Annotated in this window: 50 protein-coding genes, 2 tRNA genes and 1 riboswitch (1 of these 53 running past the window's edge); of the genes, 26 read left to right on the forward strand and 26 right to left on the reverse strand. The window is 46.7% G+C overall.

Features of this window, described 5'->3' with window-relative positions:
* A partial coding sequence (locus ACTHUG_RS02295; protein ID WP_440386080.1) for a YadA family autotransporter adhesin occupies nt 1-3695 on the forward strand: 3695 nt, incomplete at its 5' end.
* Between the two features lie 662 nt (nt 3696-4357).
* Here ACTHUG_RS02295 and ilvC read toward each other — a convergent pair.
* The 5 genes from ilvC to ACTHUG_RS02320 form a co-directional block, all read right to left on the reverse strand.
* Nucleotides 4358-5371 (reverse strand): ketol-acid reductoisomerase, encoded by a 1014-nt coding sequence (gene ilvC, locus ACTHUG_RS02300; RefSeq protein ID WP_440386081.1) that lies wholly within the window; start codon nt 5369-5371, stop codon nt 4358-4360.
* A 61-nt stretch (nt 5372-5432) separates the two neighbouring features.
* A complete protein-coding gene (locus ACTHUG_RS02305) occupies nt 5433-5726 on the reverse strand; it encodes a putative quinol monooxygenase (RefSeq protein ID WP_107857323.1) in 294 nt (97 codons plus the stop codon).
* A 66-nt stretch (nt 5727-5792) separates the two neighbouring features.
* The gene (ilvN, locus tag ACTHUG_RS02310) at nt 5793-6284 is read right to left on the reverse strand and encodes an acetolactate synthase small subunit (RefSeq protein ID WP_003748480.1); all 492 of its coding nucleotides are present in this window, start codon (nt 6282-6284) and stop codon (nt 5793-5795) included.
* A 10-nt stretch (nt 6285-6294) separates the two neighbouring features.
* A complete protein-coding gene (ilvB, locus tag ACTHUG_RS02315) occupies nt 6295-8022 on the reverse strand; it encodes a biosynthetic-type acetolactate synthase large subunit (RefSeq protein WP_440386082.1) in 1728 nt (575 codons plus the stop codon).
* Nucleotides 8023-8411: 389 nt separating this feature from the next.
* Nucleotides 8412-8496, reverse strand: a tRNA-Leu gene (locus tag ACTHUG_RS02320).
* 283 nt (nt 8497-8779) lie between these two features.
* Here ACTHUG_RS02320 and ACTHUG_RS02325 point away from each other — a divergent pair.
* The 5 genes from ACTHUG_RS02325 (at nt 8780) to hisD (ending at nt 13015) form a co-directional block, all read left to right on the forward strand.
* Complete coding sequence (locus ACTHUG_RS02325; RefSeq protein ID WP_440386083.1) at nt 8780-9442, forward strand: SCO family protein; 663 nt, start codon at nt 8780-8782, stop codon at nt 9440-9442.
* 81 nt (nt 9443-9523) lie between these two features.
* Nucleotides 9524-10177 carry an ATP phosphoribosyltransferase gene (gene hisG / locus ACTHUG_RS02330; protein WP_440386084.1) on the forward strand — a complete coding sequence of 218 codons (654 nt, stop codon included), beginning with the start codon at nt 9524-9526 and terminating at the stop codon, nt 10175-10177.
* A gap of 48 nt (nt 10178-10225) precedes the next feature.
* Nucleotides 10226-10951: an oxygen-insensitive NADPH nitroreductase gene (nfsA, locus tag ACTHUG_RS02335; protein WP_188213425.1), complete on the forward strand. Its 726-nt coding sequence runs from the start codon at nt 10226-10228 to the stop codon at nt 10949-10951.
* A gap of 177 nt (nt 10952-11128) precedes the next feature.
* Nucleotides 11129-11668 (forward strand): hypothetical protein, encoded by a 540-nt coding sequence (locus ACTHUG_RS02340; RefSeq protein ID WP_003748489.1) that lies wholly within the window; start codon nt 11129-11131, stop codon nt 11666-11668.
* A 48-nt stretch (nt 11669-11716) separates the two neighbouring features.
* Entirely contained in the window at nt 11717-13015 is a 1299-nt protein-coding gene (gene hisD, locus ACTHUG_RS02345) for a histidinol dehydrogenase (protein WP_070838717.1), read from the forward strand.
* 86 nt (nt 13016-13101) lie between these two features.
* On the opposite strand, the gene ACTHUG_RS02350 is transcribed toward hisD, so the two are convergent.
* Nucleotides 13102-13983, reverse strand: a complete 882-nt coding sequence (locus ACTHUG_RS02350) for a prephenate dehydrogenase (protein ID WP_250615031.1) — start codon at nt 13981-13983, stop codon at nt 13102-13104.
* A 297-nt stretch (nt 13984-14280) separates the two neighbouring features.
* Between ACTHUG_RS02350 and ACTHUG_RS02355 the strand changes: the two genes are divergently transcribed.
* The 4 genes from ACTHUG_RS02355 to ACTHUG_RS02370 all read left to right on the forward strand — a co-directional run bounded on the left by ACTHUG_RS02355 (nt 14281) and on the right by ACTHUG_RS02370 (nt 19272).
* Nucleotides 14281-14775, forward strand: a complete 495-nt coding sequence (locus ACTHUG_RS02355) for a MarR family transcriptional regulator (protein ID WP_004521040.1) — start codon at nt 14281-14283, stop codon at nt 14773-14775.
* Nucleotides 14776-14824: 49 nt separating this feature from the next.
* Nucleotides 14825-16231, forward strand: a complete 1407-nt coding sequence (locus ACTHUG_RS02360; RefSeq protein WP_063075651.1) for an efflux transporter outer membrane subunit — start codon at nt 14825-14827, stop codon at nt 16229-16231.
* A gap of 222 nt (nt 16232-16453) precedes the next feature.
* Nucleotides 16454-17644, forward strand: a complete 1191-nt coding sequence (locus ACTHUG_RS02365) for an HlyD family secretion protein (RefSeq protein WP_188211761.1) — start codon at nt 16454-16456, stop codon at nt 17642-17644.
* Between the two features lie 101 nt (nt 17645-17745).
* Nucleotides 17746-19272: a DHA2 family efflux MFS transporter permease subunit gene (locus ACTHUG_RS02370; RefSeq protein ID WP_049349105.1), complete on the forward strand. Its 1527-nt coding sequence runs from the start codon at nt 17746-17748 to the stop codon at nt 19270-19272.
* 339 nt (nt 19273-19611) lie between these two features.
* Here the strand turns inward: ACTHUG_RS02370 and ACTHUG_RS02375 are convergent, their stop codons facing one another.
* The 6 genes from ACTHUG_RS02375 to ACTHUG_RS02400 form a co-directional block, all read right to left on the reverse strand.
* Nucleotides 19612-20085, reverse strand: a complete 474-nt coding sequence (locus ACTHUG_RS02375; RefSeq protein WP_036493020.1) for a pilin — start codon at nt 20083-20085, stop codon at nt 19612-19614.
* A gap of 86 nt (nt 20086-20171) precedes the next feature.
* Nucleotides 20172-20603 (reverse strand): pilin, encoded by a 432-nt coding sequence (locus tag ACTHUG_RS02380; protein ID WP_070587482.1) that lies wholly within the window; start codon nt 20601-20603, stop codon nt 20172-20174.
* Between the two features lie 791 nt (nt 20604-21394).
* Complete coding sequence (gene glnD, locus ACTHUG_RS02385; RefSeq protein ID WP_049336037.1) at nt 21395-23953, reverse strand: [protein-PII] uridylyltransferase; 2559 nt, start codon at nt 23951-23953, stop codon at nt 21395-21397.
* A gap of 19 nt (nt 23954-23972) precedes the next feature.
* Nucleotides 23973-24269 (reverse strand): helix-turn-helix domain-containing protein, encoded by a 297-nt coding sequence (locus ACTHUG_RS02390; RefSeq protein WP_004519584.1) that lies wholly within the window; start codon nt 24267-24269, stop codon nt 23973-23975.
* A gap of 423 nt (nt 24270-24692) precedes the next feature.
* Nucleotides 24693-25133, reverse strand: coding sequence for a TIGR01244 family sulfur transferase (locus tag ACTHUG_RS02395; RefSeq protein ID WP_049336036.1), 441 nt, complete (start codon nt 25131-25133; stop codon nt 24693-24695).
* A gap of 78 nt (nt 25134-25211) precedes the next feature.
* Nucleotides 25212-26963: a M61 family metallopeptidase gene (locus tag ACTHUG_RS02400; protein WP_049336034.1), complete on the reverse strand. Its 1752-nt coding sequence runs from the start codon at nt 26961-26963 to the stop codon at nt 25212-25214.
* Between the two features lie 332 nt (nt 26964-27295).
* Here ACTHUG_RS02400 and ccoN point away from each other — a divergent pair, with 332 nt between their 5' ends.
* The 4 genes from ccoN to ccoP are packed head-to-tail and all read left to right on the forward strand — an operon-like array spanning nt 27296 to nt 30913.
* Entirely contained in the window at nt 27296-28729 is a 1434-nt protein-coding gene (gene ccoN / locus ACTHUG_RS02405) for a cytochrome-c oxidase, cbb3-type subunit I (protein ID WP_003748780.1), read from the forward strand.
* Nucleotides 28730-28753: 24 nt separating this feature from the next.
* On the forward strand, nt 28754-29365 hold the full coding sequence (ccoO, locus tag ACTHUG_RS02410) for a cytochrome-c oxidase, cbb3-type subunit II (RefSeq protein WP_063075589.1): 612 nt from the start codon (nt 28754-28756) through the stop codon (nt 29363-29365).
* A 4-nt stretch (nt 29366-29369) separates the two neighbouring features.
* Entirely contained in the window at nt 29370-29567 is a 198-nt protein-coding gene (locus ACTHUG_RS02415) for a cbb3-type cytochrome oxidase subunit 3 (protein ID WP_003748776.1), read from the forward strand.
* Nucleotides 29567-30913 (forward strand): cytochrome-c oxidase, cbb3-type subunit III, encoded by a 1347-nt coding sequence (gene ccoP / locus ACTHUG_RS02420; protein ID WP_440386085.1) that lies wholly within the window; start codon nt 29567-29569, stop codon nt 30911-30913. Before ACTHUG_RS02415 ends, ccoP begins: the two co-directional genes overlap by 1 nt.
* 150 nt (nt 30914-31063) lie before the next feature.
* On the opposite strand, the gene ubiT is transcribed toward ccoP, so the two are convergent.
* The 12 genes from ubiT to ACTHUG_RS02480 all read right to left on the reverse strand — a co-directional run bounded on the left by ubiT (nt 31064) and on the right by ACTHUG_RS02480 (nt 43878).
* The gene (gene ubiT / locus ACTHUG_RS02425) at nt 31064-31510 is read right to left on the reverse strand and encodes a ubiquinone anaerobic biosynthesis accessory factor UbiT (protein ID WP_440386086.1); all 447 of its coding nucleotides are present in this window, start codon (nt 31508-31510) and stop codon (nt 31064-31066) included.
* On the reverse strand, nt 31497-32414 hold the full coding sequence (locus ACTHUG_RS02430; protein WP_440386087.1) for a U32 family peptidase: 918 nt from the start codon (nt 32412-32414) through the stop codon (nt 31497-31499). Before ACTHUG_RS02430 ends, ubiT begins: the two co-directional genes overlap by 14 nt.
* 11 nt (nt 32415-32425) lie before the next feature.
* On the reverse strand, nt 32426-33433 hold the full coding sequence (gene ubiU, locus ACTHUG_RS02435; RefSeq protein ID WP_003748766.1) for a ubiquinone anaerobic biosynthesis protein UbiU: 1008 nt from the start codon (nt 33431-33433) through the stop codon (nt 32426-32428).
* 334 nt (nt 33434-33767) lie between these two features.
* The gene (locus ACTHUG_RS02440; RefSeq protein ID WP_440386088.1) at nt 33768-34388 is read right to left on the reverse strand and encodes a DUF2238 domain-containing protein; all 621 of its coding nucleotides are present in this window, start codon (nt 34386-34388) and stop codon (nt 33768-33770) included.
* Nucleotides 34389-34496: 108 nt separating this feature from the next.
* Nucleotides 34497-35486, reverse strand: coding sequence for a phosphatidate cytidylyltransferase (locus ACTHUG_RS02445; RefSeq protein WP_440386089.1), 990 nt, complete (start codon nt 35484-35486; stop codon nt 34497-34499).
* Nucleotides 35483-36190 (reverse strand): lysophospholipid acyltransferase family protein, encoded by a 708-nt coding sequence (locus ACTHUG_RS02450; protein ID WP_440386090.1) that lies wholly within the window; start codon nt 36188-36190, stop codon nt 35483-35485. The genes ACTHUG_RS02445 and ACTHUG_RS02450 overlap by 4 nt, the downstream gene beginning before the upstream one ends.
* A gap of 63 nt (nt 36191-36253) precedes the next feature.
* Nucleotides 36254-36628, reverse strand: a complete 375-nt coding sequence (locus ACTHUG_RS02455) for a hypothetical protein (protein WP_440386091.1) — start codon at nt 36626-36628, stop codon at nt 36254-36256.
* Nucleotides 36629-36630: 2 nt separating this feature from the next.
* On the reverse strand, nt 36631-37917 hold the full coding sequence (locus ACTHUG_RS02460; protein WP_440386092.1) for a phosphatase PAP2/dual specificity phosphatase family protein: 1287 nt from the start codon (nt 37915-37917) through the stop codon (nt 36631-36633).
* Nucleotides 37918-37982: 65 nt separating this feature from the next.
* Nucleotides 37983-39725, reverse strand: a complete 1743-nt coding sequence (locus ACTHUG_RS02465; RefSeq protein ID WP_308881758.1) for a bifunctional alpha/beta hydrolase/class I SAM-dependent methyltransferase — start codon at nt 39723-39725, stop codon at nt 37983-37985.
* A 112-nt stretch (nt 39726-39837) separates the two neighbouring features.
* Nucleotides 39838-41784 (reverse strand): DUF262 domain-containing protein, encoded by a 1947-nt coding sequence (locus tag ACTHUG_RS02470; RefSeq protein WP_440386093.1) that lies wholly within the window; start codon nt 41782-41784, stop codon nt 39838-39840.
* Nucleotides 41771-43084 (reverse strand): DUF262 domain-containing protein, encoded by a 1314-nt coding sequence (locus ACTHUG_RS02475; RefSeq protein WP_308881760.1) that lies wholly within the window; start codon nt 43082-43084, stop codon nt 41771-41773. Before ACTHUG_RS02475 ends, ACTHUG_RS02470 begins: the two co-directional genes overlap by 14 nt.
* Nucleotides 43085-43125: 41 nt before the next feature.
* On the reverse strand, nt 43126-43878 hold the full coding sequence (locus ACTHUG_RS02480; protein WP_440386094.1) for a PP2C family protein-serine/threonine phosphatase: 753 nt from the start codon (nt 43876-43878) through the stop codon (nt 43126-43128).
* A 231-nt stretch (nt 43879-44109) separates the two neighbouring features.
* Between ACTHUG_RS02480 and ACTHUG_RS02485 the strand changes: the two genes are divergently transcribed.
* Both ACTHUG_RS02485 and ACTHUG_RS02490 read left to right on the forward strand, forming a co-directional pair.
* Complete coding sequence (locus ACTHUG_RS02485; protein ID WP_440386095.1) at nt 44110-44394, forward strand: PepSY domain-containing protein; 285 nt, start codon at nt 44110-44112, stop codon at nt 44392-44394.
* A gap of 382 nt (nt 44395-44776) precedes the next feature.
* Complete coding sequence (locus ACTHUG_RS02490; RefSeq protein WP_440386158.1) at nt 44777-46423, forward strand: Pycsar system effector family protein; 1647 nt, start codon at nt 44777-44779, stop codon at nt 46421-46423.
* A gap of 128 nt (nt 46424-46551) precedes the next feature.
* Here the strand turns inward: ACTHUG_RS02490 and ACTHUG_RS02495 are convergent, their stop codons facing one another.
* A complete protein-coding gene (locus tag ACTHUG_RS02495) occupies nt 46552-47151 on the reverse strand; it encodes a CDP-alcohol phosphatidyltransferase family protein (RefSeq protein WP_440386096.1) in 600 nt (199 codons plus the stop codon).
* A 71-nt stretch (nt 47152-47222) separates the two neighbouring features.
* Nucleotides 47223-47268: riboswitch (PreQ1 riboswitch) on the forward strand.
* A gap of 3 nt (nt 47269-47271) precedes the next feature.
* On the opposite strand from ACTHUG_RS02495, the gene queC reads away from it, so the two are divergent.
* Complete coding sequence (queC, locus tag ACTHUG_RS02500; RefSeq protein ID WP_049323921.1) at nt 47272-47931, forward strand: 7-cyano-7-deazaguanine synthase QueC; 660 nt, start codon at nt 47272-47274, stop codon at nt 47929-47931.
* Nucleotides 47932-48026: 95 nt separating this feature from the next.
* On the opposite strand, the gene ACTHUG_RS02505 is transcribed toward queC, so the two are convergent.
* Nucleotides 48027-49088, reverse strand: coding sequence for a L,D-transpeptidase (locus ACTHUG_RS02505; protein ID WP_188213518.1), 1062 nt, complete (start codon nt 49086-49088; stop codon nt 48027-48029).
* Between the two features lie 139 nt (nt 49089-49227).
* Here ACTHUG_RS02505 and rlmD point away from each other — a divergent pair, with 139 nt between their 5' ends.
* The 9 genes from rlmD to ACTHUG_RS02550 form a co-directional block, all read left to right on the forward strand.
* The gene (gene rlmD, locus ACTHUG_RS02510) at nt 49228-50553 is read left to right on the forward strand and encodes a 23S rRNA (uracil(1939)-C(5))-methyltransferase RlmD (RefSeq protein WP_440386097.1); all 1326 of its coding nucleotides are present in this window, start codon (nt 49228-49230) and stop codon (nt 50551-50553) included.
* A 124-nt stretch (nt 50554-50677) separates the two neighbouring features.
* A complete protein-coding gene (locus ACTHUG_RS02515) occupies nt 50678-52165 on the forward strand; it encodes a 23S rRNA methyltransferase (protein WP_070822019.1) in 1488 nt (495 codons plus the stop codon).
* Between the two features lie 23 nt (nt 52166-52188).
* A complete protein-coding gene (locus ACTHUG_RS02520; RefSeq protein ID WP_440386098.1) occupies nt 52189-53292 on the forward strand; it encodes a response regulator in 1104 nt (367 codons plus the stop codon).
* Nucleotides 53293-53302: 10 nt separating this feature from the next.
* Nucleotides 53303-53839: a GTP-binding protein gene (locus ACTHUG_RS02525; protein ID WP_440386099.1), complete on the forward strand. Its 537-nt coding sequence runs from the start codon at nt 53303-53305 to the stop codon at nt 53837-53839.
* Nucleotide 53840: 1 nt separating this feature from the next.
* Nucleotides 53841-54482: a hypothetical protein gene (locus ACTHUG_RS02530; RefSeq protein WP_003748732.1), complete on the forward strand. Its 642-nt coding sequence runs from the start codon at nt 53841-53843 to the stop codon at nt 54480-54482.
* A gap of 39 nt (nt 54483-54521) precedes the next feature.
* Nucleotides 54522-54881, forward strand: a complete 360-nt coding sequence (locus tag ACTHUG_RS02535) for a roadblock/LC7 domain-containing protein (protein ID WP_003679682.1) — start codon at nt 54522-54524, stop codon at nt 54879-54881.
* Between the two features lie 98 nt (nt 54882-54979).
* Nucleotides 54980-55055, forward strand: a tRNA-Asn gene (locus tag ACTHUG_RS02540).
* A 245-nt stretch (nt 55056-55300) separates the two neighbouring features.
* The gene (locus tag ACTHUG_RS02545; protein ID WP_049323926.1) at nt 55301-55696 is read left to right on the forward strand and encodes a hypothetical protein; all 396 of its coding nucleotides are present in this window, start codon (nt 55301-55303) and stop codon (nt 55694-55696) included.
* A gap of 453 nt (nt 55697-56149) precedes the next feature.
* A protein-coding gene (locus ACTHUG_RS02550) for a TerC family protein (protein ID WP_440386100.1) crosses the window boundary here: on the forward strand, nt 56150-57671 show its 5' portion. 38 nt of this gene lie beyond the right edge of the window; 1522 of the gene's 1560 nt are visible here — the first part of the coding sequence; it begins with the start codon at nt 56150-56152; its stop codon lies off the right edge, out of view.

Raw genomic sequence — 57671 nt, forward strand, 5'->3', positions numbered from 1 at the left:
CCAAAGGCGATACCGGCGCGACTGGTGCAACTGGTGCCGACGGTAAGAACGCTGAAGCCGACGTTAAAGACAACGGCGACGGTACTCATACTGTAACCATCAAAGACGGTAACGGTAACACCACGACTACCATCGTTAAAGACGGTGCAACTGGTGCCAAAGGTGACACTGGTGCCGACGGTAAGAACGCTGAAGCCGACGTTAAAGACAACGGCGACGGTACCCACACTGTAACCATCAAAGACGGTAACGGTAATACCACTACTACCATCGTTAAAGACGGTGCAACCGGTGCCAAAGGCGATACCGGCGCAACCGGTGCCGACGGTAAGAACGCTGAAGCTGATGTTAAAGACAACGGCGACGGTACCCACACTGTAACCATCAAAGACGGTAACGGTAACACCACTACTACCATCGTTAAAGACGGTGCAACTGGTGCTAAAGGTGACACTGGCGCCGACGGTAAGAACGCTGAAGCTGACGTTAAAGACAACGGCGACGGTACTCACACTGTAACCATCAAAGACGGTAACGGTAACACCACTACTACCATCGTTAAAGACGGTGCAACTGGTGCTAAAGGTGACACTGGTGCCGACGGTAAGAACGCTGAAGCCAACGTTAAAGACAACGGCGACGGTACCCACACTGTAACCATCAAAGACGGTAACGGTAACACTACTACTACCATCGTTAAAGATGGTGCAACTGGTGCCAAAGGCGATACCGGCGCAACTGGTGCAGATGGTAAGAACGCTGAAGCCGACGTTAAAGACAACGGCGACGGTACCCACACTGTAACCATCAAAGACGGTAACGGTAACACCACTACTACCATCGTTAAAGACGGTGCAACTGGTGCCGATGGTAAGAATGCCAAAGCTGATGTTAAAGACAATGGCGACGGTACTCATACAGTGACCATCGTTGACGGTGATGGTAAAACTACTACCACTATCGTTAAAGACGGTAAGAACGCTGAAGCCGAAGTTAAAGACAACGGCGACGGTACTCACACTGTAACCATTAAAGATGGTAACGGTAACACTACTACTGCCATCGTCAAAGACGGTGCAACTGGTGCCAAAGGTGATACCGGTGCAGACGGTAAGAATGCTAAAGCCGAAGTTAAAGACAACGGTGACGGTACTCACACTGTGACTGTTGTTGACGGTGACGGTAAAACTACTACCACCATCGTTAAAGACGGTAAAGCCGCCGCGAAAGGTGATACCGGTGCAGACGGTAAGAATGCCAAAGCCGACGTTAAAGACAACGGCAATGGTACTCACACAGTGACTGTTGTTGACGGTGACGGTAAAACTACTACTACCATCGTTAAAGACGGTAAGAACGCTGAAGCCGAAGTTAAAGACAACGGCAACGGTACTCATACTGTAACCATTAAAGACGGTAACGGTAACACTACTACTACCATCGTCAAAGACGGTGCAACTGGTGCCAAAGGTGATACCGGTGCAGACGGTAAGAACGCTGAAGCCAAAGTTAATGACAACGGTGACGGTACTCACACTGTGACTGTTGTTGACGGTGACGGTAAAACTACTACTACCATCGTTAAAGACGGTGTAGATGGTAAGAACGCTAAAGCTGATGTTAAAGACAACGGCAACGGTACCCACACTGTAACCATCACCGATGGCGAAGGTAATACCACTACTACTATCGTTAAAGACGGCGTAGATGGTAAGAACGCTAAAGCTGACGTTAAAGACAACGGCAACGGTACTCATACTGTAACCATCACCGATGGTGAAGGTAACACCACTACTACCATCGTTAAAGACGGTAAGAATGCTGAAGCCTCAGTTAAAAAGAACAACGACGGCACCCACACTGTAACCATCAAAGACGGTAACGGTAATACCACTACTACCATCCTTAAAGACGGTGCTACCGGTGCTACCGGTGCAACTGGTGCAGATGGTAAGAATGCTGAAGCCGACGTTAAAGACAACGGTGACGGCACTCATACTGTAACCATCAAAGACGGTAACGGTAATACCACTACTACCATCGTTAAAGACGGTACAGCTGCTGCTAAAGGCGATACCGGTGCTAAAGGTGATAAAGGTGATACCGGTGCTAAAGGTGATACCGGTGCCAAAGGTGACCAAGGCGACAAAGGCGTCAAAGGCGACAAAGGCGATAAAGGTGACCAAGGTATTAAAGGTGACCAAGGCGCTAAAGGCGACAAAGGCGATACCGGTGCTAAAGGTGATACCGGTGCTAAAGGTGACACTGGTGCAGACGGTAAGAATGCTAAAGCTGACGTTAAAGACAACGGCAACGGCACTCACACTGTAACTATCACCGATGGCGACGGTAATACCACTACCACTATCGTTAAAGACGGTGCAGACGGTAAGAACGCCAAAGCCGAAGTTAAAGACAACGGCAACGGTACTCACACTGTAACCATCACCGATGGCGACGGTAAAACTACTACCACTATCGTTAAAGACGGTAAGAACGCTGAAGCCGAAGTTAAAGACAACGGCAACGGCACTCACACTGTAACTGTCAAAGACGGTAACGGTAACACTACTACTACTATCGTTAAAGACGGTGCAACTGGCGCTACCGGTGCAACTGGTGCCAAAGGTGACCAAGGCGATAAAGGTGTCAAAGGCGACAAAGGCGATAAAGGTGACCAAGGTATTAAAGGTGACCAAGGCGCTAAAGGCGACAAAGGTGACACTGGTGCCCAAGGTGCTAAAGGTGATACCGGTGCTCAAGGTGCCAAAGGTGATACCGGCGCAACTGGTGCAACCGGTGATAATGGTAAGTCAGCTGAAGCTGAAGTTACACGTGATGATGCTGAAGGTAAAACCACTATCACTGTTAGAAACTTGGATAAAGATGGTAATGTTATCAATACCACTTCTAAAGTTGTGAAAGATGGTAAGAACGCTGAAGCTAAAGTTGAAACTACAGCTAAAGGCGAACATACTGTAACCATCAAAGACGGTAACGGTAACACCACCACCACCATCATTAGAGATGGTAAAGACGGTAAAGATGGTAAAGATGCTGACGGCACCTTCGGTCTGGTTGATGAGACTGGTATTGTTGATAAAGAGCACTCTATCTCCAAACCTCTGAATAACACTATTCAGATTAAAGGTGATGCGGGTACTAAAGTTCAAGTATTCGACAAAGCAACCGGTAAGACTTCAGAGAAAGAAGTTCAAAACATCTTCGTTAAGAAAGACGGCGATGCGCTGAAAGTCAGCTTGAACCCTGATCTGACCGTTAACAGTGTTACTACTAACGAACTGAAAGCAGGTCCTGTAACCATCAACCAAGGTGGTATCGATGCCGGCAACACTACTATTAAAAATGTTGCTCCAGGTAAGAACGGTACCGATGCGGTTAACGTTGACCAGCTGAACCAAAAATTCGGCGATGTGAACAGCAATGTGAACAAGGTTGACAACAACGCCCGCGCAGGTGTGGCTCAAGCCTTGGCTACTGCCGGTCTGCCACAAGCTTACTTGCCAGGTAAGAGCATGTTGGCTATCGGTGGCGGTCACTACCGCGGTGAAACCGGTTACGCTGTCGGCTTCTCTAGCATCTCCGATGGTGGTAACTGGATCATCAAAGGTACTGCTTCCGGCAACTCACGTGGTCACTTCGGTGCTACCGCAGCAGTTGGTTACCAATGGTAATCTGACTTTCAGACGGCCTGAAAAGGCCGTCTGAAAAGACGAAGCAAAGTAAATGCGGCCTATTTAGGCCGCATTTTTTTATGCTTAGATTATGTTTTGAATTTATTTGATGAATTAATCAGGACAGTAGCCAAAGATAAATGAATATATCTTTAGCAGTCTGTTGTAATTCAAAAGGCCGAGACCTTTGCAAAATTTCTTTTTACCCAACAGCTGAAACCTAAGGACAGGTTTCAGCTGTTTTCGTTTCAAATATTCACCGATCCTACTCAAATACCCCCTTAAATCCCCTAGGATACCCAATAATCAGGAATCCGGGCCGCCTTTTAGGTGACAACAGGTGTTAGCCGCTTTCAAAAGGTTTAAACACATCGCCTTCAGATGTTTTTGTGCACTCACTTTGAGCAAACCAAAATAGACAGCTCGGGCGTAGCAGAATTTACAGTGCAGCGTACCGAAGCATTGTTCGATCACATAACGGCTTGAAACCTGTGCAGAATTCCCCAAAATTCCTTAAATTCCCACCAAAACATTTAGGAGATTTTGGGGAATTTTGCACAGCTCTCGGCCTTGGTAATTGGAATTTATAGTGTATTGGGTTTGCAAATATATAAAAAACCTGCCTGATTGCTCGGGCAGGTTTTATTTGATTGAAAGACAGATTAGTTTTTGTCTTGGTCAACCAGTTTGTTTTTGGCAATCCAAGGCATCATGGAACGCAGTTGAGCGCCGACTTTTTCAATTTGGTGGTCGGCGGTCAGACGGCGGCGGGCTGTCATGCTGGCGTAGTTGACGGCACCTTCTTGGATGAACATTTTAGCGTATTCACCGGTTTGGATGCGTTTGAGGGCGTTGCGCATGGCTTCGCGGGATTTGTCGTTGATGACTTCGACGCCGGTTACGTATTCGCCGTACTCTGCATTGTTGGAAATGGAGTAGTTCATGTTGGCGATGCCGCCTTCGTAAATCAGGTCAACGATGAGCTTCATTTCATGCAGGCATTCGAAGTAGGCCATTTCTGGGGCATAGCCTGCTTCGGTCAGGGTTTCGAAGCCGGTTTTGATCAATTCGACCACGCCGCCGCACAATACGGCTTGTTCACCGAAGAGGTCGGTTTCGGTTTCTTCGCGGAAGTTGGTTTCGATTACGCCGCCTTTGGTGCCGCCGTTGGCTGCTGCGTAAGACAGGGCGATGTCGCGTGCTTTGCCGCTTTTATCTTGGTAAACGGCGATCAGGGAAGGTACGCCGCCGCCTTTCAGGAATTCGCTGCGTACGGTGTGGCCTGGGCCTTTAGGGGCAACCATGATAACGTCGAGGTCGGCGCGGGGTATGATTTGGTTGTAGTGTACGTTGAAGCCGTGAGCGAATGCCAATACTGCGCCTTCTTTCAAGTTTGGCTCGATTTCGTTTTTGTATACGACAGGTTGGTTTTCGTCAGGCAACAGAATCATCACAACGTCGGCTGCTTTGGTTGCTTCGGCAACGGTGCGTACGTCGTGGCCGGCTGCTTCGGCTTTTTTCCAAGAGCCGCCTTGGCGCAGACCGATGACGACATTTACGCCGGAGTCTTTCAGGTTTGCTGCGTGTGCGTGACCTTGTGAACCGTAACCGATGATGGCAACGGTTTTGCCTTTGATCAGAGAAAGGTCAGCGTCTTTATCATAATAAACTTGCATTTTATTTCCTTAGTGTAAGAGGGTTCCGGACAATCCGGGTTGAGTTAAAAGTAATAGGGGGTTAAGCAGGGACTTGATTCATCAAGACGATTTCCAATGCTTCGGTTTTTCCTTCGATGGATTTGACGAAGTTTTGGAAATGTTCGCTGGCGTTGTGTTCGTCAATAGCTGCTTGGGATTTCCAATTTTCTACGAATACGAAACGGTTGGGTTTGCCGATTTCTTGGTGCAGGTCGTAGCTGATGTTGCCTTCTTCTGCACGGCTGGCTTTGACCAATTCTTTAAACTGGGCAGCCAGAGCCTCGGTGTATTCGGGTTTGACGGTAACTAATGCAACGATTTGGATGCTTGACATGTTTGTCTCCTGCTGTTTTTCAGACGGCCTTTGTTGAAAGTAAAAGGCCGTCTGAACGATACAGCGTTAAATTTTCAAAATACGCTCGCCACGACCGATACCGGCTGCGCCTGTGCGGACGGTTTCCAAAATTTGAGCACGACCGACTGTTTCGAGGAAAGAGTCGAGTTTTTCGGTAGAGCCTGTGATTTCGATGGTATAGCTGCGGTCTGTTACATCAATGACGCTGCCACGGTAGATTTCGGTCAATCGCAGGAATTCGTCGCGGTCTTTGCCGACGGCGCGGACTTTTACCAACATCAGTTCGCGTTCGACAAAACGGCTTTCGTTCAAATCAACCACTTTGACAACTTCAATCAGTTTGTTGAGTTGTTTGGTGATTTGCTCGATAACGTGCTCATCGCCGTGGGTAACAATGGTCATGCGAGACAAGGTTTTGTCTTCGGTTGGTGCTACGGCCAGGGAGTCGATGTTGTAATCGCGTGCGGAGAACAAACCTACCACACGGCTCATCGCACCTGATTCGTTTTCCATCAGAATAGATAAGATATGTCGCATTTCTTTCTCCTTACGCTTTTGCAATATCGCGCATATGCGGCGGCAGAACCATTTCATCCAAACCTTTGCCGTTGCCGACCATAGGCAGTACGTTTTGTTTCTTGTCGGTCAAGAAATCGAGGAATACCAGACGGTCTTTTTGGTTTAATGCTTCCAGTAAAGCGCCTTCTACATCGGATTTCTTGTCCACACGGATGCCGATATGGCCGTAGGCTTCAGCCAGTTTGACAAAATCAGGCAATGAGTCGAAATAGGTTTCCGATTCACGGTTGCCGTAATAAAGTTCTTGCCATTGGCGGACCATGCCGAGGTAGCCGTTGTTCAGGGTAACGACGTTAACCGGAACGCGGTATTGGAAGCAGGTCGACAGCTCTTGGATGTTCATCTGAATCGAGCCTTCGCCGGTGATGCAGAATACATCTTGATCAGGAGCAGCCAGTTTCGCACCGATGGCATATGGCAAGCCGACACCCATTGTGCCTAAACCGCCGGAATTGAGCCATTGGCGAGGACGCTCAAATGGGTAATATTGGGCGGTAAACATTTGGTGTTGACCGACGTCGGAAGTAATGATGGCAGAATTATTGGTGATTTCGGCCAGTTTTTGAATGACGTATTGCGGTTTGATGATTTCGCTTTCATTATCAAACCACAGGCAGTTGCGCGAACGCCATTCTTCGATGCTTTTCCACCATTTATCCAATGAGTCGGCTGCAGGTGCAGATTCTTGCTTGCCCCACAATTGAATCATTTCGGACAATACGTTTTTCACGTCGCCGACAATCGGGATATCCACTTTGACACGTTTGGCAATGCTGGACGGGTCAACGTCGATATGAATAATCTTTTTGGCTTTTTCAAAGAATTTGGATGGTACGGAAATCACGCGGTCATCGAAGCGCGCACCGATTGCCAGTACAACGTCTGCATTCTGCATGGCGAGGTTGGCTTCGTAAGTACCGTGCATACCCAGCATACCCAAGAATTGGCGGTCGCTGGAAGGGTATGCACCCAAGCCCATCAATGTACCGGTACAAGGAGCGCCGATCATGCGGACGAATTTGGTCATTTCCTCAGAGGCATTGCCCAAAACCACGCCGCCGCCGAAGTAAACAATAGGGCGTTTGGCGGAAGCCAGCATTTGTACGGCTTTTTTGATTTGACCGATGTGGCCTTGTACAACCGGTTGGTAAGAGCGGATGAAGATGTCTTCTTGCGGATAGCTGAATTTAGCCATTGCTTGGGTGACATCTTTAGGAACATCGACAACAACGGGACCCGGACGGCCGCTTGCGGCAATTTGGAAAGCTTTTTTGATGGTGTCTGCCAACTCAGCAATATTGGTTACCAAGAAATTGTGTTTGACACAAGGGCGGGTAATGCCGACTGTGTCCACTTCTTGGAATGCGTCTGTCCCGATAAGGGAGTTGCCCACCTGGCCGCTGATGACTACCAACGGAATGGAGTCGCTGTAAGCGGTGGCGATACCGGTCAGGGCATTGGTTACACCTGGGCCGGAAGTCACCAAGGCAACGCCGACTTTGCCGCTGACACGGGCATAGGCATCTGCCGCATGTACGGCTGCCTGCTCGTGGCGAACCAGGATGTGCTTGAATTTATTGAGTTGGAAAAGGGCATCGTAGATTTCGATAACCGCGCCGCCCGGATAGCCGAATACATACTCGACACCTTCGGCTTTGAGACTTTGCACGACGATTTGTGCGCCTGATAATTGCATATTGACCTCTTTTATGCGGTTTCTAACCAATAGGAACAATCCGCCTCACCACAGCACCTGTAATGCAATTCCGCCAAGCAGCGATTTAGGGTACGCGCATTGAGGGAATACGGCGACAGTCAGACTGTCCAAACAATTGGAAAGGAACACAGAGTTTGTGAAAAAGAGTAGAAAAGATAACGCAAACCGACTGTTCAATCAAGATAAAATCTTTCATCTTTTAACATTTGAAACGGGAAAATAGATTGAAGGTTGATTTTAAAGAAATAAAAAAACAGTTTTATTGATCTTGGTGTGGATGGATTGTTGACAGTTTGAGTAAGGAGAAGGTTTTTGCAAATAACGAATAGCAAAAAACCTCTTGACTGAATCAAGAGGTTTTTTAAATTTGGTGCCCAGGGTCGGACTCGAACCGACACACCTTGCGGCGGGGGATTTTGAGTCCCCTGCGTCTACCAATTTCGCCACCTGGGCTAGCGAAGAAGTCGTCATTATAGCGAGTTCTCGAATCTTGTAAAGCGGTATTTGAAAAAAAATTGAATTATTTTTATATTTGTTTGATTTTTAATGAATTAAACTTTTTGAGTTTAATGCCTGTCCAAATGGAAGGTAGGTTTTTAAAACAAAAAAACGGTATTTATCTACAAAAAGGGCTACTTTTAATGTGTCAAACGCGTTAATATGAAGATGTTTTGTTTTTAGACTGGCCGGGTGGTTGTTTGGCCTTATTTATTTGAAACGGTTTTGGAGAAAATTTATGCTTTCCGTTACACGAACTTTCTTACTCAGTGCTATTGCGTTGGCCACCCTGGCTGCTTGTCAGCCTAAAGAGGAAGCCAAAGAAGCTTCTTCGGCGCCTGCCGCTTCTGCCGCACCGTCCGCTTCCGGTGAATCTACTGCCAAAGCGCAAGCGCGTGGTACCGATATGCGCAAAGAAGACATTGGCGGCGACTTTACATTGACCGATGGCGACGGCAAACCTTTCAGCCTGAGCGATTTGAAAGGCAAAGTGGTTATCCTGTCTTTCGGTTATACCCACTGTCCTGACGTGTGCCCGACCGAGTTGCTGACTTACAGCGATACTTTGAAACAATTGGGCGATCAGGCTAAAGACGTGAAAGTGGTATTCGTCAGCATCGACCCTGAGCGCGATACGCCTGAAGTAATCGGCAAATACGCCAAACAGTTCAACCCTGATTTTATCGGCCTGACGGCTACCGGCGATCAAAGCCTGCCAGTCATCAAGCAGCAATACCGCGTGGTATCGGCTAAAGTGAACCAAAAAGAAGACAGCGAAAACTATTTGGTCGACCATTCTTCAGGCGCATATTTGATTGATAAAAACGGTGAAGTGGCGATTTTCTCGCCTTACGGCAGCGAGCCTGAAACGATTGCAGCCGATGTGAAAACTTTATTGTAAAACCGTAGTTGAGGCCGTCTGAAATGGGTTGTTGATTTCAGACGGCCTTCTTGCTTTTGATACGGCAAAGGAAAAGAAAAAATGACCGACACACTTTTAACGATTGCTTTATCCAAAGGACGGATTTTTGAGGAAACCCTGCCGCTGTTGGCCGCCGCCGGTATTGTGCCTGCAGAAGAGCCGGAAAAATCGCGCAAGCTGATTATTGGCACGAATCATGACAACATCCGTTTGGTGATTGTGCGTGCGACCGATGTGCCGACTTATGTGCAATATGGTGCGGCGGACTTCGGCATTGCCGGTAAGGACGTGCTGATCGAGCATGGCGGAGATGGCCTGTATCAACCTTTGGATTTGCACATCGCCTCATGCCGCATGATGGTTGCGGTTAAAAAAGGTTTTGATTATGCCGCCGCTTCCCAACCCGGCAGCCGCTTGCGGATTGCCACCAAATATCCCGACATCGCCGCCGAACATTTTGCCGGCAAAGGTGTGCATGTGGACATCATCAAACTGTACGGCTCGATGGAGCTTGCGCCTTTGGTCGGTCTGAGCGATGCGATTGTCGATTTGGTTTCCAGCGGCAATACATTGAAGGCCAATGGTTTGGAAGCTGTAGAACATGTGGCTGATATTTCCAGCCGCTTGGTGGTCAACAAAGCTGCCTTGAAAACCAAATATGAGCTGTTGAATCCGATTATTCAGGCATTTGAAGATGCCGCTAAGGCCGTCTGAAAAGTTTTTAGTAAAACCTGTTTGCCAACCCAGTTTGAAAGCCCCGTCATGATGCAAAGCAAACCGACACTCGATACGATTCTTTCCCATCGTTCCATCCGCAGGTTTACTTCCGAGCCGATTACCGATGAAATCCTCGATACGCTGGTGCGTGCGGGGCAGCAGGCTTCGACTTCCAACAACCTGCAATGCGTTTCCATCATCCGCGTATCCGACCTTGCGCTGAGGCAGGGAATACATGAAGCGGCAGGAAGCGCACCTTATATTGTCCATTGTGCGGAATTTTTATTGTTTTGCATCGATTTCTCCAAACACAAGGCGATGTTTCCCGATGCGCAAATTGATTGGGCGGAAGTTACTCTGATTGGCGCGGTCGATGCAGGCATTATGGCGCAAAACGTATTGCTTGCCGCCGAATCGCTTGGGCTGGGCGGCGTGTATATTGGCGCATTGCGCAATAATGCGCAAAAAGTATCGGACGTATTGAACCTGCCGGATTATTGCGTGCCTTTGGTGGGGCTCTGCCTTGGTTATCCCGACCAAGACCCGCCGTTCAAACCGCGCCTGCCGAAGGAAATGGTGTACGCCGAAAACGCCTGCCCAAGCCTGAATGCCGATGCGGTTGAAACCTATAATCAGGCCGTGGCGGATTATTATGAGTTACGCAAGGGCAGCCCGATACCTTGGAAGGAATCGCTGGCCAAAACCTTGGGCAATCCCGTGCGGCCGCATATGTTGGCGTTTTTGCAGAAAAAAGGTTTTTTGAAAAGATAATGTTCAGACGGCCTGTATGTGGCTGAGGCCGTCTGAACATAAGAACTGGAAAAGAAATATATAAAGATAATTCTCAGTTGCGCTGGTTAAGTAGGTCTATTCCAATCGGTTTAAGTGCTTGGGATAAACAGAAATGACTTCATAGCTGATGTTGTTGAGGAAGAATAGAGAGATGCGATGCTTCAGATATTTAAGCAGTTATTTAGTAAAAAATCCCAAAAATCTCAAGAGCGTGAGTCAATACTTCCCCGTAATCGCTTTGCGGATCTAGATTTTGAGCGAGTGTTGAAGTCAGGAACTCGTTGTTGTGTTGATGAAGATGGGCACTATGCTGAGGATGGTAAAATCACATTATTTGAATTTTCTATAGACTTTGCAGAATTTGAGTTCATAGGTGATTTCAAAATTGAGGAGGAAGATCAGTTTAAGCAACTATTAGCTCGTTTAAATAGTATTGACAATGCCATTCAGTCCTATTTGGAAAGTGAGATGCAACAACCCATCCCTCAGTTTGCCAAGAATCTCGGCTATACTCAGAAGAGGTGGGAGAAAACCTTTTACTTCCATCCTTGGATATTAAGTTTTGATGAAAATCCTCCTAATCTTCGCTATGTTGCCGATTATGTAAATGATGAGTTTACGGTTTTTTTTGCTAAAAAACATGGTAGATGGAAGGTATACTGGGATGAAAAGTGCCAAAACGTGATCAAAGAATAGCTAGGTAGGATTTTCGTAGAGATATAGAAACAAAGAAGAGAGCAAACCATGAAGAAACTCGACACCCAATCCCCTGATTTTCAAGCCGAACTTAAAGCGTTACTCGCTTTTGAAACCGCGCAAAATCCTGAAATCGACCGTATTGTTGCCGACATCTGCGCCGATGTTCAAAAACGCGGCGATGCGGCGCTGATTGAATACACCAACCGCTTTGACGGTACATCCGCTCAAACCATCGATGATTTAATCCTGACGCAAGACGATTTGCAGTCTGCGTTTGAGCGTTTGCCCGAAAACATTCAGACGGCCTTGAAAACGGCGGCGAGACGGGTGGAAAGCTACCATAAACACCAAAAAATGGAGTCGTGGACTTACGAAGACGAAGACGGCACGCTTTTGGGCCAGCAGATTACGCCGCTTGACCGTGTCGGTATTTATGTTCCGGGCGGTAAAGCCGCTTATCCGAGTTCCGTCATCATGAACGCCATGCCTGCCCACGTTGCCGGCGTGAAAGAAATCATCATGGTCGTTCCCACTCCGAAAGGCGAGCGCAACGATATTGTGTTGGCGGCTGCTTTTGTGGCCGGTGTGACCAAAGTGTTTACGGTCGGCGGCGCGCAGGCGGTTGCAGCTTTGGCTTATGGTACGGAATCCGTGCCTCAAGTCGATAAGATTACCGGCCCGGGCAATGCTTTTGTCGCTGCGGCCAAGCGACGCGTGTTCGGCGTGGTCGGCATTGATATGGTGGCAGGGCCGTCTGAAATTTTGGTGATTGCCGATGGCACGACACCTGCCGATTGGGTGGCCATGGATTTGTTCAGTCAGGCAGAACACGATGAAATTGCACAAGCGATTTTGATCGGTACTTCCCAAGCTTATTTGGACGAAGTTCAGACGGCCATGAACCGCCTAATTGAAACCATGCCGCGCCGTGCGATTATTGAAGCTTCATTGGGCAACCGCGGCGCAATGATTTTGGCTAAAGACTTGGACGAAGCCTGCGAAATCGCCAACTATATTTCTCCCGAACACTTGGAACTGTCGGTTGAGAATCCGCAAGAGTGGGCGAAAAAAATCCGCCATGCCGGTGCGATTTTCATGGGACGCTATACCAGTGAAAGCCTGGGCGACTATTGCGCAGGTCCCAACCACGTTTTGCCGACCAGCCGCACGGCGCGTTTCTCTTCTCCTTTGGGAACATATGATTTCCAAAAACGCTCCAGTCTGATTCAGGTTTCGGAACAAGGCGCGCAGAAGTTGGGTAAAACCGCCAGCGTGTTGGCGCATGGCGAAAGTTTGACTGCGCACGCTAGGGCGGCTGAGTTCCGTTTGAAAGACAATCCGTAAGAAACCAAAAAGGGCATCTAAACAGATGCCCTTTTTATTGTGATGAAGGTTTGGCCGAGAAGGCATCAGGCCGTCTGAAAACAGGTTTAACGGTTTTTCAGCCAGTCATTACGCATTTGTGCGGCTTCTTCAAAATAGCGGTAAAGCTCGGTTTTGTTGCCGTCTGAAAGGAGCTGTTCCAATTTGGATAATTGTTCTTTCAAGTCGCCGGTCAGCTTGAGCAGGGCAGGGCGGTTGGCTAGGCAGATGTCTGTCCAGACGGCAGGGTGGCTGGAGGCGATGCGGGTAAAGTCGCGAAAGCCGGTGGCGGCATAGGGGAGATAGTCTTTGCCGTGCGGATGGTCGAACAAAGCGTGGACATAGGCAAAGGCGGTCAAGTGCGGCAAGTGGGAAACGGCGGCAAAAATATTGTCGTGTTCTTCGGCGCTCATGGTGAAAATCTGCGAACCAACCGCCTGCCACAGGCTTTTCAACCGTCTTAGGCCGTCTGAAGCCTCTTGGCCGTGCAAGGTAATGATCAGGCGGCTGTTTTGAAACAAACCGCAACGCGCGGATTTTGCGCCGCTTTGATCCGAACCGGCAATCGGGTGGGCGGCAAAACATTGCGGCAGGCGCTCGGACAAGTGGGTGCGGAAGGCATTGAGTGCCGATTGTTTGGTGCTGCCGACATCGGAAACGCAGGCCGTTTCTTTTAAGAAAGGCTTGATGTCGCGGCATACGTCAGGCAGGACGGAGACCGGCGTGGCAATCAAAACCAAATCGGCATGGCCGATGCTTTCGGCGCAAATATTCGGGTAGGCATGGTCGATGATGCCGCAGTCGAGCGCGTAATTGAGGTTGTCGGCATTGGTGTCGATGCCGGTAACGCTTTGCACCAGCCCCAAGCGTTTGAGGTCGAGCATGAACGAACCGCCGATTAAACCGACGCCGATAAGGGTAATGTGGGGGAAAAAGGCGGAAGTGTTCATGGTTTGCATTCGGTTTTAAGTGGAAAAGTTTATTTTAATCTGTCATCGAGGCCGTCTGAAAGATGGAATCAAGGTTTCAGACGGCCTTTTTTAGGGTCGATTTTTCATGATTTAGGCATAGAAAAATCCGTTTAGTAGGATCATGTAACCGATTATCAGATTTTCATACACTAAAATAATCATCTGAATTAGTATAACGTCTTAAAGTAAGTAATTGGTATCTTAAAGTAAATTATTACATCATATTTTATTCTGATTGGTATCGGATAAAATAATTCACTCAGAAAGAAGGAATTTATGAGTTTTTCACAAACCGAATTAGTCAACGCAATGCGTTTGCTTTCTACCCGTCTGCCGCAGTTTCCGGAGCAGCAAAACCAAGTATCCCGCATGTTGCGCATTGTAACCGAACGTTTGAGCAGTCATTTGAATGAAAACCTGAAAGCGTTCGGCATCAATGAAAATCTGTGGTTTTCCCTGATGGCGGTTTACGTCAGCCCAAACAGCGAAATCCTGCCTTCGCGCTTGAGCGACCTGATGGACTTGACGCGCACCAGTGCCACACGCCTGTCGGACGACATGGTTGAGCGCGGCTGGGTAGAGCGTTATATCAATCAAAAAGACCGCCGTCAGATTGTGCTAAAATTGACCCCTTCGGGTGAGACCTTCATCCACGAAGTATGGCCGCAAATTGCCCGTCAGAGCGGCCAAGCGTGGGAAGATTTCACGAAAGAGGATTATGATACGCTGCAACACCTGTTGGGTAAACTGTTGAACCGTTTGGGCAATTGACAACAGACGGCCTGATGGTCTGCGGCAGGCACACATAAACGGAGTCCGTATGAAATTAGGTTTGGTCAAATCAAGCGTATGCGTTGCCGCAGTTTCGCTGTTGGCGGCATGTGCGCCCTTCGGTAAACAGTCGCCTTTGGATGAGACAACAGCCTATCCGCTACCGCAAGGCCAATCTGCCGCTGCTGCCCAAGACGGCTGGTGGATGAAGCTGAAAGATCAAAAATTAAACAATTTGATTGCTTCCGCCATTCAGACATCTACCAATCTGCGTGTTGTCAAAGCAAGGTTTGAGCAGGCTCAGGCTCAGCTGGGCGTTGTAGGGGCCGCAAACAAACCGCAAGTCGGCTTGGGTGTTACAGGTTTGGGTGCTTATGTTTCACCCAAACCTCAAGCCGGTATGGTCGATACCGACCATACATTGGTTTTGGCGAACGCAGCCCTGCAAGGCAGCTTGGTTTTTGACTTTTGGGGTAAAAACCGAGAGCAGATTCAAGCTGTTTTGGGAAAAAGCCGGGCTGCGGTTTATGAGGCGCAGCACATCCGCACTGAGCTGGCTCACGCCGTAGCCGCCCAATATTTTGCGTGGCAGATGGCGACAGAACAACTGGCGCTGCTGGATACGCGCATAGAGTTGGCGGATAAAGCATTGAAACTGATGCAACAACGCGTTAAAGCGCAACTGGCTCCTGCCGATGCTTTGCACGCTCTGGAAATGGCGCAACAACAATTGCAGCTTGAAAAATCGGCATGGACTCAGAAAAACGAGAAAATCCGCAACAGTCTGGCTGTATTGACCGGCCGTGTGCCGGGTGCATTAAATGGACAGGTTCCGGAAAAAATGGCCGCTGTGCCGTCATTGCCGGTTAGCCGTATTGAAGCGGACTTGCTGGCTGCCCGTCCCGATATCGCGGCACAAAAAGCCTTGCTTGAAGAGAAATGGCATATCGTCAAATCAACCGAAGCAGAGTTTTATCCGAATATTGAGTTGAAAGTTTTGGCAGGCATGACGCATATTGATGCGTTCAATCTGATTCGCGGACGGACATCCGGTATGTTGGGCATTGTTCCGGCTTTGAATCTACCATTGTTCACCTCCGGCGCGCTGCAATCCAAATTGGCAGGCAAACGCGCCCAATATAATGAGCAGGTTGCCGTGTACGACCAAACTGTTTTGAATGCCATGCGTTCGGCGGCAGATGCCGTCGTGGACTATCAAAGCCTGAAAAGCCGACAAGATACTTGGAACAAGATGGTCAATATCGCGGATAAATCTGTGCAAAATGCGAAAGGACGTGTTCGTGCAGGTTTGGATAACGGCTTGACCGCCTTGCAAAAACAAGACGAAGCTGCGCGTACAAAAATGTCGGCGGTTCAATACCATGCAGAATATCTGACAGCTTGGAGTAACCTCAATGCCCAGTTGGGCGGAGGCTTTAAATTAAATAAGAAATAAACGTTTGATTAAAACGGTAGGCCGTCTGAAAGTAATTTCAGACGGCCTTTTGCTTACCTTATTTACATTTGCTACCGGAAGAAATTATTGTAATGAATAGAGTGTAACTATAGAATATGACCCCTTAGCGCGTTTCGCGCGCGTATTGGGTTGAGGGTAGAGCCAGCAGCCCGGCAAGACAATAATATCGTTATCACATGTACAGAATTAAAGTTAGGACTTATGGATACTCAATCAGAAAAAAATAATGTCCAAAATGAAACGGAAGTAGCCGCTTCCGGCGCTAAAACGCATCGCAAACGCAATTTGGTTATCGTTACACTCTTATTTCTTATTACGGCAGCCGCAGTTGCTTTGGCGTATTTTCTGTTTTGGCAGCATGAAGAAGAAACGGAAGATGCTTATGTGGCCGGTCATTTGGTGATGATTACGCCGCAGGTGAACGGCACGGTGCGCAAAGTCATGTATGACGATACGGATGTCGTGAAAAAAGGCGATGTGTTGGTGGCTTTAGACGACAGTGATTTTCAGCTGGCATACGATCGCGCGCAAAATGAATTGATTCAGGCCATCCGTCAAAACAAACAGCAAACTGCGGTCAATTCAAAAGCCAAAGCGCAAGTATTGTTGCGCAAAGCCGATCTGGCTCGTGCGCAAGCCGATTTGCGCCGCCGCGAATCTTTGGCGGGTACGGAAGCGGTTTCCGGCGAAGAACTCAGCCATGCACGCGCCGCTGTGGTTCAGGCTCAGGCTGCATTGAAAGCGGTTGAGGCGGAAGAAGTTTCTGCTCAGGCAGCATTGGGCAGCAATATTCCGCTGCGCCAACAACCAGCGGTTCAGACAGCCATCAGCCACATCAAAGACGCTTGGCTGAATCTGCAACGTACGCAAATCCGTTCGCCAATCAGCGGTCAAATTGCCAAACGTAATGTCCAAGTCGGCCAACGTATCGCGCAAGGTACGCCGATGATGGCTGTTGTACCTCTGTCTGAATTGTGGGTGGATGCCAACTTTAAAGAATCGCAACTGCGCAAAATGAAAATCGGCCAGCCTGTTGAAATGACAGCCGATTTGTACGGCAGTAAAGTGGTTTACCATGGCAAGGTCATGGGCTTGTCGGCCGGTACGGGCAGTGCGTTCTCATTGTTGCCGGCGCAAAATGCAACGGGCAACTGGATTAAAGTCGTACAACGCGTGCCGGTGCGCATCAGTTTGGATGCCAAAGAATTGCAAAAAAATCCGCTCCGTGTCGGTTTGTCGATGACTGTTAAAGTCGATGTTGCCGAGAAGGGCAGCGGTAAAGCCATGACTGCCGAAGCAGAACGAAATACTGCGCTGCCGGAAACGGAAAGTGTGGATTGGAAAGCCGCCGATGCTTTAGTCGATAAAATCTTCGAGCAATATGCAAAATAATCTTTTCAGACGGCCTGGGTCTTTTATTGAAGGCTCAGGCCGTCTGAAATATTGATTCTCTTCAATCGACCGCTTTGGCGGTTGTCTTATAGTTTAAAAATATGAATTATCCGCCGTTACAAGGGTTTAAGCTGGTGTTGGCAACGTTGGCGCTCAGCTTGGCCGTATTTATGGAAGTCTTGGACAGCACCATCGCCAACGTCGCCGTGCCTGTTATCGCAGGGGATTTGGGTGCGGCGACCACGCAGGGCACTTGGGTGATTACCTCATTTGCCGTAGCCAATGCCATTTCCGTCCCCCTGACCGGCTTTTTGGCCAAGCGGTTTGGCGAGGTTAAAATCTTTATTGCTGCCGTGATTGGTTTTGTCGTAACGTCATGGCTGTGCGGTATGGCGCATAATCTTCAAGCCTTGGTTTTTTTCCGAGTGTTGCAAGGCTTTATCGCCGGGCCTTTGATTCCCTTATCCCAAAGTCTTCTGATGGCTTCCTATCCGCCTGAAAAACGAACATTGGCATTGGCTTTGTGGGCGATGACTGTCGTCGTTGCCCCTGTATTGGGACCGATTTTGGGCGGTTGGATTTCGGACAACTGGCATTGGGGATGGATTTTCTTTATCAATATCCCAATCGGGGTTTTATCCGCCTCCATTGCTTGGAAACAGCTTAGACACAGGGAAACCGAAATCGTCAGGGCGCCGATTGATTATGTCGGGCTGGTGTTGATGATTGTCGGTATCGGTGCGTTGCAAATGATGCTTGATAGGGGCAAAGAGTTGGACTGGTTTGCCTCAGGAGAGATTATCGTTTTGGGTGTTACCGCTTTGGTGTTTCTAACCTATTTTATTGTTTGGGAGCTGGGCGAGAAATACCCGATTGTTGATTTGTCATTGTTTAAAAATAGAAACTTCACGATAGGCGTTGTTGCGACATCCTTGGGCTTTATGGTCTATATGGGTACATTGACCCTGCTGCCTTTGGTGTTGCAATCAAATCTCGGCTATACCGCCACTTGGGCCGGTTTGGCTGCTGCGCCGGTGGGTTTTTTGCCGATTATTCTGTCGCCGATTATCGGTAAGTTTGGTAATCGCGTCGATATGCGCCTGTTTGTCAGTGCCAGCTTTTTGGTGTTCGCCTACACATTCCATTGGCGAACCGATTTCTATGCCGGTATGGATATGAGCAACGTCGTTTGGCCGCAATTTTGGCAGGGTTTAGGCGTAGCCATGTTCTTCCTGCCTTTGACCAGTATCACGCTGTCGCATATGAAAGGCAATCAAATTGCCTCGGCCAGTAGCCTGTCTAACTTCTTGCGTGTGTTTATGGGCGGTGTCGGAGTATCCGTTGTCAGCACCATGTGGGAACGGCGCGAAGCTCTGCACCATACTCAACTGACCGAACATATTAATTCATTGTCCTCAATCAGCAACCAATCTATTCAAGGCATGATGGCCAATGGCCTGAGCAAAGAGCAAGCCCTGGCTGCGATAAATAGTACCATTTCCCAGCAAGGCTTTATTATTGGCTCAAATGAAATCTTCTTGGCAGGCAGTATCATATTCATCAGCATGATCCCCATTATTTGGCTGGCAAGACCTCCGTTTAACGGCTCCAGCGGGGGAGGGCATTAAATAAAAAGTTCTTGTGTTGACTTGGTTAAGGGGAAGGAAGATTTTGGCGAGAAGATGATATTCAGCATTTGAATAGGGTAGAGGGTTTTTACTTGGGAATGCTCAATAGAATTACATATTCTAATCCTTAGTGGATGTTAGATATAAAGAGGCCGTCTGAAAATGGATTTCAGACGGCATTTATTCTCGTAATGTGATGATTCAGGCTCTTAATGACCTTGTTTTGGAGAGTTTGGTTTCTTTTGCTTTGATTCGTTTTCCGCGTTTGTATTTGGCTTTGTTTGGGGTGTTTTCTTCGCAATGTATTTTTGTGTTTTTTGTAGGGTATGGGCTTGGTTGTTATCCGTTTGAATTATCACGGCACATGGCGGGGATCATCATCGGATCCAGCGTTCCGCCGCATTGCCAGTTAAGCAACCAAGTCGAGTCATTGTTAATTCGATAAGGGGTCAGGGTCAGGACTTTGCCTTTGTTTTGGCCTTTATCGAAAGGAATACTGATTTTGCCTGTATCTGCTTCTACAGTTACGCCACCGTTTTGGATGTATGTGCCGCCGATGCGTTGAGCGGTAACGCCGATTGCGCCTTGTTTGCTGACATCCTCTGCATTGGGCAGACGGTTATTTACCGCTGAGGCAATGCTGATTTCGGTTTTCAGGTCGTCGGCAAGGTAAAGTGCTTCGGAGGCTTGCGCCCTGCCGATATAGTTTTGATAAGTGGGTATGGCGACTACAACCAGAATACCGAGGATGGCGATCACTATCATCAGCTCAATCAGGGTAAAACCTTTTTGGGCTTGAAATGGGGTATTCATTTGAGTGTATCGTTTTCTTATTTTTATAAAGTAAATCCCATAATTGCCTTATGGGATTTACTTTTATTCAGGCTGCAATACCAATATTAGCGGCAGTTAGCAGGAACGTGTTTAGGCTCGCTGTCTTTATATTTACAAGTCCAAGTGATTGGAGACTCAGGATTTGCTTGGGATGGAGTCAGGGTTAGTACAGGTTGTTTACTTGCACCTGTATTTTGAGTAGTTACTGTAATTACCCCTGTAGTAGCTGCAATAGTAATACTTTTAACGTAGTTAGTGCCTTTTGCAGGGAAAGTGTAACCAGTATTGGTAGCAGTAATTGCTTTTAGGCCACCCAAAGCAGAAGCAGTTTCTGCTACAGCCAATTTTGCAGGCTCGGCCAAGCTCAAGCCTTCAGATACTTTAGCGCGGATGGTGTAGTCTTGGTATGCAGGCAGAGCGATTACGGCCAGGATGCCCAAGATGGCGATGACGATCATCAATTCGATCAGGGTGAAACCTTTTTGGATTGCTTTCATTGATTAAAACTCCAGTTTGAAAGTGTGAATAATTATGTTTAAGTAAAAAGTCCGTAATGTGCTTGGCACTTTGTATTATGAGTAAACCATAAAGTAAGAAGGAATATACAGCTTCCGTCGGGCTTGCTGCTTTGAGGCTTGGGCCTTGCCGGACGTGTTGTTTCAAGCAGTCGGTGTGCCAAGTGTGGAAAATGGGTTAAAAATTTTATTTTTTATTTTTTGTTTGTTGTTTTTATTGGGTTTATTTTTTAATTTTTAAGTTTTGTGAGGTTTTGTTTGAAAGTTTCAGGATTTTAGGGAATTTGGGTGGTTGACGTTTTTTGTCAGTTTTGTGTTTTTTGTGACAGGGAAGGGAGACAAGTTTGGGTGTGTGACGTTTTTTGTCAGAATTTTAGATTGATTCAATAATATGTTAATTGGTTTGGACAGGCGGTGTTTTTATGGCTTAATCGGTCGGTTTGATTTTTTGTGATTTTATTCTTTTGTTTTTTATGGGTTTTATTTTGAGTATGTATTTTGTGTGAATATTGATGGGGAAATGGTTTGGAAGGAGGGGATTTGAAAAGGGGTTTGGTGTAATAGATGAATGAAATTTTGTATTTGGAATTATATTTATTTGGGTTATGATTTTGTAATGTAGTTTTATATCAGGGAGCAGTCTGGTTTTGATTTTTAAGGCGTTGGATTTCTTGAGTGTTTTAGAAGGGTATATTCAGGATGTTTATATGTTGAATGCGATTAGGGTGAGCAAAAAATGCTCACCCTATATTTTTAAGATGTTCAGACGGCCTTTATGGGGTCAGAACTTCGATCAATGCTTGTTTTAGGGTGTTTTGGGTTTGCGGGTCTTGTAGGGATGGGCTGTAGGTGATGAAGCTGTCCTCAATGCGCTGATCCAAGGTGGTGATTTTGGCGTAGCGCAGGCTGATGTTGTGTGCGAAGAAGGTCTCGGCGATGTCGGCGAGGAGGTGGGGGCGGTTGACGGCGGTGATGTCTATGGTGTGCCAGCCGGGATAATCTTCTTCGGGGGTGATGATTACGGTAGGCGGAATGGGGATGTGGCGGATGCGGCGGCTGATGTGTGGACGGCCGCTTTGTTTTTGGACGGTGGTATTGCCGTGGATGAAGCTGTTGAGTTCGGCTTCGAGTGCGCTTTGGCGGTCGGGATACTCTTCGGGCGGGAGATTGTCGGGAAGTTGAAGGATAAAGGTGTCGAGGATGTAGTCGTGTTCGGTAATGAAGGCGCGGGCGGCTTGGATGTCGAAGCGGTGGCTGCTGAAGATGCGGCAGAGGCGTGCGAAGAGGCGGTCGCCATTGGGCATGAAGACCATGACTTGAAGGCTGTTGCTTTGGGGAAGGATGCGGCTGCGGACGGCCGGGCTTTGGGTGTCGTAGGCGAGGTTTGCGGTGTGCCAGAGGATTTCCCGAGTCTGATGGCGGACGTAGTATGCGCTGCCGAGGATGCGGCGGAGTTTTTGTTGGTTTTTGAGGGGAACGGCCGCGCGCGTGAGCTGATCGGTCGAGGCTTGTTCGCGTCGGTTGGGGAGGCGTTCGGGATCGTGATGTTTGCTGTTTAAAACGGCGGCGGTGCTGTGATAGAGGGTTTGGAGCAGACTGGCGCGCCATGTGTTCCAAAGTTTGGGGTTGGTGCCGCGGATGTCGGCAATGGTAAGCAGGTAGAGTGCGTCGAGGTATTCGCGTGTGGGAATACGGCGGCAGAAGGCTTGGAGGACATGGGGATCTTGGATGTCTTCTTTTTGGGCAACGGTGGACATGAGCAGGTGGTTTTCAACCAGCCATGCGAGGAGGTGGCTTTCTTCTTCGGTGTAGTAGTGGTTGGCGGCGAATTGTTGTGCGTCTTTGATGCCTTCTTTTGCGTGATCGCCGCCACGGCCTTTAGCGATGTCGTGCAGCAGGGCGGCGGTGTAGAGGACATATGGTCGTGGATAGGCCTGCATGATGGCGCTGGCTTCGGGCATTTCGTGGCTGTGGGTTTCGATGGCGAGACGGCGCATATTGCGGACAACGGTCAGGATGTGGTCGTCTACGGGGTAAATATGGAAGAGGTCGTGTTGGAGCAGGCCGGTGATTTTCTCCCATGCGGGGAGATAGCGGCCAAGTACGCCGTAGAGGTTGAGAAAACGGAGGGTTTGGGTGAGGCCGGTACCGTGTTTGAAGAATTGGATAAAGCGGCGGCGGTTTTCTGGATTTTGGGTGAAACGGGTGTTGATTTTTCGTGTGGCCGCCCACCATGCGCGCAGGGTTTGCGGCTCGATGGTGGTGATGCTTTGCTCCTGCATGGTTTGGATGATGGTGAAGATGTGTTCGGGGTTGTGTTCAAACAGGGCAAGGTCGTTGGCGGCGATTTGGTGGCCGATGCGTTTGTAGCGGCTGTCGATGGGGTGGATATGTTGGGGGCGGCTGGAGGTTTGATGGTTTTTGAGAACCGGAATGAGGATGCCGTTGAGTTGTTTGATGGCTTTGGTGGCGCGGTAGAAGGTGTGCATCAGAGCTTCGCTTCTGCCGCGGATGTCGGGTTGGGTATAGCCTAAGCTTTCGGCAACTTGGGACTGGTAGTCGAAAAGCAGCCTGTCTTCGGGGCGGTCGGCGGTAAGGTGGAGATGAATGCGGATGTTGGCGAGGCGGCGGTAGCCATGAGCCAGCATGCCGGCTTCGGTGCGTGTGAGGACACCGGCGGTAACGAGGGCGGTGGGGTTGCTGTCTATGCCTTGTGCTTTGGCTGTCCAGATAAGGGTGTGGATGTCGCGCAGGCCGCCGGGGCAAGTTTTGATGTTGGGTTCGAGTTGTGCGCCTGTGCCTTGGGATTTTGTATGGCGTTGCTCCATTTCGAGGAGTTTGGCTTCGATAAAGGCGGCTGTGTCGCGACGTGTGTTGAGTTTGTTTAGAAGTTGGGCGGTAAGTTTGGCATCGCCTTGTAGGTGGCGTGCTTCAAGAAAGGCGGTTTCGCCGGTAATGTCGTTTTGGGTACTTTGGAGGATTTCTTCTATGCTGCCGCTTTTGATGGCCGGATTGAGGCGTGCGTCCCAAAGGGTTTGGATAAATTGGGCGGTTTGTTGTTGCAGGCCGTCTGAAAATGGGGCCGAGGAAATAATCGCTAAGTCCCAGTCAGAATGGGGGTAGAGTTCACAACGTCCGAAGCCGCCGATGGCAATCAGACTGATGTCGTTGCTGTCGGGAAAGTGGATTTGCCAGAGGGTTTGCAGTAGGGTTTCAGCAGCGGCGATATGGTCGCGGAAGTAAGCGGTAGGGCGGTTGTTTTGGCGGTAGGCAGTTTCTGCTGCGGCTTTTTGCTGCTGGTAGATTTGGATGGCTTGTTGGGCGGCGGGCATGATGGTGTCTGGCTGTGAATTAGGCTTGGGTATCGGTAGGCTCGGTCATTTGGCGGAGCATTTCTTGCGGCGGAAGGAGGAGTTTGTAAGGGGCGATTTTAAGCGCGGATGCGATTTTTTCGATGTTGGAAAGGGCGATGTTCCAGCGTTTGCGTTCGACGGCGGAAACGTAGGTGCGGTCAAGTCCGCATTGGCGTGCCAGTTCTTCTTGCGACCAGCCGTGATTAACGCGGTAGAGGCGCATGTTGTAAGCGATAATGGCGCGGAGGTCTTGCGGATCGGGCAGGCTTGGAGGGGGAGTGAGTTTGTTGACCATGGTGTTTTGAGTTTGTGGTTTGAACGATAAGGGGATTTTATACTATTTTTGTGAGAGGAAAGGAAAGGCCGTCTGAAAGTTTTCAGACGGCCTGAAAGGGGGTAGGTATAAAAAAAAGGGGGTGGCTTTCGGCCACACCCAAACACACACACATCAAGAGGAAAGAAAAATCATTTAATAAGAGAGCTGGCTCTTATCGAGGAAACTGGAGGATTCGGGCTTGGCCCTGAATCATTGAAAGGCATTATAAATGAAAATAGGGTCAGGGTATTGATACAGGTCAATTCGGGCTTGATTTAGAAAATATATTTTTAGGATAGTGGAAATAAATTAAAAATAAGCTAAGGCAATCAGGCCGTCTGAATAATCGGTTTCAGACGGCCTGATTGGTTTGAAGGCTACTACTTATATATAAATAAAGTATTAAGCCAAACCTTTATCTTTGGCTTCTTGCAGGCGGGTTTCAAAGTTGCTGAGGTTGACGCCAGCCTGTTCGGCTGCGGCAACTACTTCGGCTACGGATGCGCCGTGTTGCACTTGATGATAACCCCAAAGCAGGGAGCAGCGAGTACCGGTGCGGCAGAAAGCAAGAATAGGAGCCGGAGATTGTTGCAACAGATTTTGGAAGGCTGCGACATCGGCTGCGTTGATTTGAGGCGCGACAACGGGCTGGGATGAGAATTGGTTGATGCCAGCCTCTTTAAACCAGTTTTGCACTTCGGCAAAAGCCGGTTGGTTTTCTTCTTCACCGTCCGGGCGGTTGCAGATGATGGTTTTGATGCCGAGACGTACGGCTTCTTGGACATCTGCTTCGGTCAGTTGGGGGGCGATATAGAGGGTGTCGGTCAGTTTACGGATGGGCATAGTTTTTCCTTTCTTTATATTAAATGGATATGTTGATTTCAGACGGCCTAGGAAGTGGCAGGCCGTTTGAAGTTTTATTTAATGATTGTACAACCAGTTTTCGAGTTTTTGGCGATCGGTAATGTGCAGCAGGGCAGTATTGGCTTCTGCCGCTTGAACTGTGATGCTGGTTTCACGCAATAGGCCTTGACGGAAGAAATGGATGGTGGTGCGCGTGCCGATAGGCAGTTTGCTCCACTGTGCCGCAAGGTCGTTGCAGGCATAGCCGCCTAGGGCGATGATTTTGTCTTGCGGGCAGAGTCCGGCATTTTCTGCACTGCCGCCATTAAATACATGAGTCAGGACGGCATGATCGCTGCTTTGTTTGAAACGTGCGCCCAAATCGTTGGCGGGGGCAACCGATTGGGGTTCGCTTGCAAATGCTCCGCCATGTTGGCGAGGTAGGGGAATAAAGTCGAGTTTGACACCTACGCTTTGTAGGCATTCTGCGAGCGGAAGGTCTTCGGTGCTGTATAAGGCCGTCTGAAAGAAGGTTTCTAAATCTAAACTGGTCATTTCTTGGCAACGGATTTGCCAGTGTTTTTCGGGTATGCCTTGATGGGTGTTGCACCAGTCGCGATAGTGTTGCTGCATCACGCTGTCGATGGTGTATTTGCCTTGGCTTTTTTCACGGATGATAAGGTCGAGGCAAAGTGCGGCCAGTGCGCCTTTTTGATAGTAGCTGACGATGGCGTTTGGGCTGTTTTCGTCTTGTTTGTAGAACTTGTCCCACGCGCTGAAACTGGATTGGGCAAGTGTTTGTTTCAGGCGGCCTTGTGTCTGCTGTACACGTGTGATGCTTTGTGCAAGCAGGGTAAGGTAGGCTTCGGGGCTGATGGTTTTGCTTCGGGCTAGAAAGAGGTCGTCGTAGTAGGAAGTAATGCCTTCGAATGCCCAAAGTTGCTCGGTATAGTTTTCTTGGTCGAGGTTGTAAGGTGCGAATACGGCCGGTTTGATGGATTTGACGTTCCATGCGTGGAAGTATTCATGGGAGAAGAGGCCGAGCAGTTCGGTATAGGCTTTGTCGGCTTCACCCATATCGTAAGATGGCAGACTGTGGCGGTCGGCGAGTAGGGCGGTGCTGCTGATGTGTTCCAGTCCGCCATAAAGGTTGTCGCCCAGATGTAATAGGAAAAGGTATTCGGAAAACGGGGCAGGGGAGGGGAACATCGCTAACTCGGTTTCGCAGATTTTTTGAATATCGGCGAGGAAGCGGGTGCGGTCGAAATCAGGATAGATGCCGCTTAATGCAATACGGTGGGGGATGCCTTGTGCTTCAAAGTCGAGGAATTCGATGATGCCTGTTTCAACAGGATGATCAATAAGCTCGGCATATGAGGCCGTCTGAAAAGTGGTCGCCGAAATTTGGGGTAGGGTGGTGGCTATCTGCCATGTGTGTGGCAGGGTAGGAAATTCGACTTGGTGTGGTTGTTCCTCTTGTCCGTGCACTTTTAAGAATAGGCACGCGCCATCAAAAAAGCCGCGCTCGGTACTGAGGAATGAGCCGCGAACAGACAAGTCGAATGCGTAGACGGTGTAGTAAATTTCCCACGCTCCATTGAGGGCAGGGGTTTGCCAATAGTTTTTGCTGGTTTGTGTCAGTGGCTGGGCTTTGCCGTTGCAGCACGCGTTGATGTGTGTGATGTGGCGGGCAAAGTCACGGATGAGATAGCTGCCGGGAACCCAGTTTGGCAGGCTGATTTCTGTTTCAGAATCATCAGTTTGAGTGAATGATAAGGTGATGTGCCATTCATGAGACAGAAAGTTGGGGGTAATTTTGTAATTAATCATGGCTATTGGTTAATTTGCTAAAGTTTATTAAGAGGAAGGGGTTTTAAAGGGTAGGCTTAATCTATATCAATAAAACTGTACGAAAAAGGGGGCTTGAAAAAATGCTGTGTCCGATTTATTGAACATGTTTAAATAATTTATTGATTATAAAAGAAATGAGATTATGTCTCACTAAAGTTTTTATGCAATATGGAATGTAATTTTGCTTGGCATGTTGTGGTGTCTATGTTAAATTTAGAAAAATTTGAGCCTTGGCCGTATTGCGCTTTTCGTAAATGCAGGGGCTGGGGTGAGATAAAAATTTTTTATACCCATAATTTATGGAGACTTCCATGGACACACAAACTTATAACTACAAAGTGGTGCGCCAGTTCGCCATCATGACTGTAGTTTGGGGTATTGTGGGCATGTTGGTTGGCGTTATCGTCGCTGCCCAGCTTTTTGCTCCGGCCCTAGATTTATCCAATATCGGACCTTGGTTCCACTTTGGCCGCCTGCGTCCTCTGCACACCAATGCGGTTATTTTTGCATTCGGTGGTTGTGGTTTGATCGGTACATCATACTACGTTGTTCAACGTACATGTAATACCCGTCTGTTTGGCGGTTGGCTGCCTGCATTTACCTTCTGGGGTTGGCAGGCCGTTATCGTGGCTGCTGCCATCAGCTTGCCTATGGGTTACACCCAAGGTAAAGAATACGCCGAGTTGGAATGGCCTATCGACATTTTGATTACGCTGGTGTGGGTTGCCTACGCTATCGTATTCTTCGGTACGATTGCCAAACGTAAAATCAAACATATTTACGTTGCCAACTGGTTCTACGGCGGCTTTATCTTGGCCGTTGCACTGTTGCACATCGTCAACAATATCAGCATCCCTGCCGGTTTGATGAAATCTTATCCGGTTTACGCAGGTGCGATTGATGCGATGGTTCAATGGTGGTATGGCCACAATGCGGTGGGCTTTTTCCTGACAGCCGGCTTCTTGGGTATGATGTACTATTTCGTACCTAAACAAGCGGGCCGTCCGATTTACTCTTACCGCTTGTCCGTCGTTCACTTCTGGGCTTTGATTTTCACTTATATGTGGGCTGGTTCACACCACTTGCACTACACCGCATTGCCTGACTGGACTCAATCTTTGGGTATGGTATTGTCTTTGATCCTGTTTGCGCCTTCTTGGGGCGGTATGATCAACGGTATCATGACTCTGTCCGGCGCATGGGACAAACTGCGTACCGACCCGATTTTGAAATTCTTGATCGTTTCTCTGTCTTTCTACGGTATGTCTACCTTCGAAGGCCCGATGATGTCTATCAAAACCGTTAACGCTCTGAGCCACTACACCGACTGGACTGTTGCACACGTTCACGCCGGCGCATTGGGCTGGGTGGGCTTTGTAACCATCGGTTCCGTTTACTATATGATTCCCCGCTTGTTCGGCAAAAATGAAATGTACAGCACCAAATTGGTTGAGGCGCATTTCTGGATCGCGACCATCGGCGTGGTTCTGTATATCGCTGCAATGTGGATTGCCGGTGTGATGCAAGGCCTGATGTGGGGTTCTTTGAATGACGACGGCACACTGACTTATTCCTTCGTTGAATCCGTAAAACGTACCATGCCTTACTACATGATTCGTTTCACCGGCGGTCTTCTGTACCTGAGCGGTATGTGCATCATGGCATATAACGTTTACCGTACTGCTATCAGTGGTAAAGCGGTTGATGCTGAGATTCCTGCGGTTTCTCAAACCCAACACCACTAATAATAAGAAAGATAGGCTACCAAAATGAAATTGCAACAATTAGCTGAAGAAAAAGTTGGTGTACTGATTGTATTCACCCTGCTTGTAGTCAGCGTCGGCCTTCTGATCGAGGCTGTCCCGCTGTTCTTCTCCAAGGCAGTTACTGAACCTGCACCCGGCGTGAAACCATATAACGCCCTGCAAGTGGCAGGTCGCGATATTTATGTGCGCGAAGGCTGCTACAACTGCCACTCTCAAATGATTCGTCCATTCCGTGCAGAAACTGAACGTTACGGTCATTACTCCGTTGCCGGTGAGTCTGTTTATGACCATCCGTTCCAATGGGGTTCTAAACGTACCGGTCCGGATTTGGCTCGTGTCGGCGGCCGTTATTCCGATGAATGGCACCGCATCCACCTGCTGAACCCGCGCGACGTTGTGCCGGAGTCCAATATGCCTGCATTCCCATGGCTCGCACGCAATAAAGTCGATGCCGAGGCAACTGTGGCGCATATGAAAGCCCTGCGTAAAGTGGGTACACCTTACAGCGATGAAGAAATTGCCAAAGCACCTGAAATGCTGGCCAACAAATCAGAGCTGGACGCTGTTATCGCCTACCTGCAAGGCTTGGGCTTGGCATTGAAAAACGTAAGGTAACATCATGGACGCTAACTGGGCTCGCTCGCTCTTTACTGTTTGGGTATTCATCAGCTTTATTTTAGTCCTCTATATTGTGTTCAATAGACGCAATAAGAAAAACTATGACGATGCTGCCAGCAGTATTTTCGATAATGACGAACAAAGGCCGTCTGAAAAGGACGATCAAGCTCAGTCAGTCCGTGATCACGGAGCAAAATAATGAACACAACATCCCAATTTACCAGTAGTTTCTGGAGTATATATATTGCCGTTATCGTCGTGCTCAGCTTCATCGGCCTGGCTTGGCTTCTGCTTTCGCAAAACGTTGTGAAACGCCCTAAAAAAGGCGAAGAAGTAAAAACCACAGGCCATGAGTGGGACGGCATTTCGGAGTACAACAACCCTCTGCCACGTTGGTGGTTTTGGCTTTATGTCTGCACATGGCTGTTTGGCGTCGGCTACCTGATTATGTATCCAGGTATCGGCGATTACAAAGGCCTGTGGGGCTGGAGCAGCCATGGTCAATATGAAGAAGAAGTTGCCAAAGCCAATCAGCAATACGGTAAAGCGTATGCTAAATTTTCCAATATGCCGATTGAGAAAGTGGCTAAAGATCCTGAAGCCCGTGCTATTGCGCAAAACCTTTTCAATACCTACTGTATCCAATGTCACGGCTCAGATGCCAAAGGCTCCAAAGGCTTCCCGAATTTGACCGACGACGATTGGTTGTGGGGCGGCGAACCTGAAAAAATTCAGGAAACCATTGAAAAAGGCCGTACGGCAACAATGAAGGCTTGGGGTCCTGAATTAGGTGAAGAGCAAGTAAAAGATGTGGCACACTATGTCATGTCCTTATCCAAATCCAAAGACCAATACGATGAAGAACGTGCCGCACGTGGTAAAGTCTTGTTTAACGGTCCCCCAGCAAGATGTTTTACCTGTCACGGCGACAAAGGTCAAGGTATCCAAGGCGTTGCTCCGAACCTGACCGACAACGTATGGTTGTGGGGCGGTACTCAAAAATCGATTATCGAAACCATCACCAACGGCCGACACAGTCAAATGCCGGCTTGGGGTCACTTCCTCGACAAAGACAAGCTGCATATCATGACTGCCTATGTTTGGGGTTTGTCCAACAAAGACGGTAAAAAAGCTCCTGCTAAAAAAGCCGAGCCTGTTCCGGCAGCTCAACCTGCCGATGCTTCTGCTCCGGCGGCCGCTTCGGCTCCTGCTGCCGATAAAGCTGCTTCAGATGCCAAAGCTGCTCCGGCTGCTGAAGCCAAACCTGCTGAAAAAGCAGAAGCGGCTCCGGTTAAGGTAGATGGCAAAGCTGTTTTTGAAGCCAACTGTAAAACATGTCATGGCGGTATGATTCCGGGCGCACCTGTTGTCGGTAAAAAAGACGACTGGGCTCCTCGAATCAAGCAAGGTAAAGACACTTTGCACAAACACGCGCTTGAAGGTTTTAATTCAATGCCTGCCAAAGGCGGCAACAGCAGCTTGAGTGACGATGAGGTTAAAGCGGCTGTAGACTTTATGGCAAATGAGTCCGGTGCAAAATTCTAATTTTGAGTCGGATTGAAAAAAGCGTACCTAACAAGGTACGCTTTTTTATATTTGATAAAACCAATAAGAAAAGACATATCAAAGAGGCAAAATATATAAGGCCGTCTGAAACATTCAGACGGCCTTTGTTCTTGGTTCAACCAAAATTCATCAATCCAAAGTGGACGTACTGCGTTTCAGGAACCATTCGCTGAAAGGCCACTCGACACTGTCGAGTAAGTTTTTGGTAATTAACCCCAGTTCCGTATCGCCTTCAATTTGCAATTTACGGTTGAAAAATAAGGTGTCGGGATCTTCCTCGCGCATCATCATGCGCATGAAGTCTATGCCGTTGGCGGCCAATCTCAGATCGGGAGCGCCGCTGAAGTTGTCGTCCAGGAATTTTTCCGTATCGGCACTAAACCGCACTTTTATACCGGCATCCAAAACTTCGATTTCGAATTTCCTTCCGGCAAAAAGTTCCATATCAGCAGGCAGTAAACCTTTTTTCAGCATGGTATTCAATACGGAGACCAAAATAAAGCGCGGAGGTTTGCCGGGAAGTTTGGTACCGATTTTCGCCATCCATTTGGGTAATATGATTTCAGGCAGCGCCATAATATGCTTCCTTCACGGTTTCAATACCGGGCTGGCCGCGCCAATAGCCGTCAACCAGTGTTCCGGTAGTCAGTCGTTCTAACTCGGGGCGGATATCTTCCCATGTGGCTTTTTCATCCAATACATCGCGGTGAATTTGGATAATTTCAGCCATGCCGTGCATTTGTGGCGACAGTCTGAGCATATTCACGCCGATTTTATTCAAGTCTTCATGGTGGGGCAGTAGGTTTTGGCAGCCGTAAGACATGGTTTGGATGCCGTTGATGGTGAGAAACGGCTGGCCTTCGCGCGTATTCATGGCCATACCGTGCTCGTGGTCGAGGCAGCGGAACTCGCAACTGTCTTTATTCAGATTGTAATGGCGGGCGGTAAAGCAACGTGATGAATAGGCGAGTGGCATTTTGCCCCAAGCAAAGAGTTCGGTTTCAATGCCGTCTGAAGCCTTGATGATTTCGGCAACCTTATCGCGGCTCAGCTCGGACGGTGCAATCCAGCGGAATGCCCCTAATTTTCGGAATACGTCCAAAGTGGTTTCATTGTAGATATTCAGGCTTGCACCGGCAACAAACGGGATGCCGTGTTCGCGTGCCAATTTGACCGCACCCATGTCGTTGGCTTCAACTTTAAACTTTCCCTGCTCCGTGATTTTGCGCAGGCGTTTCAGATCGGATTCGCTTTCGAGCAGGACTTGTGAAGAAAGAATAATCTCCTTACCGCTTTCCGCCAGGTCTTCAGCCAGTCCGAACCAGTCGGCAAAGCGCATTTTCTGACGGCGTGAGCAGACTACCTCACCCAAATAAACCGTATCCAACGGCGTATCCAGCATGGAAACGTAAAATTCCAGCAGGGCTTCTTTTTGCCAGAAAAATAAAATAGGGCCCAGCGACAATTTCAATGAATTCATTTTTTTCCCCCTTATTTCCATGGGCGGTTGTATGCGCCCAAAGTTGTCTGATGACCTTCCGAAACTTTGCTCAATGCATTGTTCCAGGACGGATTGACTTTGAAATGCGACGGGTCGGCTGCGGCTGCATCCAGTGCTTGGCGCAGGGATTTGGTTACCTGAGCCGTATACATCGGACTGCGTTGGCGTCCCTCGATTTTGATGGCGGACACACCGATTTTGATGAGTTCGGGCAACATTTCCAAAACATTCAGGCTGGTCGGTTCTTCCAAAGCATAGTAGGTTTCATCATTGACTTCAAAGCGGCCTTTGCACAAGGTTGGATAACCTGCCGGTTCATTGGGTTTGTATTGGTCTATCAATACCTGGTTTAGACGTACGTTCATGCGGTCGGGCAGTTGTTCCCAGCGGACGGATTTTGCCGGAGAGCAGACACCTTGCATATTGGGCGATTCGCCTGTTGCATAGCTCGACAAGATGCAACGGCCTTCCACCATCACACACAAACTGCCGAAGCCAAAGACTTCAATTTCCACATCAGTATTGTCAATCACATGTTTGACCTGATCGATGGTCAGTACGCGCGGCAAAACGGCACGACGGATGCCGAACAGCTCTTTCATCATATTGATGGCTTCGTAATTGGTGGCCGAACCTTGTACCGACATATGCAGGCGTAAATTCGGATGTTTGTCTGCCGCATACGCCATGATGGCGGGGTCGGCAACAATAATCGCATCGGCACCCAAATCCGCCGCCGTATCCACAGCAGCGTGCCAACGCTCCACTTGGCCGGCTTGTGCGAATGTATTGATGGCCATCAGTACATTGCGCCCGCGCGCATGGGCGTAAGCTACGCCTTCCCGCGCCGATTTCATATCGAAATTCAGTCCCGGAAAGTTTCGTGCATTGGTCGCATCTTTCAAACCCATGTAAACCGTGTCCGCACCGTTGTCCACAGCGGTTTTCAGTGCAGGCAGGTTGCCGGCGGGGCAGACCAATTCTGGAATTTTCTGCATTTTGTGTTCCTCGTCTTGATGATAACCTCTATCGGGTTAATCAATATTTTGTAGAATTCCGGATATTTTATGGATTAATGACACAAGATATGCTGATTTAAATCAAATTGAAAAATTCAGGTTGACGTAGGCATATTGTTTACAAAATCTTAACAGACGTTGTTTTTTATATATTTCATGTGCTTAAAAATTTTGATGACGGATTTTGTTTCAAAATCGACTTATGTTTTTAACTATCGTATTTATTAATTTTTACAATAATAGCGATAGAAAAATGAAAAAAGGCCGTCTGAAAATCTGGTTTCAGACGGCCTTTTGCTTTAAAGGGATGTATTTAAGAGGAACCCAAACGTTTATCGGGTCGGGTAAACACAAAAATAAACAGCGAGGTTAACGCGCCCAAAGTATCGGCAAGCATGTCTTTTTGCGCGTCCCAAATATCGCCTTGAGAACCCAAGAACTCCAGTCCGGCCTCTCCGCCGTCGATAACGGCATATTGCCATTCGATGATTTCATAGGCGGCAGCCACGCTCATGATGAAGAACAGGGAGAAAAACAGAGCCAGCGGCAGATTACACAGCTTGCGGCGCAGCAGCCATTCAGCCATCGGGTAGGCATAAAAGCCGATGATGTAGTGGGCAATACGGTCGTAATGATTGCGGTTTTCGCCCAAAATCGGCTCGACAAAGCGGTTGATGGATTCAAACGGCACATCGGCAAAAGTATAGTATGCGCCGATGGAATGCATAATCAGCCAGAAGCTCATGAATAAGTAGGCCAAATTGCTGAAGCGGAAAATGCGGTAAGTGGCAACCAGAAGGAGAAATACGGAGGCTACGGGGATGATTTCGGCGTACCAAACCGCGCGGTCATGGGGATTGATACCTGACCAAACAATGAGGGCGAAGATAAGCGTAGCAAGAAAAATGGGAAAGATTGGAGAGGGTTTATTCATATCGTGTGTCTGTAATAACAAGGGTTGCGTATTGTATAACGAGTCGGCGGATTGGCGGTTTCGGATATTAGAGGCCGTCTGAAAAATAGTTTTCAGACGGCCTAAAGTTTAGCCGTTCCAGAAATAACGGGTGATGTGGAAAAACACGGGCGCGGCAAAGCAAATCGAATCCACGCGGTCAAGCATGCCGCCGTGGCCGCGTATCATATTGCCCCAGTCTTTGACACCATAATCGCGTTTGATGGCAGACATAACCAGGCCGCCAAAGAAGCCCATCAGGCAGACGATGAAGCCGATAACGGCCGCTTGGCCGTGGGAGAACGGCGTAATCGGCGCTATCAGCGCGGCAATGGCCGTGGCCGACAAAATACCTCCGACTGTACCGGAAATGGTTTTGGACGGGGAAAGCGAGGGCATGATTTTTGCACCGCCGATCAGTTTGCCCCAAACGTATTGCAACACATCCGATACTTGCACCACGCCAATCAGGAAGATCAGCAACAGGATATTGTTGCCGTTGTCGAAGCCGTCCAAGTCGAGAAACATCAGCGCCGGAACATGGGACAGGCAGAAGATGCAAATCATCGCCATCCATTGTGTTTTGGCGGCGCGTTCCAAAAAGTGCGCGGTTTGGCCGCTGAGGCTGGCAATAATCGGCAGTATCAAAAAGCCGTAAACCGGAATAAAAATGCTGAACATGCCGTACCAGCCGTCATAGACGAAATAGTATTGCACCGGCAGCAGCAGGTAAAAGCAGACCACCATGCTGTAATAGTCGCTGCGGCGGCGATAGACGAGGGTCATGAATTCGCGCAGTGCGGCAAATGAAATCAGGAAAAACAGTACAACCGTTCCGATTTTTCCGAACCAAAACGCACCCAGCAACACCAGCGTCATCAGCCACCATGCGTAAATGCGGGCGTTGAGGTTGGCGATGGTGGCATTATCTGCACCGTTTTTGCGCTTGAGCCATTGTCCGATGATGCTGGCAAAACACAATACGGCAAATACGCCGACAAAAATATAGCCGGCTTGCGGAGTCAGATGAGCGGCGGCTTGTTCGACAATGATTTGTTGGGAAGTCGTAGAAAGGCTCATGCTTGTCCTCCTTTGTTTTGATGAACTTCAGGTTCATTTTGGCGAAGCTCGCTGCGGTCGTTTTCAGACGGCCTGAGTGCCAGCAGCGCTTCACGGCTGCGTGTCAAAAAACTGTCTTTGTCTTCGTTCTCCTGCAAGGTAAGCGGCTGTCCGATATGAACTTCACACAAAAGCGGGATAGGCAGGATTTTGCCTTTGGGCAGTACGCGGCTGATGTTGTCTATCCAAATCGGAACAAATTCGGTATTGGGTTTGCTTTTTGCCAGATGATAAATGCCGGACTTGAACGGCAGCAGGATGGTGTTGTCGTCAGTATTACGCGTGCCTTCAGGGAAAATAATCAAGGAGTCGCCTGCGTTCAGCGCGTCTTTCATCTGTTCGGTAATCAATTGCGGATTATCGCTATGGCGCGGAATCAGCAAGGCATTGAAAACGTTTTGAATGATGAAGCGTTTGAGTTTGCTCGTCAGCCAGTAATCCGAACCGGCGATAGGGCGCGTGGACAAGCGCCAGCGGCGGGGCAGGGAAATCCACACCAATACAAAATCGCCATGGCTGCCGTGATTGGCGTAATAGACCTTTTGGTGCTGATTGAATGTCAGCTCGCGCGGGCTTTTGGGGCGTACGCCCGTAAGAAAAGAGACCGACAGACACAAGGCTTGGTCGGTCAGCCAGGCAAGTTGTTTTTTGAGGAAGTTTTTCATTGTTTCTGCCTTTGGGGGTGAGATACCGCTAAGGATTTGGTTTGGGTAAATCAGCAAAAATAATCAAATGCTTTGGATAAGCAAAATTAAAAATTGGGCGGCGGTCAGGTATAAGCTTTTGCGCCATAAGGAAAGTGCGCCGTTTATCCGTTGGGTCAAAGTGCGGCTGCCTGAAATTTGGCGCAAACCGTTTTGCTGTAAGGATTGGTCAAAGTCTTCAGGAGCGTAGCGGTTGTCGGCAAAGTCTTGGAACACGCGGCGGTCGAAGTGAATGCGGATATGGCAGTACAACAAAACCGCTGCTAAGACGAGTAGCACCGCAAACCAAGCACCACCATATTTTGCCGACAAGGCGAGCAGCAAGGCATTGCAGGCGGCAACATAATGTGCGGTAGAGAGTAGGTGGGCAGTAATACGGCTATCGGTTGCGTTGTCCATCATTATCCTTGTTTTAAACGGTTGGCCGCAGCTTCGACTACCTGGGCAGTGGCCGGCGATAATACCATTTGCGGCCGAGCCTGTTTGAGTTCGGCCTTCGCCTGCGCCAAGTCTTTGCAGCCACCATAGGCCAGCAGCCACGTCAGCACCACTGTGGCACTTCTTCCATAACCCAAAGCGCAACATACCAATACTTTACCGTGTTTTTGGCGCAAGGTTTCCAATATCGAGGCCGTCTGAACCAAATCGTTTTCAGACGGCGTTACCATATCCATTAAAGGCAGGGCGCGATATTCTCCTTGATAGCTACAGCAGGGATATTCAGCGCATACATCCAATACGGCAGGCAGATGGTTTGAAATCCCCAAAACGCTGCCAATCCATACATCATGGCGGACTGGTGCCATTTTTGCTTTACCGCGTAACCAATACGCCATGTTTAGCCGCACGCCCACCAGATAAGGCAACAGCAAAACCGTAGCTGCCGCCGATAATTTACCGTTAGCCTGTTTTTGGAATACGTTTGCATTCCCAGTCAAATAGGCAAAGGCCACCATCAGCAAAGACACGCTAATCCATATCAACCACAGCCACGCGCCACCCAGCAACGCGGGTAACGTCGTCAAACACGCACCAAGCAAATACAGCACCGCAATCTTTCTTGAGTGTACATTACTCAAGCCCAGTTTAAATGGCGAAGTCATCTGACGCGGGAAAGCCCACAACACCAGCCAGCCGAGCAATGCTCCGGTCGGCACGTCAATAAAATGATGTTGATAAGTCGTCAGTACCGACAAGGCAATCAGGCTTTGCCATAAGAAAAGTGGCAGGCGGATTTTTGGAAAGCGCGTCCAATAAAATGCACCTACGATAATCGCCAGCGCGATATGCAAAGATGGCGCTTGGTTGTATGGCAAATCAAATGCAGCCAATGAATCAAACAGCCAGCCTGACAGCCCATCAGCGGGCGGTTTGGGCCATCCGAAACGCAGCGGAAACAGCACGAAGCAAGCAGTCGCAATCAGTTGGGCAGCTACAAGGTGCGCTACATATCGGTTTTGTTCATGTGTATCACGGCAAAGAAAAAATGCCGCGGCATACATCAGGTTCAGCGACCAATAAGGTACAATCGTCCATGCCCAAAACGGAATATTGCTCTCCCATGCAAAAGCGATTTCAGGCACATAGTCCAGCGATGCCGCGTAATGATTGGAGATGCCGTAGCTGGTGTAGAACAGGATACCGACTAAAATCAGCTTGAGCAGGGAGGTTTTGAGGGAGGATTTCATGGATAGGTACATGGTTTAAATAAGGCCGTCTGAAAGTTAAAAAATTGTTCAGACGGCCTTTATTTTTATTTCTTCACTGCCAAGCTCACGGTGAAAATACCGTCTTCGTCTATCCATTGATGGATTTTTTCAAAACCGGCTTTTTCAACCAACTGATCCATTTCCTGCTGACTGCGGCGGCGCATTACCCAGTTTGGGCTGCCTGCTTTGTGGCTGGTCAGGGCACGGGCAATCATTTCCAGTTGCGGATGCCACGGCTGGCCGGTGTAAATCAGGTAGCCGCCGGTTTCAATGGCTTCGCCGAAGCCGTAGAGCGAGTTCAAAATCAAATCGTTGTCGGCAAACAATTCATGCAGGCCGGAGACGATGCCCAGGGTAGGGCGCGGCTGTAAATCGTGATAATTGGCGCGGTCGTAGGCATTGACTTCATTGAAGGTTACCGTGTTTTGCAAGCCGCGCTCGGCAATCAGCTTGCGTCCGGCTTCGACATTAATCGGGCTGTAATCGCGCAAGCGTACGGAATCAGGCAATGTGTCGGCAGTCAGGGCATCCAATACATAGCGGCCATGACCGGATGCAATATCCAAAACGTGTACAGGTTTCCCTGCTTCACGCAGTTTGGCTGAGGCCGTCTGAATGGCTTTGCCGATATTGACTTTGCGTTGGCGGATACCGCGCCAGCCGATGGCGTTGAGATAGTATTTGTCCACCCATACACCGAAAGCATTGCTGCCTTGCGGTTGATTGCGGTAAACGTAATCCAGTGTGCTGCCCGAATCAAAACCTGTTTCTTGGCCGATTCTCAAGCCTTCACTCCAGCGCGAACCCAGTTTGAGCGAGGCACGATATATTGCCCAAAATGCACCGCGAGGTGTACAAACAGGCAAAGGCGTAGCCAGTTCGTCAGCTTCGCGACGGCTGTCTCCAAATAAGTGCGCTTGAGTCAGATCGACTTGTTGTAAAGGCTGATTGAAACGCTCGCGGATAAAACGGCGCATTTCGACAAATGCAATTTCACGGTTTTGCTCACCTAAAGTATCGTGGTAGAAACCGGGCAGGATATGGCGTTCTTTAATATGGCTGCTCAAACGGTTGTAGAAATCGTGTTGCGGTTTGTGATGAACAACCCAATCGCTGCCTGAAATCAACAGTTGTACAGGCGTAGTAATCGCTTGTGCATCGGCAACGACGCGCTCGGCCGCTTCATATAAACCCAGCAGAATACGCACAGAAATAGCGCGGGCAATAAGCGGATCATTGTCGTAGCTTTTTTGACGTTCGACGTTGTGGGTCAGATAGTGGGCTTTGACGTAGCTGTTGACAAAGAAATTGCCACGCCATTTTTGCATAATTTTCAAACCGGTACGGGCAAACGGAACATAGAGTTTGACTTTGAATGCAGGCGAAGCCAATACGGCGCAACGGATTTTCGGCGCGTAATCGTGCAACCAAGTAGAAACCAATACCGCTCCGACACTTTGCGCAATCACGCAGATGTTTTCAGGTTTGATGCCGTATTCGCTTTGAATGTGTCGGATAAAATCATCTACATCTGAAACCGAAGTGCCAATACTCGGACTATCGCCGCGTTCACCAGGGCTGTAACCATGACCGCGCGCATCCAAAGCAAAATAGGCAAAATCATCAAAGCCCAGCTCGTCCGCCACAAACATCATCCTGCCGGAGTGCTCATGTCCGCGATGGAACAGCACAATGGCTTTGTTGGAAGAACCATCGGCAGCAGGGCGATAGCGGTAGAAAAGCGAAGTACCATCTTGGGTAGAAAAGTATTTTTGCTGTTCGGACATGAGAAACTCCTAATAGTCATGTTTTTAAACAGTATCATGGCATATCAAATAAATGCAATGATTATCCGATAGACGGACGAATGAAATGATGGGGAGATATGTTAAGTGCCGATTATGGTTGATACGATGAGTCAGTCAGTGGTTCATTTAAGATTTCTAGCATTTTTTTCTCATGATCTTTTATCTCGCTTTCTGTCCAGTTTTCGTAACTCATCATAATAGCTTGTTTTAAGCTATCATAAGTATCCTTTTCTTTGTAATACTGCCGTTTCCAATCTGGAAGTTTATTACTGAAACTGGAATTTTTACTTTGAGATAACAAATATAGATTGCCAAAATTATCTAAGACATTTGTATCTAATTTATCTAGGCCAAAATCTTGAGAGGGATTTTGTGGGTAATGGTGCTCAACCGAGCTTCTAAAACTAAATCTAAAATTTTTCCAGATAGATTGTTTAGATTGGTCAATAGCTGAAAAGACCTCTACCTTGTCTTGATATTTCCATAATTGATAATCCAATCGATTAAATACAAAATTTGGGACGTTTACTCCATCATTCCAAGACTTATGTACTGAAGGGGCGGTGTAATTATCATTTAAGATAATTTTCATAAAATCCCTGTTTCCATTGCAGTTGTTTTCAAAATAAAATTTATCGCAAAGATTTTCAAGAAACTGAATATATGTCTCTTGAGTAATACTTTTCTTATTCTCGAATAACCAACGCAATGTAGCATATAGCCAGTTTTTATAGATTCGGGATGGATTAGAAACATGAAACATAGAAAGCAACATTATTGCATTCTTGGTTTTATTATTGGTTTCTTGAGTATCAATGGAATCGCCATTGTCGATACCAAAAACATTTTTATAGTAATAATTCTTTGATTCTTCTTTTTTGATTTCCCATAAAGACCAATGCTCATTTTCTGAATGTAGTGAATTTGACTTAATAATATATTTATCAAATAAATATCGACAAGATAGCAATGTATCTATGAAATTTACAATCTTTTCTTTGTTCCAGTCTTCATTGTCAAAAGCACGCCAAAGTTCTTTTTCATCCAGAGGAATCTTTTTAAAGGTAGTTTTGTTAATGCCGGTAGGAAATTTTTCTAGATAAATTTTCAAGATATGCATCAAAAAGTTAGGAAAATCAATAACGGAATTAAAACGCCCATCTGTCTGCTCGTTTGTTTTTTCTTGGGAAGAGTGAATATCCTCATTATTGGCGGTTATCAATTGAAGAATTGATTGTTCTTCATTTGCGGAGCCGTTATCTGAATGTTGAGTTTTTTCTGTATCAGCAATATTCTCAATAATTTCATTAAATTTTTTTGGAATAGTATTTTCCCAATTCTTGCCAAAAATATTTTCTCTAAGTGACTGGTTAATTCCCATTACAACATATCGGCTCATGTCAGAACACGCATCCCAAATTTTGGCGAAAATAGAGCGTTCACTATCTGTGTCTAAAACCTCCATTAAAGTAGCCTTGATAATCTCATGTTTTTCTAATTGCTCTCCCCGCGTATTCATAATTTCAAAGTAATGATTGAGGTCGGTGTCTTTGGGTACTTCGGTTCTAATAATTTTGACATTTTCTTGTAAGAACTCTGCCAAACTCATTCTCTCTTCTTTTGTCCTATCTGTTTCCCAATATTTTTTTATTGATTTTAAAGCATTTTTAAAAACATCAGGTATAGAGTCGGAGTCAAGATCTTCTAAGGCATCGTCGGAGTCATGTCTATGCTCAAAGTATACATTTCTAACAAAGGTATCTGATTTTAAGTAGTGCATGATTAAAGTCAGTGTGGTCAATCGTTGTTGTCCGTCTATGACTTCTAAATCTCCATTTTCTCTTTTATAAATGACTAAGCTGCCAATATAATAATTATTCTTATTTTTTGCATTCCATAGGTCTTGGATAAGAAGGCTGATCTCATCATCTCCCCATGCGTAATTACGTTGATAAATAGGAATAATATATTTGTCTTTATTTAAATTTAATAATTCATTTATGGTTAATGTTTTTACGTAATCATTATTTGTTTTCATCTTTAATTTCCAAAATCTCTTTTATTTTAGGGTCTACATGTTTTGAAAAATTGACTTTTCCGGTTTGTTGAATAAAACGCATTACTTGTTCGGGAGTAATGGATCTTTCAATATAAGAAATTAATCCGGCTGGAGCACTAGCCTTTTTCTCAATGGTCGTGAAGGTAATGCGCTGATATTCTACCCGAGTACGGTAAGCCCATAGAAAAGCTTTGGTTATAAATTCTTCAAAATGGCTTTCTCCAAATTTATCAAAGTAGAACAATACGGTACATTCAAATAAATTTCTAATGTATTTATCACCAGTTCGATAGCTGTATTTATGATTGTTTAAAAAAGTCATTACTCCTTTTTCTAAATCAATTCCATTAATAGAATGAATTTTATCTAACAATCCATCCTTTTCTTTGAATAGTTTTTCATAGATGGCTGTATAATGTTCAATGTAATCAAAGAAATATTTTCCATTGATTAACACTTGTGTGGCCTGAAATGCTGATATTGATCGATATAAAAATGGATTTTCATGTAATAATTTTTGTATGGTATGAGTAGCTAATATTCCGTGTAAGTAAGGATAATCAACTTTTTCATGAACGCCTTTAAATGTATCTAATTCATCTGATGTAAATATTTCTGCATTCTCTTTGTAATGCCAGCGGCGAAGTCTAAATAAGATATAATTGATAATTTTATCTAAATTATTTATATCATTAGACATTGCAGATTTTTCCCAGCGTTCGACACATTGGTGAATAATCCGCTCGTCTTTATCTCTCATGTCTCTTAAATGATAGGCTTTTAAGAGGTCATAAGATTCTAAAGGTTTGCCTCTGGCATTTTGTGAATCAAAAAATTGAAAAGCCTCATCTAAGTCATCTAATTCAATACAAACCATTTCACACCTGTTAAGGAGGTAATCCTTAAATTCATTTGTGAAATTATAGTTTTTAAGAAAATTATAGTTCGTTGTAATATTATTTTTGCTGATGCTATGATTCGGTTTTTCCTTTAAAAGAGACACATCCTTCCCCAGTTTATGAAGCAATAACGAGAGTGTAATAAGCCGCTGTTGGCCATCTACTATTTCAGATATTTCAGAACAGTCTTTATTTTTATTTAAAACAATTGTTCCGATGCGGTATATTTTTTTCCCCTCCCTAAAATTTTGGAGCAGGTCATCGATTAATTGTTGTACATTTTTGATTGTCCATTTGTATGGTCTTTGATAATTAGGGATACTCAAATTTAATTTAAATATGTCATCAATCTTGAGTATTTCTGCTTTTTCTATGCTCATATATATACCCCTTAGTATGAAAAATAGGTAAACATTATAGACTACAATCGGCAAACTACTACCGACATATCATCATAAACTCTTTGTTTCGCAATTAATTTACGAAATACAGTCAGACGGGACTTATCGTTATCATATTGTTGCCAAATTTTTTCTCTTATTTCTTCCGATAGGGTGTCGCTTAGGCCGTCTGAACAAAGCAGCAGGCTTTCTCCTGCTTTAAGCGTAAGTTCGATATGACACATTTTGTCTTGGAATTCGGAATAATCTGCTGCTAGATAAGAAGAAACGCCGCCATATATGGTGGTGAACTCTTCTTCTTTTTTATCCGACAAACCATCCAGCAATTCGGAGAGTATCGAGTGATCTTGGGTCAGTTGCTTCCATTTTCCTTGTGTATCAATCAAATAGGCGCGACTGTCGCCTACGCTGATGATTTTGGTTTTGCCGGTGGTTTGGTCAATTTCTGCGGCAACAAAAGTGGTTGAGGAACCAAAATAATCTTCTGCCAACTCTTTAGATAAAGCGGCTTGTATATGATTGATGGTTTGACGGCTGAGTTTGGCTGTACGGCTTAATAGGTGCATGGCTAATTTGCTGGCCTTTTCGGGACGGTTGCTATTGGAAATGCCGTCAGCTATCCCGATGATAAAGCGTGGACGGGTTTCAAGACGTGTTTCAGCGGTCTTGAGTTTATATTGAAACACTTGTTCGCCGTTAAAAAGGGCATCTTGGTTGTGCTGTTTGTTGCTGCCGATTTGTTGGCAAAAGGTGATTTCGCAAAATTTGTTCATGATTTGTCCGTTTGTTGGGTGAATATTCGCTGCAGGCTTTTCATTGTTTCTAACTCTCCGGATTTACACTTGGGCAATACGTTTGAAATTTGATAATTAAGGTTAAAGGCTGTCTGAACAGTTTTCAGATGGCCTTTACTGCGTTTAACCAAGCACTAATTAACTGCTAATTTTACTGTGTTTTAATACATCCATCGAAACCCGAATACACATTTAAAAAGGAAATCAAACATGAAAAAATTCTTATTGACCGCCATCGTTGCTTTGTCTGCCGCTACTGCCGGTGCCAGCGATTACATTGAACAAAAAATCTACAGCGACAAAAACTTCGAGCAAAATCGTGCTAAAGCCGTAAAAATGTTGGAACAACGTGGCTATCAAGTTCACGATATTGACGCCGATAGCCGTCGAGGCCAGCCTGTGTTGGATATCGAGGCTTTTAAAGATGGTCGTGAGTACGACATTGTTTTGTCTTACCCTGATTTGAAAATTATTAAAGAACGCATCGACTATTAATATTTTGATGCAAGGCGGATTGTCGCAGGGCTTTTGGGTTCTGCGACAGTTTGCTATTTAGGTATTTAAAGAGTGTAAGCGGCATGTAAATTACCTAAAATAAATGAACTAAATATGTTTTTTATTTTCCATTTAATTCAAAGTGTTTGATGTTGGGAATCATGATATGGATTTGAATGATTGGAAGGAAAATGGCCGGCCGAAGCAGATGGGCGACCAAGGCAAACCTTTAAACGACGGTGTATCTGCCGATTCCCAACAGGACGTTGATTTTTGGGATCGCAATCGAAACAATACTGTTGAAAACGAAGTTGAGGTTGCGGCTGAAACGGTAGAAATTCAGGAGGCGGTAGAAGATCAGGAAGCAGTTGAACATTCTGAGATGCCGTCTGAAAAAAGTGAAAAGAAAGCCAAACGCAAAAAAGACAAGGCGAAAAAGAAAAAAAATAAAGCCGAGGATTTGAATGCGCCTGATCTGTTGGGTACGAATAAGGGCGTGGAAACCATGTTCCGCAACGCTGTACGCTCGGAGATGGAATTGTTGGCGCTGGCGGCAACCAAAGCGAATATTATGATTTCGCTGAATGGTTTTATCGTGTCTGCACTGATGATTTCGGGCGCGTTTATTTTTTCATCGTCGCCCGAATTTCTGATTCCGGCCAGTACGTTTATGATTACTGCCGCCGCGTCTATCGTGTTTGCGTTACTTTCTGCTTCGCCGGAACGTATCGGCAAAATGCAGGCGGCGCGGACATGGTTTAAGGATTTTATCCGCGGCCGTTCTAAACTGCGGGATTTGAAAACCCGCCTCAGTAGTACTGAAACGCGCTTTTTTGGCGGCAGCCAACCCAATATTTTGATTTATGAAGACCGTGTGAAACTGCAAAAAGATCAATATTGGGAAATGATGCAGGAGATTATGGGCGACCGTAAACAAATCTATGAAAAGATGAGCGACCATCTTTATTGGCTTGGTTTGTTGGCGGACAAACAGTTCAAATACATCAATTTGTCTTACGCGGTATTCCGCTGGGGCTTGCTGGCTTCACTGGTGGCATTTATCGGCGTGAAAACATTGCCGTCATTGCTGATACCGCCGGCCAACAATGCGGCAGAGCTGCGTTCGCTGGGAATCAATATGTTTAACGGTGTGTATGAGCCTTCCGCCGTACAACAGCTTCCGGACGGCAATTTGTTGATTGCGGAAGACGAACCCAACCATGCGTTCAGTATTGTCAGCATTGATAAAACCGGCAGGTTTGTGGAAGACGAGGCATTGGATACACGCGTGATTACCGGTTTCAAACGCCGCCTGAGCGACTTGGAGGCTTTGGCGCGCGACAATGAAGGCTTTATCTACGCGCTGACTTCACATTCGCGCACCCGTAAAGGCAACCGTTCACCCGACCGCGAACATCTGATGCGCTTTAAAATCCAAGATGGCAATGTGTTGGGGCTGACCAGTTACGACAATCTGACGCAGGTTTTGGAAACCGACCACAAGCTGCATGATTTGATTCGCGAGCAAACCAAGGCTGAAGTTTCTTTTGAAGAAATCAATATTGAGGGCATGGCGTTTGATCCGGTAAAAAAACGTCTTGTTTTGGGATTCCGTGACCCTGAGTTCAACAACATGGCTTTGGTTGCATTTATTAGCAATCCGAAAGATGTATTTGAGCGCAATGCCAAACCTGAATTTGATGAAGTGGCGGTGATTGATATTGATGGCGGCGGTATCCGTTCCCTCAACTATGATCCTGTGTTGAAAACTTACGTAATTGCCAATGAAGTGAAGGATGAGAATGGACAGAAATTCTCGCAACTGTGGACTTGGAGCGGCAACCCGACCGATGAACCGCAAAAAATCTCACTGCCTAATCTGCAACACATCACCAACGTCGAAGCCGTCGATTCGATTACCGTTAACGGCAAGCCGCAGATGATTTTGATGGGCGACGAAGGCAATGCTTCGCAGAAAATTACTGCCAAGTATATGTTGGTAGATTACAGTCAGCTGGGTAAACAGTAAGTTATCTTGGCTACTGGATAAAAGGCCGTCTGAAACCATAAACTTTATGGTTTCAGACGGCCTTTTTGTTTTCAGTAAAACAGGTTGATGGGTTGAAACGGTGATTAACCCAGGAACGCGGACAGGTTTCAGACGGCCTTCAAGCCATTGATGACACGTTTGTAGCAGGTATAAAACAATGCCGCGCAGGCGAGCCACATAAGGATATAGAAAAGAGAATGGAAGCTGCCGGCGACTGCATACCATACGGCCAATGCGCCGATAAAGAATGCACGGTCGCTTTTGCCGAATGGCCCGTCATAACGTCGGCCGTTGCCATGAACTTGTCCCAAAACGCCGCAAAATTCAGTCATTGCCGCCAGCCAAATAAACAGGGCAATTTGTACGCCGCCGAAGGGCGCGATAAAGGCAAAAGGCAGATACAAAGCAGCATCGGCGGCAATATCGGTGATTTCATTCAAATAACCGCCTAATGCCGATTGTTGACCGAATTCTCGTGCCAGCATACCGTCCATCGCATTCAGCGCCATGCGGACAAACAACCAGATCGGCAAAAGCCAGAATAATGTGGATACACCTGCAAACAATGCTAAAAGCAAACCGATCAAAATGGAAACGGCGCAGGCAAACAGGGTGACCTGATTGGCAGTAATGCCTTTTTGATACAGTCTCTTAACGATGGGGCGCAACAGGTTTTGAAATTTTGGTTTCAGGGCGTAGATGCTCATAATTATGCTATATAAAAGAAAATGAAGTGCCGTGATTATAGACGAAATCCGTTATAATCCGTCAATCTTCGAATCACGCGGTTCGCAAACCTCCCGCGTTAACAAAACTAGGAATTTACAATGGAAAAACAGCAAGCCCTCGTTATTTTTTCGGGCGGGCAGGATTCAACGACCTGCCTGATTCAGGCAATTCAAACCTATGGCCTTGAAAATGTGCAGGCCATCACTTTTCAATATGGACAACGCCACGCCATCGAATTGGAGCGCGCGCGTTGGATTGCCCAAGATTTGGGCGTGAAGCAGACCGTGCTCGATTTGAGCCTAATGCAACAGATTACGCATAACGCGTTGATGGATGATACGGCGGCGATTGAAACGGCTTCAGACGGCCTGCCCAATACATTTGTAGATGGGCGCAATGCTTTGTTTTTGCTTTATGCCGCCATTTACGCCAAAGGGCAGGGGATACGCCATATCATTGCCGGCGTGTGCGAAACCGACTTTTCCGGTTATCCCGACTGCCGCGATGTGTTCGTCAAGTCGATGAATGTTACGTTGAATCTGGCCATGGATTACGCTTTCCAAATCCACACGCCCTTGATGTATTTAACCAAAGCGCAAACTTGGGCATTGGCGGATGAAATGGGCGTGTTGGATTATATTCGCGAGCAGACGCATACTTGTTATAACGGCGTGGTCGGTGGTTGTCATGAATGTCCGAGCTGTATTTTGCGCGAACGCGGCTTGTCAGAATATTTGGAAAGCAAAAAGGCCGTCTGAATTAAGAGGGGCATCTATTTCCAATATCCAGTAATACGAAAAGGCCGTCTGAACAATTCGTTTCAGACGGCCTTTGGTTATGTGTTTTGTTCTGCTTAGAACAGCAAATCTTCCGGTTCGCTGCTTGCCGGAGCCTCTTTCACAGGCGCAGAGGCCGGGGCAGTAGCCGGTTCGGAAGCGGCTTTAGGCGCTGAAGCAGGCGTCTCGGCCGGAGTGGTTGCCGGTTTGGCAGCAGGTTTTGCCGGTTTCACCGGAGTCGGACGAACGCTTTGTTTCGGTTCGGATGCTGCCTTGTTTGTATCGTCGGTAGCATCGACTTCGATTTCGGTGCCTTGAGGCAATACCACATCTTTAGCAGGAGCCGGTTTCGGCATGACTTTTGGTTTGCTGTAAGCATCCGTGCCGCTGGTCCATGCCAAAGATTTTAAAGGCGATTTGAGTTTCACGCCTTTGGCGCAGGTCAGACAGTTTGCCGCGCCGGTGCGTCCTTTCAGGATTGCATCCACACGCGCTGCAGGAATGGTTTTGCCGTGCGCTTTTGCCCAAGCGGCAATGCTTTTTTTCAGGGCAGCCGTATCAAGATTTTTCTTGTTGTACGGATCGCGATAGGCAGCCAGCCACAAGTTTTGGTTGGCATCTTCGTTCAGGCTTGCCATTTGGTAGATAACAGAGGCAGGAGCACCTGTTGCGATGGTTTTGGCAAATTCCAATGCGTCAGGCGATTTCATGCGCACGCAACCATGGCTGCGGACGCCGGGCACGCTGGCAGGGGCATTGGTGCCGTGAATGCCCAGGCTCAATTTAGGGTCGCCAAGGCGGACAAATACGGGACCCAGCGGATTATTCGGACCGGCCGGTACGCTTTTTACGCCGTCATTGCGTTCTTTTTGGATGGATTTAGGGATGTGCCAAACCGGGTTGTAGGCTTTGGCGCCGATTTTGTGTTCGCCCAGAGTGGTTTGAGTCATGGCTTTGCCGACAGCAACAGGATAAATTTTGCTCAGTTTGCCGTTGTCGTAGAGGAATAGACGCTGTTGCGTAATATTGATAACGACGTGTTGTCCGGAAGAGGCGGGAGAGACGTCTGGAATAAGTGTGTTTGCAGCAGCGGCCGAGGTTAGAAGGGCGGCTGTCAGGCCAAGGAATAATTTTTTCATGTCGTCTTTTTTTGTGGGGATTGAAATGAAAGTTTTTGGCGCATGATACCTGAAACTCTGTGTTTTTGTGAGAAAATATGCGCTTTCGGTATTGGAAGGCTGTCAGACGGCCGGTAAGCGGCTGTCTGACGGAAACGGTATGAGTGTGAAAGAACGGTATCAAGAGGCGGAAGTTTTTTCTTTGGATTATGAGGGCAGGGGTGTTGCCAGAGTCGATGGGAAGACTGTATTCATCGGCGGTGCGCTGCCCGGAGAGCGTGTAACGTTTGCCATTCATAAAGAAAAAAAGCAGTTTGCAGAAGCTCAGGTCGAAACGGTTTTAAAACCTTCTTCCGAACGCGTGGAGCCCGCTTGTTGCTATTTTGATACATGTGGCGGCTGTTCGCTCCAACATGTTTCCTTTGGCGCGCAAGTTGCATTAAAGCAACGGATTTTGGAAGAGCAGTTGGAACGGATAGGTAAGGTCAAGCCGGAGATAATTTTGCCTCCTTTATATGGTTTCTCCTGGTATTATCGCGATAGGGCGCGTTTAAGTGTTGCGGTGGATAAAAAAGGCCGTCTGAAACTCGGTTTTCAGGCTAAAAAAAGCCATGATGTCGTCAATATCCGCCATTGTTCTATTTTACCTAAACATGTTTCTGATAAATTGCCTGATGTCCGAAATTTGCTGCAAAAGCTGCATGATGACGGTGTGAAAGTGAAATTTGTTGAGTTTTATTGCGGGAGAAATGTGACCGTACTCAACATTCGTTTCGTAAATCAACCGTTTGGACAAATATTAAGCGAATTGCGTAATTGGTTTGATAAGATATTGTCGGGTGCTGAAAAAGCATGGCAAATATGGCTGCAGGATCATGCCGAATCCTTGCCGTTTTATCCCGAGAATGTGCCTGCTCTGAACTATGATTTTGCTCAATTTGATGTAGAAATGCCTTACAAACCGGGTGATTTTACGCAGATTAATGCGCAATTGAACGAAGTGATGGTGGCAAGGGCCGTCAGACTTTTAAACCCTCAAAAAGGGGAGAGGATTGCCGATTTGTTTTGCGGTTTGGGCAATTTCAGTTTGCCGCTGGCGAAAAGTGGCGCATCGGTTGTCGGTATTGAAGGCGCCGATTATTTGGTAGATAGGGCAAGGGAAAATGCCCGCCTGAATCGTTGTGCCGAGAATATGACGTTTTCTGTTGCCGACTTGTTCGATACCGATGAAAAGACTGTCGAGTCATGGGGGAAATTTGACAAGATGTTGCTCGATCCGCCGAGAAGCGGTGCTTATGCTGTTGTCAAATCACTACACAAACCGTTTTTGCCTCAGAAGATAGTATATGTTTCATGCAATCCATCAACATTTGCACGGGATGCCGGTGTCTTGGTGGATAAGGGCTATAAGTTTAAGGCAGTAGGAATCATGAATATGTTTGCACAAACCTCGCATGTTGAATCCATCGGTGTGTTTGAGTTGTAAATTGGTATCAAGTCCTTTATGTGAGTAGGGTTTTTAATGTAAAAATGAGTCCATTCATGTTATCATCATTCGTTTGGGGAATTCATAACGTTGAAGTTGCGCGTAAAGCAACAGATGTTAATAAATGCAGTTTGCAGCACAAGACCGGGAGGTGTTCTTGAACTATCAACTTTTAACTATTTTTTTGCTGGTGCTTTTTTTGCTGGTGTTGTTTTTTGTTCGTCATAAGCAAAGTAGCGAACAAAGAGGCAACTCAGGCAAACAAAGCGCACATGCATCAAAAGGCGGCCATAAATCTGCCGCTCATACAGCCTCCTCTGAGGATGGAAACGACTGGATTGAGAAAGTCAACCAGACAGTTTCCAATGCGGATAATCAAGATTGGGAATGGGGCGGAAGTGGCTCAAGCAATGCTACAGCTTCTGTTTCTGCACAAGAAGTTGATCCATTGACCGAATACCAGGTTTATAAACAGTTCGGTTATGAGAGTAAGGCCGCAGAGTCTTTGGCCGGGTATCTCAATACTTTGGAAGATGGTGCACCGGAAAAACTGGTTCATGAATTAATCGGTTTGAATCTGCGCGTCGGCAATATCGATATGCTCGCAGATACACTTGAGCGCCATAGTGCTTCCCTTTCTGAAGACAGCGTAGCTGAATACTTGAAAGCCGGTTTGGCTTTGGATTCAACCAACCTGCGCCTGCGCGTTTTTGCCGAACATCATCTCGGTTGGAATATGCAGGAAGTGGATCGTCAAATTGGCGAACAAAGCGGTTTGGAAGTTGCTTCCGACGAGCATATTGCCTTTGAGAACGATTCGGCCGAACGCATCGTCGTGCCAGGTATGGGCAAACGTGCGCCTATCGTATTAGGCAAGAAAGACTTTGGCGAAATCAGCCCTGAAGAGATGGGCGCGGTGATTGGTTTTGCCAAGCCGGAGCGCAGTGCAAAAATCCTGAAAGACAAGATTAGTTACGAGACTGCTTTGCATCAATACAACAAAGCAATCCAAACTTCTGCGAAACCTGCTGGTCTCATTATCGATGCCTTGCGTCTGGATTATCAGAATGAAGAAGTAGGGCAGTTTGCCAAGCATCTGTGGAAGCTTTACCACTCTTTGGGGCAATATGGCCGTCAAGTAAAAGAACGTATGCTTGGTTGGGGTTATAGCCTTGGTTATCACGAAATTTTTGATGATTTGGAAAAAGGGCCGTCTGAACAGCAAATTAAAGAGATTGGTTTGAAGCGCGGTTATATTCAGCCAAGTTCTTTGCAGATGAAAGCCAAATATCGCGATTTGGTTCAAAAAGATTCTTCTGTCATCAGCGCAAGCTCTTCACCTGCCGATGAAGCTCTGAAAGAAGTGGAATCTCTGTTGGCTTACGGTCAGTTGGATTTGGCTATCAGCACTCTGGAACAAGCTGTTTTACAGTATCCTCAAGAATCGCAGCTGTACATCATCTTGTTTGATTTGTACGAACGCGTCGAAGACTGGGGACGTTTAGAACAATTCCTGCGCCTGTTGCGCGAGCGTGTTGTCAGCCTGCCTGAAGAGGTTGTCTTGGCAATGAGCCGTCTCTTGCAACGAATGAACCAATATTCAAAAAAATAAGATAATCGTAGAAAGTACGAGTAATGAATAATCATTTACCAAAAATTAAAACCATACGGGTTATGTTACAGGAGATGGGTGAGCAACAGCAGGCGGTATTCCGTATGGCATTTAAAATGCACAATACGACGAATTACGTCATCGTTTCTCTTGATTCTGATGAAAAACCGGATTTGGTATTGGTTGATACCGATACGCCGGCAGGTGTAGAAGCTTGGAAAGAGTCGAAGAAAACTTATCCGGAAGTACCTGTGGCGATGTTTTCTTCTGAATTGCCAACCGTAACGACTCCTTATTTGGCCAAGCCGGTTAAATTCGATACCTTGTTTCCTGTTTTGCGCAGCCTGGCTCAGGGCGGGAATGTTTTTGAACCGTCTGAACAACAAGCGGCTGAAGAGAATAAAGGACAATCAAATTCCGATGGCGCAAGAAAAGCCACCATTCGCCGATTTAATCCAAATAAAGGCTTGTTGGGTGCGCTGAAATTTGCCAGTCAAGGACACCAAGATATTGCCGTCTTGCATGAAGGCAAGCCGATATTGATCGTGTTTCCCAGCATTCAACGTGTACTGCTGACAGTCAGTGCCAATGAGCTGGAGAAATTGTGTAAAAACGATAACTTGGCAGTTGTGTGTAAGGCTGTGCCTGATAATCCGCAATGGAAAGAGAAAGCCAAGGTTACCATTATGTCATGCTTGTGGCAGATGGCTATTTGGACTGCATCAGGCCGTCTGATTTATCCGATGACGCCGCAAACTGTCTTTACGCTCAAGCGTTGGCCAAACTTAACCCGTTTGGCGCATGTTCCGGAATCTATGCGTCTGTCGGCATTTCTGACGAAGACATCCGTTAATCTGAATGTTCTTTATAAAGTCATGCCATTAGAGATGCCTGATATTTTGAATTATTTATCGGCAACATATATAACAGGCTTTTTGGCGACAGATACAGAGTTTGCAACAGATGCGAATAATACGCCTTCCTTGAATGAACAGATTGATGTGAATAGCAAAGACGTACCTGAAACAGCAATGAGCAAAGAGGCTCAAAAAGTTGCCGGTCCGTCTAAAGAACAACCTCGCGGCCTGTTGCAACGCCTGATGCGTAAGTTGCTGGGTAAATCGTAAAGGACACGTCATGAAAGAAAATAAAATTATCTTTACCGGTCCTGTTGGCGTAGGTAAAACCACTGCAATTTCAGCTTTATCTGATGAACCGCCGGTTCAAACCGATGCATTCGCATCCGATATGACACTTGTCCGCAAGGGGTACACGACTGTGGCAATGGACTACGGTGTCATTCATTTGGATGAGGAAACCAAGGTTCATCTTTATGGTACGCCTGGTCAGGAGCGTTTTAATTTCATGTGGGAAATTCTGAGCCAAGGCAGCATGGGCTTGGTACTTCTTTTGGATAATACAAGAAGCAACCCATTGAAAGACTTGCAATTCTTCTTGGATGCGTTCCGAGAGTTGCTGAAAAAAGCGCCTTTGGTTGTAGGGGTAACGAAGATGGATATCCGCTCCTTGCCAAGCGTAGATGTTTATCAAAAATATTTAGCACAGAATAATTTTAATGTACCGGTTTTTGAGATTGATGCACGTCGAGAAGACGATGTAAAACAATTGGTTACTGCCATGTTGTTCTCAATTGATCCCGGATTAGAGGTATAAGATGGAAGCGACACTCTCTTTACAATCAAATTTATATCCTAAGATTACACCGGCAGGTGCGTATTATGCCGTTTCAAGCGATACGCCCAGCGCCAGCAGAACTTTATTGTATGGTTTGTTGCGCGCAGAGCCGTCTGAAACCATCAGCAGTGAAAAACTTTTGGCGTGGGCAGACACCAGCGATATCAATACCGCTTTAAACCTGTTGTATCGCCTCCAACGCTTGGAGTTTTTGTACGGAGATGAGGAAATCAGCACAGAGGACATCCATCTGACTGACGAACAATTACCGACATTGTTGGAACAGTTGTCGAATTCTGGCAAAGCTTTGTTGGCTGATGAAAACGGTTTGTATTTTGCCAATGCCAATTTCCATCATGAGGCAGCAGAAGAATTGGGTCTTTTGGCGAGCGAAGTAGCCAAAATGGAAGACAATCACCGTCTTTTGATCCGCAATAACCTGCATATCAATAATAGCGCATGGGGTATTTGCGATCCTTCAGGTCAAAGTGAATTGACCTTTTTCCCGCTGTATATTGGCATGACCAAACTGATTTTGGTAATTGGCGGCATGCCTGATTTAAATAAAGAGGCTTTTGTTACTTTGGTTAAAGTGCTGTACCACCGATACGGCAGCCGTTGATTTTTGCCTGACCGATATTTATTTTAGAATGGAGCGACTATGCAACAACTATTAATCTCTGTATTAAGCGATTTGAACAATACCTCTGCGGATATCACTGCTTCTGCAGTTATTTCTACAGACGGCCTGCCAATCGCAACTATGCTGCCTTCCCACCTGAATGCAGACCGTGTAGGTGCGATGTCGGCAACGCTTTTGGCGTTGGGTAATCGTTCCGTACACGAGTTGGCTTGCGGTGAGTTGGATCAGGTAATGGTTAAAGGTAAAAATGGCTATATTTTGCTGAGTCAGGCGGGTGAAAATGCAGTGTTGGCATTGATGGCAAAAGAAAGCGGTAAATTGGGTTTGATTTTGTTGGATGCGAAACGTGCGGCCAAACAAATTGCTGAAATCTTATAAAAGTTTTATAAATTAAAAAGATATAAAAATATTTTTGTTTTTATATAGATTGTTGCTTGACAGGCTTCTGATATTTTCTATATAATTTCATCTTTAATTCCCCGATAGCTCAGTCGGTAGAGCGACGGACTGTTAATCCGCAGGTCCCTGGTTCGAGCCCAGGTCGGGGAGCCAGATTTGAAAACCACCATCTTGTATGGTGGTTTTTATTTTATCTATTGGTTAATATTTTAAGATATTTTGATGATAATTGATTAAATGATTACACTTAATTCATCAGCCTTTATAGGAACAAATCATCAAGGTTACATCACAACCATCCATGTGAAAAGTGGAAAAGACTTTTGAAGATCTATAAATCGTAGCAATCCAAAAGATAAAACAATTTATGAAGTAAAATAATTTATGAAAGGTTAAAAATGATTTACTCAGCAAAGCTAAAAAAAATGGATGAAATAATTGAGGAATTTGCATATTTTTCTATAGAAAATAACGATCTATATTGTTTCCTTAATTGTTGTCCAATGGCTATTGAAGTGAATAAAGTTTACAATGTGGAACTTGACTATTTCATTATTGATGAGTTTATATTGGAAGAGGTTAATACAGATGAATCTGTTATTATTCCTTTTGAAAGAATAGGTGATAGTGCACAATATAAGATAACAGGTAGGCTAGATGGCAATACATTTACAGCTGGAAATATTTGCTTTGAAGATGATGCTCTTCAATTAGAATATTCTTATTTAGATGGCAGATTAATTACTTTAACTGTATGGAGATTAAGTATATCCGTAATTTCTGAAAGAATATAATCGTTATATTTTCTAAGAAAATTATTGTCTATATAAACCGTGCCGTCTGAAAAAATCCCAATTTTTTAGACGGTTTGAGACCTTGGTAAAAAAAATAAATTTTCACTCAGGCATTTAGGGGATTTCTTATAAGAATCTTCTTTCAGCAAACCGAACAAACCATAATCACCAAATATATCGACCGATTCCTTTTGTTAACGCTGGAAAAAGTGATTTGTTGGCAGCTGTAGACTGTTTTTAAAAGAAAATATGCTGTCGGACTTTGCCTTTCTTTCGTCAAACTGATAAACTGTTTGCCATTATTTTTGACCGGGGCATAAATTTTTCATGAAAGACGCAGAGCAGAGTAGTTGTTATACCGCTTCTTTCCCTTTATTTATGCCCGAAATTTGGCAGTCTGTCCGTTTTAAGCGGAACGGCTGCCTTTTTGTATTTTAAAGGAACGCAATCATTATGGATTTCAGTTGGTTGGCCGAGCCGCATACTTGGATAGGCTTTGCCACGCTTCTGGTTTTGGAAGTTGTTTTAGGTATTGATAACCTTGTTTTCGTAGCAATTTTGGCAAACAAGGTCAAACCGTCGCAACGGGATAGGGCGCGGATAACGGGCTTGGGTTTGGCTGTCGTTATTCGGATTTTCATGCTGGGCTTTATGGCGCACATCATGACGCTGACGCGTCCTTTGTTTGAGCTGGGCGGCTTGGAGATTTCCGGTAAAGACATGATTATGTTTGCCGGCGGTATTTTCCTGCTTTATAAAGCGACTACCGAGCTGCACGAACGCCTTGAAGGCCACAATCAATTTGCGGTTGCTGAAGGGCAGAAGAAGCATTCTTCTTTTTGGGGTGTTGTGGCGCAAATCTTGATTTTGGATGCGGTTTTCTCTATCGATTCTGTTATTACGGCAGTGGCGATGGTGGATCATATTGTGGTGGCAATGGGTGCAGTGGTTGTGGCGATGACGGTGATGATTTCCGCCAGCAAACTGTTGACCGCCTTTGTGGACAAGCATCCGACCGTAGTGATGTTGTGTTTGGGTTTCTTGTTGATGATTGGTTTCAGCCTGATTGCGGAAGCCTTCCATTTCCATATTCCGAAAGGCTATTTGTATGCGGCGATCGGCTTCTCGATTTTGATCGAACTGTTTAATCAGGTTTCGCAAAAGAATGCCCGCAAAAATGACTACATCAGCACTTCTTGGCGTAAGCGCACCGCTGAAAATGTGTTGGGCATGATGGGTATCCGCGAAAGCATTTTGGCAAAAGCAGGCGATAACGGCGGCGATGACGAGCATTTTGAAGAAAACGAAAAATCCATGATTCGCAGCGTGCTGACTTTGGCGGAGCGTCCGATTATGGGTGTGATGATTCCGCGTCGGGAAATTGAGAAATTGGATATTTCCCAAAGTCGGGAAGAGCAAAATGCGCAGTTGAAAAATACGCCGTATAGCCGTTTGTTGGTTGTCGGTAAGGCAGGTGTAGATGAGCCTTTGGGCTATATCAGTAAAAAAGATTTGCTGAACCAGCTGCTTGAATCGGGAGAAATCAATATTCAGACGGCCTTGCGCCAGCCGTTGATTTTGCCGGACAGTACGACGGCATTGAATGCGATTGAATTGTTCCGTCAAAGCAGCGCGGATTATGCCTTGGTGGTGGATGAGTTTGGTGCAGTGTTGGGTATGGTGACCATGAAAGATTTGTTGGAAACCATTGCCGGGGAATTCCCCGAGGAATTCGAGCGTGAGGAAGAAGAAGCTGCTCCAGCCAGTCAGGATGAAACGCTGTCTGTGGATGGTGCATTGGAGTATGTGGAATTGGCTTCTCAATTAAATTTGCCTGCCCAAGAGGAAGACGTTGACTTTCATACCGTTGCCGGCTTGATTATGGAAGAGTTGCAAAGTATTCCTGATGTGGGCGATTTCATCGATTATCACGGTTGGCGTTTTGAAGTGGTTGAAAAAGACGGACAACGGATTG

The sequence above is a fragment of the Neisseria sp. P0022.S009 genome (assembly GCF_051956675.1).
GTDB lineage: Bacteria > Pseudomonadota > Gammaproteobacteria > Burkholderiales > Neisseriaceae > Neisseria.

Excerpts from the sequence above, each read along its gene's own strand:
- ACTHUG_RS02375 (WP_036493020.1), bottom strand. The coding sequence starts at position 20,085 with ATGAATACCCCATTTCAAGCCCAAAAAGGTTTTACCCTGATTGAGCTG.
- nfsA (WP_188213425.1), top strand. The coding sequence starts at position 10,226 with ATGATGCAAAGCAAACCGACACTCGATACGATTCTTTCCCATCGTTCC.
- rlmD (WP_440386097.1), top strand. The coding sequence starts at position 49,228 with ATGAGTGTGAAAGAACGGTATCAAGAGGCGGAAGTTTTTTCTTTGGAT.
- ubiU (WP_003748766.1), bottom strand. The coding sequence starts at position 33,433 with ATGCAGAAAATTCCAGAATTGGTCTGCCCCGCCGGCAACCTGCCTGCA.
- ACTHUG_RS02380 (WP_070587482.1), bottom strand. The coding sequence starts at position 20,603 with ATGAAAGCAATCCAAAAAGGTTTCACCCTGATCGAATTGATGATCGTC.
- ACTHUG_RS02545 (WP_049323926.1), top strand. The coding sequence starts at position 55,301 with ATGATTTACTCAGCAAAGCTAAAAAAAATGGATGAAATAATTGAGGAA.
- ACTHUG_RS02450 (WP_440386090.1), bottom strand. The coding sequence starts at position 36,190 with ATGAAAAACTTCCTCAAAAAACAACTTGCCTGGCTGACCGACCAAGCC.
- ACTHUG_RS02445 (WP_440386089.1), bottom strand. The coding sequence starts at position 35,486 with ATGAGCCTTTCTACGACTTCCCAACAAATCATTGTCGAACAAGCCGCC.
- ACTHUG_RS02530 (WP_003748732.1), top strand. The coding sequence starts at position 53,841 with ATGGAAGCGACACTCTCTTTACAATCAAATTTATATCCTAAGATTACA.
- ACTHUG_RS02485 (WP_440386095.1), top strand. The coding sequence starts at position 44,110 with ATGAAAAAATTCTTATTGACCGCCATCGTTGCTTTGTCTGCCGCTACT.
- ACTHUG_RS02395 (WP_049336036.1), bottom strand. The coding sequence starts at position 25,133 with ATGCCCATCCGTAAACTGACCGACACCCTCTATATCGCCCCCCAACTG.
- ACTHUG_RS02390 (WP_004519584.1), bottom strand. The coding sequence starts at position 24,269 with ATGGTCAACAAACTCACTCCCCCTCCAAGCCTGCCCGATCCGCAAGAC.
- ACTHUG_RS02370 (WP_049349105.1), top strand. The coding sequence starts at position 17,746 with ATGAATTATCCGCCGTTACAAGGGTTTAAGCTGGTGTTGGCAACGTTG.
- ACTHUG_RS02340 (WP_003748489.1), top strand. The coding sequence starts at position 11,129 with ATGCTTCAGATATTTAAGCAGTTATTTAGTAAAAAATCCCAAAAATCT.
- ACTHUG_RS02480 (WP_440386094.1), bottom strand. The coding sequence starts at position 43,878 with ATGAACAAATTTTGCGAAATCACCTTTTGCCAACAAATCGGCAGCAAC.
- ACTHUG_RS02505 (WP_188213518.1), bottom strand. The coding sequence starts at position 49,088 with ATGAAAAAATTATTCCTTGGCCTGACAGCCGCCCTTCTAACCTCGGCC.
- ACTHUG_RS02525 (WP_440386099.1), top strand. The coding sequence starts at position 53,303 with ATGAAAGAAAATAAAATTATCTTTACCGGTCCTGTTGGCGTAGGTAAA.
- ACTHUG_RS02440 (WP_440386088.1), bottom strand. The coding sequence starts at position 34,388 with ATGAATAAACCCTCTCCAATCTTTCCCATTTTTCTTGCTACGCTTATC.
- ACTHUG_RS02460 (WP_440386092.1), bottom strand. The coding sequence starts at position 37,917 with ATGAAATCCTCCCTCAAAACCTCCCTGCTCAAGCTGATTTTAGTCGGT.
- ACTHUG_RS02515 (WP_070822019.1), top strand. The coding sequence starts at position 50,678 with ATGCAGTTTGCAGCACAAGACCGGGAGGTGTTCTTGAACTATCAACTT.
- hisG (WP_440386084.1), top strand. The coding sequence starts at position 9,524 with ATGACCGACACACTTTTAACGATTGCTTTATCCAAAGGACGGATTTTT.
- ACTHUG_RS02400 (WP_049336034.1), bottom strand. The coding sequence starts at position 26,963 with ATGATTAATTACAAAATTACCCCCAACTTTCTGTCTCATGAATGGCAC.
- queC (WP_049323921.1), top strand. The coding sequence starts at position 47,272 with ATGGAAAAACAGCAAGCCCTCGTTATTTTTTCGGGCGGGCAGGATTCA.
- ACTHUG_RS02305 (WP_107857323.1), bottom strand. The coding sequence starts at position 5,726 with ATGTCAAGCATCCAAATCGTTGCATTAGTTACCGTCAAACCCGAATAC.
- ACTHUG_RS02325 (WP_440386083.1), top strand. The coding sequence starts at position 8,780 with ATGCTTTCCGTTACACGAACTTTCTTACTCAGTGCTATTGCGTTGGCC.
- ilvN (WP_003748480.1), bottom strand. The coding sequence starts at position 6,284 with ATGCGACATATCTTATCTATTCTGATGGAAAACGAATCAGGTGCGATG.
- glnD (WP_049336037.1), bottom strand. The coding sequence starts at position 23,953 with ATGCCCGCCGCCCAACAAGCCATCCAAATCTACCAGCAGCAAAAAGCC.
- ACTHUG_RS02535 (WP_003679682.1), top strand. The coding sequence starts at position 54,522 with ATGCAACAACTATTAATCTCTGTATTAAGCGATTTGAACAATACCTCT.
- ACTHUG_RS02520 (WP_440386098.1), top strand. The coding sequence starts at position 52,189 with ATGAATAATCATTTACCAAAAATTAAAACCATACGGGTTATGTTACAG.
- ACTHUG_RS02415 (WP_003748776.1), top strand. The coding sequence starts at position 29,370 with ATGGACGCTAACTGGGCTCGCTCGCTCTTTACTGTTTGGGTATTCATC.
- ilvC (WP_440386081.1), bottom strand. The coding sequence starts at position 5,371 with ATGCAAGTTTATTATGATAAAGACGCTGACCTTTCTCTGATCAAAGGC.
- ACTHUG_RS02465 (WP_308881758.1), bottom strand. The coding sequence starts at position 39,725 with ATGTCCGAACAGCAAAAATACTTTTCTACCCAAGATGGTACTTCGCTT.
- ACTHUG_RS02490 (WP_440386158.1), top strand. The coding sequence starts at position 44,777 with ATGCCGTCTGAAAAAAGTGAAAAGAAAGCCAAACGCAAAAAAGACAAG.
- ACTHUG_RS02495 (WP_440386096.1), bottom strand. The coding sequence starts at position 47,151 with ATGAGCATCTACGCCCTGAAACCAAAATTTCAAAACCTGTTGCGCCCC.
- ccoN (WP_003748780.1), top strand. The coding sequence starts at position 27,296 with ATGGACACACAAACTTATAACTACAAAGTGGTGCGCCAGTTCGCCATC.
- ccoP (WP_440386085.1), top strand. The coding sequence starts at position 29,567 with ATGAACACAACATCCCAATTTACCAGTAGTTTCTGGAGTATATATATT.
- ACTHUG_RS02350 (WP_250615031.1), bottom strand. The coding sequence starts at position 13,983 with ATGAACACTTCCGCCTTTTTCCCCCACATTACCCTTATCGGCGTCGGT.
- ccoO (WP_063075589.1), top strand. The coding sequence starts at position 28,754 with ATGAAATTGCAACAATTAGCTGAAGAAAAAGTTGGTGTACTGATTGTA.
- hisD (WP_070838717.1), top strand. The coding sequence starts at position 11,717 with ATGAAGAAACTCGACACCCAATCCCCTGATTTTCAAGCCGAACTTAAA.
- ACTHUG_RS02365 (WP_188211761.1), top strand. The coding sequence starts at position 16,454 with ATGGATACTCAATCAGAAAAAAATAATGTCCAAAATGAAACGGAAGTA.
- ACTHUG_RS02475 (WP_308881760.1), bottom strand. The coding sequence starts at position 43,084 with ATGAGCATAGAAAAAGCAGAAATACTCAAGATTGATGACATATTTAAA.
- ACTHUG_RS02455 (WP_440386091.1), bottom strand. The coding sequence starts at position 36,628 with ATGGACAACGCAACCGATAGCCGTATTACTGCCCACCTACTCTCTACC.
- ACTHUG_RS02360 (WP_063075651.1), top strand. The coding sequence starts at position 14,825 with ATGAAATTAGGTTTGGTCAAATCAAGCGTATGCGTTGCCGCAGTTTCG.
- ACTHUG_RS02355 (WP_004521040.1), top strand. The coding sequence starts at position 14,281 with ATGAGTTTTTCACAAACCGAATTAGTCAACGCAATGCGTTTGCTTTCT.
- ACTHUG_RS02470 (WP_440386093.1), bottom strand. The coding sequence starts at position 41,784 with ATGAAAACAAATAATGATTACGTAAAAACATTAACCATAAATGAATTA.
- ACTHUG_RS02430 (WP_440386087.1), bottom strand. The coding sequence starts at position 32,414 with ATGAATTCATTGAAATTGTCGCTGGGCCCTATTTTATTTTTCTGGCAA.
- ubiT (WP_440386086.1), bottom strand. The coding sequence starts at position 31,510 with ATGGCGCTGCCTGAAATCATATTACCCAAATGGATGGCGAAAATCGGT.
- ilvB (WP_440386082.1), bottom strand. The coding sequence starts at position 8,022 with ATGCAATTATCAGGCGCACAAATCGTCGTGCAAAGTCTCAAAGCCGAA.